52 protein-coding genes, 1 tRNA gene and 1 pseudogene (2 of these 54 cut by a window edge) are annotated in these 56,433 nt (G+C 59.4%); 29 read left to right on the plus strand and 25 right to left on the minus strand.

Annotated elements, in window-relative coordinates; genetic code table 11:
* On the plus strand, positions 1–42 hold the final stretch of the coding sequence (locus ACP7CJ_RS02615) for a hypothetical protein (protein WP_426099529.1). It extends 1,902 nt beyond the left edge of the window; only the last 42 of its 1,944 coding nucleotides appear in the window; its start codon lies beyond the left edge, outside the window; it ends in the stop codon at positions 40–42.
* A gap of 266 nt (positions 43–308) precedes the next feature.
* The gene (locus ACP7CJ_RS02620; protein ID WP_426099528.1) at positions 309–2,537 is read left to right on the plus strand and encodes an autotransporter outer membrane beta-barrel domain-containing protein; all 2,229 of its coding nucleotides are present in this window, start codon (positions 309–311) and stop codon (positions 2,535–2,537) included.
* A gap of 110 nt (positions 2,538–2,647) precedes the next feature.
* On the opposite strand, the gene ACP7CJ_RS02625 is transcribed toward ACP7CJ_RS02620, so the two are convergent.
* The 7 genes from ACP7CJ_RS02625 to ACP7CJ_RS02655 form a co-directional block, all read right to left on the minus strand.
* Positions 2,648–6,253, minus strand: a complete 3,606-nt coding sequence (locus ACP7CJ_RS02625) for a YncE family protein (protein ID WP_426099527.1) — start codon at positions 6,251–6,253, stop codon at positions 2,648–2,650.
* Between the two features lie 136 nt (positions 6,254–6,389).
* Positions 6,390–9,800: a YncE family protein gene (locus ACP7CJ_RS02630; protein WP_426099526.1), complete on the minus strand. Its 3,411-nt coding sequence runs from the start codon at positions 9,798–9,800 to the stop codon at positions 6,390–6,392.
* Between the two features lie 146 nt (positions 9,801–9,946).
* Positions 9,947–10,975, minus strand: coding sequence for an AbrB family transcriptional regulator (locus tag ACP7CJ_RS02635; protein WP_276196960.1), 1,029 nt, complete (start codon positions 10,973–10,975; stop codon positions 9,947–9,949).
* Positions 10,968–12,482, minus strand: a complete 1,515-nt coding sequence (locus ACP7CJ_RS02640) for a tripartite tricarboxylate transporter permease (protein WP_247407932.1) — start codon at positions 12,480–12,482, stop codon at positions 10,968–10,970. The genes ACP7CJ_RS02635 and ACP7CJ_RS02640 overlap by 8 nt, the downstream gene beginning before the upstream one ends.
* Before the next feature lies 1 nt (position 12,483).
* On the minus strand, positions 12,484–12,942 hold the full coding sequence (locus ACP7CJ_RS02645) for a tripartite tricarboxylate transporter TctB family protein (protein ID WP_426099525.1): 459 nt from the start codon (positions 12,940–12,942) through the stop codon (positions 12,484–12,486).
* A gap of 60 nt (positions 12,943–13,002) precedes the next feature.
* Positions 13,003–13,992, minus strand: a complete 990-nt coding sequence (locus ACP7CJ_RS02650) for a Bug family tripartite tricarboxylate transporter substrate binding protein (RefSeq protein WP_426099731.1) — start codon at positions 13,990–13,992, stop codon at positions 13,003–13,005.
* 41 nt (positions 13,993–14,033) lie between these two features.
* Positions 14,034–15,326 carry an OprD family porin gene (locus ACP7CJ_RS02655; protein ID WP_426099524.1) on the minus strand — a complete coding sequence of 431 codons (1,293 nt, stop codon included), beginning with the start codon at positions 15,324–15,326 and terminating at the stop codon, positions 14,034–14,036.
* 235 nt (positions 15,327–15,561) lie between these two features.
* On the opposite strand from ACP7CJ_RS02655, the gene ACP7CJ_RS02660 reads away from it, so the two are divergent.
* Positions 15,562–16,233, plus strand: a complete 672-nt coding sequence (locus ACP7CJ_RS02660) for a response regulator (RefSeq protein ID WP_276196963.1) — start codon at positions 15,562–15,564, stop codon at positions 16,231–16,233.
* Positions 16,226–17,611, plus strand: coding sequence for a sensor histidine kinase (locus tag ACP7CJ_RS02665; protein WP_276196964.1), 1,386 nt, complete (start codon positions 16,226–16,228; stop codon positions 17,609–17,611). Before ACP7CJ_RS02660 ends, ACP7CJ_RS02665 begins: the two co-directional genes overlap by 8 nt.
* Here the strand turns inward: ACP7CJ_RS02665 and ACP7CJ_RS02670 are convergent, their stop codons facing one another.
* Both ACP7CJ_RS02670 and ACP7CJ_RS02675 read right to left on the minus strand, forming a co-directional pair.
* Entirely contained in the window at positions 17,612–18,433 is an 822-nt protein-coding gene (locus tag ACP7CJ_RS02670) for an HDOD domain-containing protein (RefSeq protein WP_426099523.1), read from the minus strand.
* A gap of 36 nt (positions 18,434–18,469) precedes the next feature.
* Entirely contained in the window at positions 18,470–19,411 is a 942-nt protein-coding gene (locus tag ACP7CJ_RS02675) for a YgfZ/GcvT domain-containing protein (protein ID WP_426099522.1), read from the minus strand.
* Positions 19,412–19,550: 139 nt separating this feature from the next.
* On the opposite strand from ACP7CJ_RS02675, the gene ACP7CJ_RS02680 reads away from it, so the two are divergent.
* Positions 19,551–19,805, plus strand: a complete 255-nt coding sequence (locus tag ACP7CJ_RS02680; RefSeq protein ID WP_247400426.1) for a succinate dehydrogenase assembly factor 2 — start codon at positions 19,551–19,553, stop codon at positions 19,803–19,805.
* Positions 19,789–20,238, plus strand: coding sequence for a protein YgfX (locus ACP7CJ_RS02685; RefSeq protein ID WP_276196967.1), 450 nt, complete (start codon positions 19,789–19,791; stop codon positions 20,236–20,238). The genes ACP7CJ_RS02680 and ACP7CJ_RS02685 overlap by 17 nt, the downstream gene beginning before the upstream one ends.
* Here the strand turns inward: ACP7CJ_RS02685 and nadB are convergent.
* Complete coding sequence (nadB, locus tag ACP7CJ_RS02690; RefSeq protein ID WP_426099521.1) at positions 20,207–21,823, minus strand: L-aspartate oxidase; 1,617 nt, start codon at positions 21,821–21,823, stop codon at positions 20,207–20,209. The genes ACP7CJ_RS02685 and nadB overlap by 32 nt on opposite strands.
* 462 nt (positions 21,824–22,285) lie before the next feature.
* On the opposite strand from nadB, the gene rpoE reads away from it, so the two are divergent.
* The 4 genes from rpoE to ACP7CJ_RS02710 all read left to right on the plus strand — a co-directional run bounded on the left by rpoE (position 22,286) and on the right by ACP7CJ_RS02710 (position 26,135).
* Complete coding sequence (rpoE, locus tag ACP7CJ_RS02695; protein WP_003172477.1) at positions 22,286–22,867, plus strand: RNA polymerase sigma factor RpoE; 582 nt, start codon at positions 22,286–22,288, stop codon at positions 22,865–22,867.
* Positions 22,868–22,899: 32 nt separating this feature from the next.
* Positions 22,900–23,487: a sigma-E factor negative regulatory protein gene (locus ACP7CJ_RS02700; RefSeq protein WP_247400432.1), complete on the plus strand. Its 588-nt coding sequence runs from the start codon at positions 22,900–22,902 to the stop codon at positions 23,485–23,487.
* A gap of 16 nt (positions 23,488–23,503) precedes the next feature.
* On the plus strand, positions 23,504–24,466 hold the full coding sequence (locus tag ACP7CJ_RS02705; protein ID WP_276196969.1) for a MucB/RseB C-terminal domain-containing protein: 963 nt from the start codon (positions 23,504–23,506) through the stop codon (positions 24,464–24,466).
* 235 nt (positions 24,467–24,701) lie between these two features.
* Entirely contained in the window at positions 24,702–26,135 is a 1,434-nt protein-coding gene (locus ACP7CJ_RS02710) for a DegQ family serine endoprotease (RefSeq protein WP_276196970.1), read from the plus strand.
* Positions 26,136–26,197: 62 nt separating this feature from the next.
* On the opposite strand, the gene ACP7CJ_RS02715 is transcribed toward ACP7CJ_RS02710, so the two are convergent.
* Positions 26,198–27,631: a M48 family metalloprotease gene (locus tag ACP7CJ_RS02715; protein ID WP_276196971.1), complete on the minus strand. Its 1,434-nt coding sequence runs from the start codon at positions 27,629–27,631 to the stop codon at positions 26,198–26,200.
* A gap of 95 nt (positions 27,632–27,726) precedes the next feature.
* On the opposite strand from ACP7CJ_RS02715, the gene ACP7CJ_RS02720 reads away from it, so the two are divergent.
* Together ACP7CJ_RS02720 and ACP7CJ_RS02725 are read left to right on the plus strand one after the other, a co-directional pair.
* Positions 27,727–27,966, plus strand: coding sequence for a sulfurtransferase TusA family protein (locus tag ACP7CJ_RS02720; protein WP_276196972.1), 240 nt, complete (start codon positions 27,727–27,729; stop codon positions 27,964–27,966).
* Positions 27,967–27,996: 30 nt separating this feature from the next.
* Positions 27,997–29,067: an AI-2E family transporter gene (locus tag ACP7CJ_RS02725; RefSeq protein ID WP_247400440.1), complete on the plus strand. Its 1,071-nt coding sequence runs from the start codon at positions 27,997–27,999 to the stop codon at positions 29,065–29,067.
* Between the two features lie 39 nt (positions 29,068–29,106).
* Here the strand turns inward: ACP7CJ_RS02725 and ACP7CJ_RS02730 are convergent, their stop codons facing one another.
* On the minus strand, positions 29,107–29,580 hold the full coding sequence (locus tag ACP7CJ_RS02730; protein ID WP_426099520.1) for a peroxiredoxin: 474 nt from the start codon (positions 29,578–29,580) through the stop codon (positions 29,107–29,109).
* Between the two features lie 10 nt (positions 29,581–29,590).
* Positions 29,591–30,151 (minus strand): glycine cleavage system protein R, encoded by a 561-nt coding sequence (locus ACP7CJ_RS02735; protein WP_247400444.1) that lies wholly within the window; start codon positions 30,149–30,151, stop codon positions 29,591–29,593.
* A gap of 273 nt (positions 30,152–30,424) precedes the next feature.
* On the opposite strand from ACP7CJ_RS02735, the gene dapA reads away from it, so the two are divergent.
* The 7 genes from dapA to ACP7CJ_RS02770 all read left to right on the plus strand — a co-directional run bounded on the left by dapA (position 30,425) and on the right by ACP7CJ_RS02770 (position 35,597).
* Complete coding sequence (gene dapA, locus ACP7CJ_RS02740; protein ID WP_247400446.1) at positions 30,425–31,303, plus strand: 4-hydroxy-tetrahydrodipicolinate synthase; 879 nt, start codon at positions 30,425–30,427, stop codon at positions 31,301–31,303.
* A gap of 17 nt (positions 31,304–31,320) precedes the next feature.
* Entirely contained in the window at positions 31,321–32,436 is a 1,116-nt protein-coding gene (gene bamC, locus ACP7CJ_RS02745; RefSeq protein ID WP_276196974.1) for an outer membrane protein assembly factor BamC, read from the plus strand.
* A gap of 4 nt (positions 32,437–32,440) precedes the next feature.
* On the plus strand, positions 32,441–33,199 hold the full coding sequence (locus ACP7CJ_RS02750; protein WP_247400458.1) for an MBL fold metallo-hydrolase: 759 nt from the start codon (positions 32,441–32,443) through the stop codon (positions 33,197–33,199).
* Between the two features lie 27 nt (positions 33,200–33,226).
* Positions 33,227–33,940: a phosphoribosylaminoimidazolesuccinocarboxamide synthase gene (gene purC / locus ACP7CJ_RS02755; protein ID WP_247400460.1), complete on the plus strand. Its 714-nt coding sequence runs from the start codon at positions 33,227–33,229 to the stop codon at positions 33,938–33,940.
* 83 nt (positions 33,941–34,023) lie between these two features.
* A tRNA-Ser gene (locus tag ACP7CJ_RS02760) sits at positions 34,024–34,113 on the plus strand.
* A 228-nt stretch (positions 34,114–34,341) separates the two neighbouring features.
* Entirely contained in the window at positions 34,342–34,965 is a 624-nt protein-coding gene (locus tag ACP7CJ_RS02765) for a GIY-YIG nuclease family protein (protein WP_426099519.1), read from the plus strand.
* Positions 34,966–34,988: 23 nt separating this feature from the next.
* Positions 34,989–35,597, plus strand: a complete 609-nt coding sequence (locus ACP7CJ_RS02770; protein ID WP_426099518.1) for a hypothetical protein — start codon at positions 34,989–34,991, stop codon at positions 35,595–35,597.
* 141 nt (positions 35,598–35,738) lie between these two features.
* Here ACP7CJ_RS02770 and ACP7CJ_RS02775 read toward each other — a convergent pair whose 3' ends face one another.
* Complete coding sequence (locus tag ACP7CJ_RS02775; protein WP_426099517.1) at positions 35,739–36,944, minus strand: hypothetical protein; 1,206 nt, start codon at positions 36,942–36,944, stop codon at positions 35,739–35,741.
* A gap of 732 nt (positions 36,945–37,676) precedes the next feature.
* Positions 37,677–38,465 carry an EAL domain-containing protein gene (locus ACP7CJ_RS02780; RefSeq protein ID WP_426244257.1) on the minus strand — a complete coding sequence of 263 codons (789 nt, stop codon included), beginning with the start codon at positions 38,463–38,465 and terminating at the stop codon, positions 37,677–37,679.
* A gap of 304 nt (positions 38,466–38,769) precedes the next feature.
* Here ACP7CJ_RS02780 and ACP7CJ_RS02785 point away from each other — a divergent pair, with 304 nt between their 5' ends.
* A complete protein-coding gene (locus ACP7CJ_RS02785; protein WP_426099515.1) occupies positions 38,770–39,111 on the plus strand; it encodes a helix-turn-helix domain-containing protein in 342 nt (113 codons plus the stop codon).
* Between the two features lie 243 nt (positions 39,112–39,354).
* On the opposite strand, the gene ACP7CJ_RS02790 is transcribed toward ACP7CJ_RS02785, so the two are convergent.
* On the minus strand, positions 39,355–40,293 hold the full coding sequence (locus ACP7CJ_RS02790) for a LysR family transcriptional regulator (protein ID WP_276196985.1): 939 nt from the start codon (positions 40,291–40,293) through the stop codon (positions 39,355–39,357).
* A gap of 158 nt (positions 40,294–40,451) precedes the next feature.
* Between ACP7CJ_RS02790 and ACP7CJ_RS02795 the strand changes: the two genes are divergently transcribed.
* From ACP7CJ_RS02795 to ACP7CJ_RS02815, 5 genes and pseudogenes are all read left to right on the plus strand, one after another.
* Positions 40,452–41,771, plus strand: a complete 1,320-nt coding sequence (locus ACP7CJ_RS02795) for an MFS transporter (RefSeq protein ID WP_276196986.1) — start codon at positions 40,452–40,454, stop codon at positions 41,769–41,771.
* Positions 41,772–41,784: 13 nt separating this feature from the next.
* Positions 41,785–43,014: a Zn-dependent hydrolase gene (locus ACP7CJ_RS02800; RefSeq protein WP_276196987.1), complete on the plus strand. Its 1,230-nt coding sequence runs from the start codon at positions 41,785–41,787 to the stop codon at positions 43,012–43,014.
* 89 nt (positions 43,015–43,103) lie between these two features.
* On the plus strand, positions 43,104–44,129 hold the full coding sequence (locus ACP7CJ_RS02805; protein ID WP_426099514.1) for a histone deacetylase family protein: 1,026 nt from the start codon (positions 43,104–43,106) through the stop codon (positions 44,127–44,129).
* A 512-nt stretch (positions 44,130–44,641) separates the two neighbouring features.
* A pseudogene (locus ACP7CJ_RS02810) lies at positions 44,642–45,409 on the plus strand (MCP four helix bundle domain-containing protein); the annotation flags it as partial.
* Entirely contained in the window at positions 45,404–46,267 is an 864-nt protein-coding gene (locus tag ACP7CJ_RS02815) for a methyl-accepting chemotaxis protein (RefSeq protein WP_426099730.1), read from the plus strand. The pseudogene ACP7CJ_RS02810 and the gene ACP7CJ_RS02815, both read left to right, overlap by 6 nt.
* Positions 46,268–46,303: 36 nt before the next feature.
* Here the strand turns inward: ACP7CJ_RS02815 and ACP7CJ_RS02820 are convergent, their stop codons facing one another.
* Together ACP7CJ_RS02820 and ACP7CJ_RS02825 are read right to left on the minus strand one after the other, a co-directional pair.
* The gene (locus tag ACP7CJ_RS02820) at positions 46,304–46,513 is read right to left on the minus strand and encodes a cold-shock protein (protein ID WP_276196990.1); all 210 of its coding nucleotides are present in this window, start codon (positions 46,511–46,513) and stop codon (positions 46,304–46,306) included.
* A 70-nt stretch (positions 46,514–46,583) separates the two neighbouring features.
* A complete protein-coding gene (locus ACP7CJ_RS02825) occupies positions 46,584–46,796 on the minus strand; it encodes a cold-shock protein (protein ID WP_276196991.1) in 213 nt (70 codons plus the stop codon).
* 275 nt (positions 46,797–47,071) lie between these two features.
* Here ACP7CJ_RS02825 and ACP7CJ_RS02830 point away from each other — a divergent pair, with 275 nt between their 5' ends.
* Positions 47,072–47,974, plus strand: a complete 903-nt coding sequence (locus ACP7CJ_RS02830; RefSeq protein WP_426099513.1) for a LysR family transcriptional regulator — start codon at positions 47,072–47,074, stop codon at positions 47,972–47,974.
* Here ACP7CJ_RS02830 and ACP7CJ_RS02835 read toward each other — a convergent pair.
* Both ACP7CJ_RS02835 and ACP7CJ_RS02840 read right to left on the minus strand, forming a co-directional pair.
* Positions 47,966–48,724 (minus strand): substrate-binding domain-containing protein, encoded by a 759-nt coding sequence (locus tag ACP7CJ_RS02835; protein WP_426099512.1) that lies wholly within the window; start codon positions 48,722–48,724, stop codon positions 47,966–47,968. The two genes, ACP7CJ_RS02830 and ACP7CJ_RS02835, sit on opposite strands and share 9 nt — an antisense overlap.
* Positions 48,721–50,028: an MFS transporter gene (locus tag ACP7CJ_RS02840; RefSeq protein ID WP_276196993.1), complete on the minus strand. Its 1,308-nt coding sequence runs from the start codon at positions 50,026–50,028 to the stop codon at positions 48,721–48,723. Before ACP7CJ_RS02840 ends, ACP7CJ_RS02835 begins: the two co-directional genes overlap by 4 nt.
* Positions 50,029–50,226: 198 nt before the next feature.
* On the opposite strand from ACP7CJ_RS02840, the gene ACP7CJ_RS02845 reads away from it, so the two are divergent.
* The gene (locus ACP7CJ_RS02845; RefSeq protein WP_247402874.1) at positions 50,227–50,373 is read left to right on the plus strand and encodes a hypothetical protein; all 147 of its coding nucleotides are present in this window, start codon (positions 50,227–50,229) and stop codon (positions 50,371–50,373) included.
* Positions 50,374–50,503: 130 nt separating this feature from the next.
* Here the strand turns inward: ACP7CJ_RS02845 and ACP7CJ_RS02850 are convergent, their stop codons facing one another.
* On the minus strand, positions 50,504–50,683 hold the full coding sequence (locus ACP7CJ_RS02850; protein ID WP_276196994.1) for a hypothetical protein: 180 nt from the start codon (positions 50,681–50,683) through the stop codon (positions 50,504–50,506).
* A gap of 129 nt (positions 50,684–50,812) precedes the next feature.
* On the opposite strand from ACP7CJ_RS02850, the gene ACP7CJ_RS02855 reads away from it, so the two are divergent.
* On the plus strand, positions 50,813–51,736 hold the full coding sequence (locus ACP7CJ_RS02855) for a LysR substrate-binding domain-containing protein (RefSeq protein ID WP_276196995.1): 924 nt from the start codon (positions 50,813–50,815) through the stop codon (positions 51,734–51,736).
* Positions 51,737–51,791: 55 nt separating this feature from the next.
* Positions 51,792–52,154, plus strand: coding sequence for a 5-carboxymethyl-2-hydroxymuconate Delta-isomerase (locus ACP7CJ_RS02860; protein WP_276196996.1), 363 nt, complete (start codon positions 51,792–51,794; stop codon positions 52,152–52,154).
* Between the two features lie 47 nt (positions 52,155–52,201).
* Here ACP7CJ_RS02860 and ACP7CJ_RS02865 read toward each other — a convergent pair whose 3' ends face one another.
* From ACP7CJ_RS02865 to ACP7CJ_RS02880, 4 genes are all read right to left on the minus strand, one after another.
* Entirely contained in the window at positions 52,202–53,137 is a 936-nt protein-coding gene (locus ACP7CJ_RS02865; RefSeq protein ID WP_276196997.1) for a LysR family transcriptional regulator, read from the minus strand.
* A 137-nt stretch (positions 53,138–53,274) separates the two neighbouring features.
* Positions 53,275–54,462: a cyanate transporter gene (locus tag ACP7CJ_RS02870; RefSeq protein WP_276196998.1), complete on the minus strand. Its 1,188-nt coding sequence runs from the start codon at positions 54,460–54,462 to the stop codon at positions 53,275–53,277.
* A gap of 174 nt (positions 54,463–54,636) precedes the next feature.
* A complete protein-coding gene (locus tag ACP7CJ_RS02875) occupies positions 54,637–56,079 on the minus strand; it encodes an aldehyde dehydrogenase family protein (protein ID WP_426099511.1) in 1,443 nt (480 codons plus the stop codon).
* Positions 56,076–56,433: the 3' portion of a 5-guanidino-2-oxopentanoate decarboxylase gene (locus ACP7CJ_RS02880; RefSeq protein ID WP_426099510.1), read on the minus strand. Its footprint extends 1,268 nt past the window's final position; the window shows 358 of its 1,626 coding nt (coding positions 1,269–1,626); its start codon lies beyond the right edge, outside the window; its stop codon occupies positions 56,076–56,078. Before ACP7CJ_RS02880 ends, ACP7CJ_RS02875 begins: the two co-directional genes overlap by 4 nt.

A 56,433-nucleotide genomic window follows, 5' to 3' on the forward strand; every position in this document is an offset into this window, starting at 1 on the left:
ACCTGTGTTCCAGGTGCGACCCGTCGCAGCGGAACACTTTGATAGATGACTTGGCCCGCGCTCCTCTCGTGAGGGGCGCGGGCCTTTCTATTTAAGCGATGAACTATCGCCGTTATTACTGGATACCTTAAGGAAAGTCCTACACGCATTGGGAACTCAGGTCATTAGTCTCTGCGCCGTGGAAAACGGAAACCTCTTCGATACGGGTTCCGGGTTCAAACTGGCACTTACTTCTGAGACTACATGACATGACTTTTTCGGCTTCTCATTGTTTTCGTTATTCGCGTTTATCGACCTTTGTCAAACTTATGGCTGTTGCGCCGTTGTACCTGCTGAGTCAGCAGGCGTTTTCAGCGGTGATTGTGGATGGCGGCATTGGCAGCGGCAAACTTGACGTCGGCCCTGGAACCGCTGCCCAGGAATATATTGCCCGCAATAATGCAACCCTCAATGTCACCACGGGTGCTGTTGTCAAACGCCTTCAGGCTACCACCGGGTCGACGCTGAATGTGACGGCCGCCACGGTGACCTCTGCTGATAGCACCCAGCCGGCGATTTCGCTCAGCAATTCGACCGCTACGATTTCGAACTCCCAGGTTACGAGTCATAACAATGGTGGTTTGAACGTCGCTCGTCAGGTTGACACCACCACCGGCTCCTATGCCCAGGTAAACAGCAGTGGGATCACTGGGGCGACTTATGGCGCCAACGTCACCTCTCACAGCGTGCTGGAACTCAACAACTCGGTGCTGACCGGGAAAAGCCGAGAGGGCTTGAGGCTGCTGGGCGGCTCGGCCATCGCGACGGGCAGTGAGATTACCGGCGCCACCAGTGGTGTTCGCATGGGCCGTGATACCTTGACGGCAAGCGAGTCGCCGCATTTGACGCTGGACGGTTCTCGGGTGATCGGTCTTAACGGCCCGGCGATCAACGTGGACGGCCCGATCACGGCGGAAATCGACATACTGAATGGCTCTACCTTGAACGGCCAGAACGGCAACATGCTGGAGCTGATCGGCGGCGGCAATGCCAACATGCGCGTCAACAACAGCGCCCTGGCCGGCAACATCCAGGTGGGTGCGGGCAGTGCCCTCGACCTGACCCTTGACGGCGCATTCATGAACGGCGACGTGATCAACACTGGCGGCAACGCGAGTGTCGGTCTCAACAACGGCTCGATCCTTACCGGCCGCCTGGAAAACGTCGACAAACTGGCGATCAACAGCGACGCCACCTGGGTGATGGTCGACCACCAGCAGGTCGGCGACTTGTCCCTGAGCGGCGGTAACGTCAAGTTCGGCGAGACCGGTACGTTCTACCAGTTGGACGTAGCCAACCTATCGGGTAACGGCACCTTCATCATGAGCGCGGACTTTGCCACCCTGACCGGCGATTTCCTTAACGTGACCGGCACCTCGTCGGGCGACCACAAACTGCTGATCGCCAGCAGCGGCGCCGACCCGTTGAGCGGTGACCGCCTGCACGTGGTACACACCGCAGACGGTGGCGCCCAGTTCAGCCTGATCGGCGACCGCGTGGATGTGGGCACCTACTCCTACAGCCTGATCAATGAAAACGCAGGCCAGGACTGGCTGCTCGACCCGGACAGCAAGGTGATCAGCCCGGGCACCAACTCGGTGTTGGCGTTGTTCAACGCAGCGCCCACTGTGCTCTTGGGTGAAATGACCACCCTGCGTACCCGCATGGGCGAACTGCGTTTCAGCGAAGGCCAGTCGGCCGGGTTCTGGACCCGTGCCTACGGCAACAAGTATGAAGTGTCCAACGACAAGACCGGCCTGGGTTACAGCCAGTCGCAACGCGGCTTCGCACTCGGTGCCGACGCGCCGGTGTCGGGCGGCGATGGCCAGTGGTTGATCGGTGCAATGGTCGGTCACAGCACCTCGGACCTGGACTTGAACCGTGGCAGCAGTGCAACCATCAACAGCTACTACGTAGGCGGTTACGCCACCTGGCTGGATGCCGAGAGCGGGTTCTACTTTGACGGTGTGCTCAAGCTCAACCGCATGCACAACGAGTCCGATGTGGCCATGAGCGACGGCAAGAAAGCCAAGGGCAACTATGCGCAAAACGCAGTGGGCGCGTCGGCGGAAGTCGGTCGCCACATCACGTTGGACGACGGTTTCTTCGTTGAACCGTATGGTCAACTCGCTGCCGTGATCACCCAGGCCCAGAGCTACACGCTGGACAACGGCCTGGACGCCAAGGGTGACCGCTCCAGCACCGTGATCGGCGAACTCGGTACCACCGTGGGGCGCAATATCCAGCTGGAAAGCGGCGGTGTATTGCAGCCGTACTTGAAGGCGGCGGTGGCGCACGAGTTCGATCAGAGCAACAAAGTGTTCGTCAACGACAACTCGTTCAACAACGACTTGTCGGGTTCGCGCCTGAAACTGGGTGCGGGTGTGGCGATGTCGGTGTCGCAGAACCTGAAGCTGCATGCGGATCTGGAACACAGCACGGGTAAGAATATCAAGCAGCCGTATGGGGTGAATGTGGGGTTGCGGTATGACTTCTAAAAAGCCGTAGTGCTCGGTTGTGGTTTAAACGGGAAAGTTAGTAAAAAAGCCCCGCATCTTAAGATGCGGGGCTTTTTTTCGGGTTTTAAAATAGATTGCAGGTGCCTAGTTTAAATAGCCACCACATCTACGGTCGTACCGGCGGAGTTTGAGACATATGCTAACTTTCCGTCGGGGGAGATCACAATATCAAATGGTTGATCAAAACCGTCAATAGCACCCTCGACCTCCTCTGTATCTGTATTGATGATTATAACGCGGTTATTCGCCAATTCTGTTACATAAACTCGCGGTTGGGTGGGGTGAAAGGCAGCGTTTTGAGGCGCCATGATCCCGGTCAGGGATTTGACCACTTTCAGTTGGTCCTCACTGGTATCGAAGATGAGGACCTTGTTTTCGGTCGATACGGGCACGTAGAGTCGTTGGCGGCTTGCGTTGCTGGGGCTGTGGGCAAGCCCAGAAGCGTATCCGGAGTTGCCAACGCTTTGAGTACGTTGGCCACTGCTTAGAATGAACCGTTCTGTGACGGTACCTGTTGTAAACAATGCTGTGCCGTTTGGGTTAGTTGTGATCGCGCGAGCGGGGGATGTTCCAGTGTAACTTCTGTCAAGGGTATTGTTAGCTGTGACATAGCCATAGGTTACATTGGTACCGAGTCGCGCTATAAATACTCGTGAGCCGCTGGGATTAAAGGCAATATCGCCAGCATATCCGAAGCCAGGGAATGGGTTTGTCCAAGTGTTGGTAGCTGTATCGAAAACGCCAAGGCTTGTATTGCCCGTGTAGAGCTGATTGATCGAGAAGTACAACTTTGGCTGTGTAGGGTTCAGACCTAAATATGCAACGGTCCCATTAGCCGGGGCATTGCGGGTTGCATAGCTGGGGAGGTCGATAATAGTACTGCCGAGCGAACGCGAGAGCGCGACACAGATCATTGAGCCATCTCGATTCATTTTTAGCAGCTTAGGGCCATTTCCAACGTTGATACTACGAATGATCTCCCCCGATCCCTTACGCGTCACATAAGTGGCCACCTTAAAGTACTGAGCCGTTTCCAGGCTGTTGGATTCATCCATCGATACGAAGGCTACGACCTCGACCTTGCTGTTGTTATCCAGGCTCGACAAATAGCTGGCGGGTATCAGGTCAAGCGTGCGCCCGGCATTGAATTCCGCCGATGTCACGCCGACCGCAAGCCGCAGGTCGCGATTGGTCGTGCTGAGTAACTTAATCCACACGGGCTGCCCGACCCTGCAAAACGGCCATTTATCAATCCGCACGTTGTTCGCCACCGCCGTATTGATCACCCCACCCGAGGCTTCAGGAATGCTGACCAAGTCGAAATCCTGCTCCGACAGGTTCTCGACTTCCAGCGTCAATTCCCGGGACGGGGTGGTGGCGCCGTCGCGAGTCACCTCGAAAAATACCCGGCACGTGCGACCCAGGTTTGCCCCTACGAATACGTTGGTCGTGGTGAACGTGATGTAATCCGTCCCTGCATCAGGGATGCCGGGTTTCATCGGGATATTCGGTGTCCCAATCCCGAAACCGTTTGCTCCGATGATGTGCACTTTGACGTTATCGCTGGCGAGCATGGCATAGGTCACGCGGACCGTGACAATGGCAGGGCGCGGCGGCAGTACATGTTGGGGGTTGATCGAGGCGAGGCTGGGCGGCTTGATCGGGGTAGCCTCCAGTACGACCGGTTCTGGCAACTCCAGTGCGCCGCCTACGGTAATCACCAGGTCATGGGAGATGAGCTGGCGTGGCTGTCCAGGTGCATCGACGGTGTAGTAGAGGCGTGCCGAACCGTTCAGGTTGTTCAGGACGATATTTCGGGGAATCGTGAAGGGCAGGTCGGTCCCCAACCAGTTTGGATCGATCGGGAAGGCAATTGGCGGATTGCTGCCGCCCGCCTTGCTACCCTCAAAGTGCAGGGTCACAACGGCATTCAGTACGAAACTGGCATGGTGGTGAACGGTGACGTTCAGGTTGGCCTTGCTGACGAGCGGGTTGAACACATGATCGGGCGGCACAGCCTGCCGCGTGGTCGGGGCGAGCAATGAGGCCTGGGTCTCGCCGATACTGAGCTCCAGGCGACGTGACGGCGGCCGATTGTTGACTCGGTAATAAAGCACGAGAGAGCCGCCATCCAACTGAGCGATGGGCCCGCTGGGGCCGTTGGGCAAGTCAAAGTAAATGTCACCGGTGCCTGCCATATCGCTGTATTCGGCGTAGTAAGGCTTGCCATTGGCGAAGGTACCTTCCAGTACCAGCGTGACGCGATCGTTGGAAAGCTGGCCAGGGTAGGGCTTGATGAGCACTTCAAACGGGTTGACGGTGGGATCAGGCAGCGTGCCGCCAATGGCGGCATCAACAATGGGGGCTGCCAGGCCGGTCTCGACAGGATTGCCGATGATGTTGAGTTTCGCGCTCTCGGAGTTTTGCGGTAGAACGCCTGTGCGTATGCGCTGATAGGTTAGCTGAATGCGGCCTTTGACCAGCGGCAGGATGTCTGCGAACGGCCAGGGGATCTTTGCGGTGAGGATGGTCGGTGAGACGACCGGGAAATCGTAAAACGTGATAATCCGAACACCATCGGCGGTGAGGCCGTTGACCCTCACACGAATCGTATCGTTGGCGAGATAACCTTCATTGCGTACTGCAACAATAATCGTCGCCGGTTTGCCGTCGAGCGCATCGGCATCGAGTTGATCGTTACCGTCGGCATCCTGTTCGGACTCATCAATATAGGCTTCACGCAGCAGCGGCTGCGTCCCATTGTCAAGGCGCACCTCCAGTTCTTGGTCGGGTGAGAACCCTAGGGACGCGTTGCCTACCTCGTCGATAACGTTGTATTCACAGGTATGAACCCCGCTGCCCACGGTGGCCCAGGTGCTCGCGTAGACCCAGATGGTAATGGGTGCAGTACCCGCAGCTTCAAATTCGCTGACACTGTGTTCAACCACCACCCCGCCGATGCTCAGGCGAATGCGATCTCGCACCTTGCGGTGGTTGACGACCGGTAGCCCGCGGTCCACCGGGTAATAGTCGATGATCACCGGTACGCCTTTACCTGCGGTGTCGCTGTCCACGCCAAATTGTATGACGTCGTCGGGAAATATCGGCTTGGGCAAGTTTTCGTTTTGCCCTGTGCTGGCTATCGGGTCGCGGCCACCGGGGTGTTCGATGTCAACCTTGATATTGAAGCGTTTGGTCTGTTGGCCGTTGCCTCCCAACGGTGTTACGAATGCCTGCAGCGTATTGCCTGCCTCCCGGATGAAACGCTCGCTGGGTGCGTACAGGACAATCTGCGTGCCTTTGACGGCTTCGTCTTCGGTCACGGTGTGAAAACCAACCCGATCGTCGTTGAGCTTCAACTCGATGAAGTCGTTTTCTGCCTGGTTCAGGTAGCTGAACAGAATGCAGGTGACACCTTTGTCACTCACCTCCAGCGCCGCCCGGTTAAGCCCGCCGTCGAAACTGACGACAGGGTTACTCAGCGTCGGCAGGTACAGGGGAAGGTCGGCGAACGGCGTCTGGCGAAACGACTGAGGGGTCAATACCGCGCCGTCGACTTGAGGCAACGTGAAGCCCTCCGGCTGCGGCTCGTCTGGCTCGCGAGTGCTGTATTGATCGCTTGGAGGATCGTAGGGCAACACGGGCAAAGCGTCGTTGGCGGGAATGAGCGCTTGGTCATCGGAGACTGTAGTCATGATCGTAATCCTCAGCAGTTGATTGGACGACTGACGCGAGGCGTCGGCTCGTTCGATTCAACGCCGTGAGCCTGGGGCTGCCTAGCTGTGAGAAATGACAGTGCCGACGAACGGTAAACCCCGACTTGTCCGTCAGCTAAAACACCACCAGCGACACTGAATCTCCGCCGATATTGGCCACGTAGCCGTGGGAACCGTCTGGAGCCACCACCACCCCGCGCGGTTTGTTGAACCCGGCATAGCTGCCAGTCACCCGTCGCAAGCGCGTATCGATAATGCCCAGCAGGTCGCCGTCGGTCTGCGACACGTAGGCCAGATCACGCCCGCGTTCGAAGGCGATGTCGTAGGGGCCCTGCAACCCGGTCAGGGTCTGGTCGATGCGCTGGGTCAAGGTGTTGCCGATCGTGACGCTGCCGCCTTCTCGGCCGCTGATGTAGACCTGCGAGCCACGGGGGTTATGGGCAATGGTGACGGGAGCGGAGCGGATGTCAGCGCTGTTGATCAGGCTGTTGGTCGGCAGATTGATGATGGACCAGTCGAAGAATGTGGCCACGTGTGCGCGGTTGTTATCGGGGCTGATGGCGACATCGATGGGCGCACGCACAGGGATCGAGGCCACGCGTTGGTGGTTGCTTGTATCGATGACGACCAGGCGTGACGCACCTTCATCGGCCACATACAGGCGCGAGCCGTTGGCATTGAAGCGAATGCCTCGGACGGTGGTGAACCCGGTCAGTATGTCGATCAGCGAATGGTCTTGCGTGCTGTAGAGGCGAATCGGCGTGTTGGTGGCGCTGCTGTTGTCGGTCACATACAGGCGCTCGGCCGTTGGATGAATGGCCAGGCGCAGGGGCGAGCCTGGTACGTCGAAGCTGTCGATGACGCGGTTGCGTAGGGTGTCGATGATCCAGATCGACGTGCGGCCGAAGGCGCAGGCGACGTAGAGCCGCGTACCGTCCGGGCTGAGCACCAGGGCGTTGGGTGAACTGCCCACCGGGATCGTGGCGAAAATGCCGACCGTGTTGGCAATGCGGTAGTTGACAGGGCGCAACGCGATGGCGAAATCCTTGTGGGCGCTGCCGTTCAGCGATACCCGCGCCTCAACCGTCAGGGTGCTTAGGGTCGGCAAGGAACGCAGGTACTCGGCGGGTAACGCGACTTCCACACGTTTGGCATTGAACTCTGCGGCGGTCAGCGGCGTGCCGTTGCGCAGCACCCGATTGGCCGCTGCCTTGACGTCGATCCACACCGGTTGCCCGGTGCGCATGAACGGCCATGCCTGAATCACTGCGCTATGCGCCGCGTTGGCGTTAATGATGCCGTTCGACGCTTGGGGCACGTTGACCAGGTCCAGCACTTGCTCAGCCAGCGGGTCGATGGTCAAGGTCAGCACCTGGGATGCGGTGGTGGCACCGGCGCGGGTCACGGTGTAGGACAACTCAGCGTCTGCGCCCAGGTTGGCGGCAATCACCCGATTACCGATGATGAAGTCGACATAGCCCTTTACCGGGTCGCCTGGCAGCGGATTGACGGCGGGCGTTCCGATCCCGTATGTGCCCCTGAATCTCGGCTGGATATCATCGCCGGCCAGCATCGGCTTGTAGCTCACCCGAAACGTGCAGACCGGCGGCTCCAGCACATGTTGCGGGTTGAGCCTGGCGGTGGAGGGGTCGGCGATGTTGATCGTGCTTTCCAGAATATGCGGCACCGGTAGTTGCAGGCCGCTGCCGACGGTCATCACCCGCGCCTGGGAGTAACGGGTGCGCTGGCCGGTTTTCTCCACTCGGTAGTAAATGCGCGCCGAACCGTTGAGGTTGGCCACGACAAACACCCGCGCGATGACAAACGCCAGGTCCTGCCCGACCCATGGCCGGGTGATGGGGAATGGGTCCGGTGGGGCACTGCCGCCCATGGCGCTGCCTTCGACGTACAGTGTGACCGTCGCGCCTTCAGTGAACGCGGCGTGCGCTGCAACCCTCACGTTGGCATTGCCTCGGGATTGCTCGGGGTCGAAGGTGAAGCCGGGGGCGGGTGCTTGCAATACCTCCGGCGCGGGCAGTGCGTCCTGGGGCTCGCCGATGTTGAGGTGCAAAATGGTCGACGGCGGGCGCTCCCCGGCGGTGTTGATGTAGTAGTAGAGCATCAGCTCGCCGCCATCGAGCTGGCGGATGTCACCGTCAACCCCGTTGCGCAGTTCGAACACGACGGTGCCTTCGCCGGCCGGCAGCGAGTGCTCCTGATAAAAACGGTGGCCATTGGCATAGGTGCCTTCCAGCACCAGCGTGACTCGATCAAAGGGCTTTTGGCCGGTGTAGGCGGCGATCGTAACGCTCACCGGATCGGTCAAGGGATGCAGGACGTCGCCGCTGGCGGCCGGCACTTGCGGTGCTAAAAGGCCGGTTTGTTCGGGGGTTCCGTTCACTTGGACGAAGGTGTTTTCCGAGGGTAAATTGACCGCTCCCGTACGAATTCGCTCATAGCTCAGTTGGATCAATGCGCCGATGAGCAGGCGCACGTCAGCATTGGGCCATGGGACGTCGACGGAAGGCGTTGTGGTCGAGGTGATACTGGTGTTGTAGGTCTGTTCGACATCGACGCCTTCCGGCAAACGCCCCCGGAGGGTCAGTCGAAGACCGTCGCCTGACGCCCAGCCTTTCCCCGCGACGGTGACCCTGAGGGTTGCGTCTTTGCCTTCCAGCCTGTCCGCATCCAGCGTGCCTGTCGGGGCTTCGACAATCTGGGCGGCGTCCAGCAACCGTTCGTTGGGGTTAAGCCGCACTTCGATCAGTTGCATCGGCGAGCGCCCCGGCGCGTAGTTGCCGACCTCATCGATGACATCGTAGGCACAGGCCTGAAAGCCGCTGCCGATGCTTAGCCAGGTGCCGTAATAGACCGTGATCGAAATCGGGTTGCGGCCGCTGGCCTCGTTCTCGGTGACGATGTGCTCGATGATTTGCCCGCCGATGATCAGGCGAATGCGATCGCGTACCGCTCGGTAGGTACTCGGAGGCCGGTTGAGGTCCAGCGGGTAAAACGGGATTCTCACGACCACGCCGCGTCCGGCTGCGGCCGAATCGACCAGGGTCTGCGCCGGTTGCGGCCGTGGCAGCTGTTCATTGACCCACGGCGGACGGGTAATGGGGTCGTTACCGGTGGGCGCCACGGTGTCGATCTTGAGGGTCAGGCGTTGGGTTGCTTCTACGCGGTGATCAAGGTGCGTCACCCGGAAAAACACGGGCCCGGCCGCACCGTCGGCCAAACGGGCCATGGAGATGTGCAGGGTAATCGGCTTCGCTTCGCGCGCTTCTTGCTCGGTGACAGTATGGAAGTCGACCGGGACCAGCAGGTCGCCACAGAGCAACTCGATGAAATCCCCTTCAAACTGGCCTGCGTAGGTGCGCAAGATGCAAATCAGGCCCGTGCTGCCATGGCTCTCCAGCAGCAGTTGATACACGCCGCCGGAGAACCCCACGACCGGGGTCGTCAGGCCGGGAATATAAGGCGACAACTGCGAGACGAAAGGGGGGGCGTTGAGGTCTGGAGCCATCGTGATCACCTCGTGCAGGGCAAAGGGGCCGAAAAGGACCGGGGCACGCAAGGATTGAACGCAGAAGGGGCACGCGCAGGCTAGCTGTTAGAAATGACAGTGCCGACAGGCGGTAGTGACCCTGGGCGGGCCACCCTCGGCAGACGCTAGGGTTGGCGGTTCCAATGCCTGAACAACGGCTCCGCCAGAAACAACACGAACAACAAGCGCATCACCTGCATCGCCGTCACCAACGGCACCGACAGTTGCAGGGTTTCAGCGGTCAAACTCATCTCGGCAATACCGCCGGGCATCATGCCCAGCGTCAACGAGCGCAGGTCCAGTTGGGTCATCGCACTCAAGCCCACGGCGGCCAGCGTCGCCAGCACCATGGTCAAGGCGGTGCCGATCAAGGTGCGCGCCATGAACGACGGCGCACGGCGGAAGAACTGACGATTGAAGTGGCACGCCAAGCCGCTGCCGATCAGCCACTGGCCGAGCTGGCTGCCGCCGTCGGGCAGGCCGATGTGCAGGTCCCACACCACACTGGCGGTGGCACTCACCAGCAGCGGCCCGAACAACCACGGGTTCGGCTGACGCAAGCGCTGCCAGCCCCAGGCCACCAGCGCGCCGGCGGGAAACAGCAGCGCCAGCCAGGCCCAGCTCACGGGGGCTGGATGAAACTGCGGCGCGCCACCGTCGAGCACATACTTGAAGATCGCCGGTACGCACAGCACCACCACCAACACTCGCAGACTCTGCCCCGCCGCGACCCGGCTGAGCACCGCGCCATTGCGCGCGCCGAGGTTGACCATCTCGCCGGAACCGCCCGGCATGCTGGAGAAAAACGCAGTGGCGCGGTCTTCACCGCTGCGGCGCATCAACCACACGCCGACCACGCTCGACAGGCTGGTGACCAGCGCGCCGAAAAAGATCAAGCCGAAGTGGCTCATCACTTGCTCGATCACCACCGGGGTGAAGTGCAGGCCGATGCCGATGCCCACCACCCATTGCCCGCATTTGCGCCCGCCGGGAATCTCCGCCAACTGCCACGGCGTGAGGCAACGCACGAGGATGATCGCCAGCAATGAACCGACCATATACGGCAATGGCCAGCCGATCAGGCTGGCCAGGTAACCGCCGGCCAGACCGACCAGCGGTGTTCCCCACCAGTGTTTAAAGGTGGCCTCAGACATCGGCCACGGTACGACGCTGCAGCGCTCGTTTGCGATAGATGCGTACCAACGGGAACAGCAGCATCAAGGCGGTCAACACCCAGACGCCGAAGGTGATCGGGCTGGACCACAGGATCTCCAGCGCACCGTTGGAAATCGACAGCGCGCGGCGCAGGTTCTGTTCCATCAGGCCGCCGAGGATAAAGCCCAGCAACACCGGCGACAGCGGGAAGTCCAGCTTGCGCAGGATGTAGCCGAAGATGCCGATACCAATCATCAGGAACAGATCGAACGTGGTGGCATGCACCGCGTACACCCCGATTGCGGTGATGATCGCGATCACCGGCACCAGCGCCCAGTTCGGCACGGCAAGGATGCGCGTGAAGAGGCGGATCATCGGGATGTTGAGGATCACCAGCATGGTGTTGGCGATGAACAACGAGGCGATCAGGCCCCAGACGATATCCGGTTGCTGTTGGAACAACAGCGGGCCGGGCGTGATGTTGTACAGCGACAGAGCGCCGATCATCACCGCCGTGGTGCCCGAACCCGGTACGCCCAGGGTCAGCATCGGCACCAGTGCGCCGCAGGCGGAGGCGCCGATGGCGGTTTCCGGTGCAGCCAGACCGCGCATGTCACCCTGCCCGAATTTACCGCTGGCCCCGGCCAGGCGTTTCTCGGTCATGTAGGCCACCGCCGACGCCAAGGTCGCACCGGCGCCCGGTAATACGCCCATGATGAAACCGAGCAGGCCGCAACGGATGTTCACGGCAAACACCGACGAGGCTTCCTTCAGGTTAAACATCATCCGTCCGGTGGCTTTTACCGCTTCCTGGCCACGGTGGGTTTTTTCCAGCAGCAACAGGATCTCGCTGATGGAGAACAGGCCCAACACCAACACCACAAACTGGATGCCGTCGGTCAGGTGGATGTTATCGCCGGTAAAACGGTACACGCCGCTGTTGGCGTCGATGCCCACCGCCGACAGGAACAGGCCGATCAGCGCCGCGACAAAGGTCTTCAGCGGTTTGTCACCGGCCATGCCGCCGAGGCAGACAATCGCGAACACCATCAGTACGAAATATTCCGCCGGGCCGAAGGCAATCGCCCATTTGGCCAGCAGCGGGGCAAACAGCACCATGCCGCAGGTGGCGATAAACGCGCCGATGAACGAACTCCACGCCGACAACGACAAGGCCACACCGGCCAGGCCTTTGCGCGCCATTGGGTAACCGTCGAGGGTGGTCATCACGGTGGAGGCTTCGCCCGGGATGTTCAGCAGGATCGAGCTGATACGCCCGCCGTATTCGCAGCCCAGGTACACGGCCGCCAGCAGGATCAGCGCCGACTCCGGCGGCAGGCCCAGGGCGAACGCGATGGGGATCAACAGCGCCACGCCGTTGATCGGGCCCAGGCCCGGCAGCAGGCCGACCACGGTACCGATCAAGGTGCCGCACAACGCGGTCACCAGGTTGTAGGGGGACAGAGCAACGCCGAAGCCCTGGCCCAAATAGCCGAAAGTATCCATATCAGTTCTCCAGAACGTCGAGCAGGCCGAGGGGCAGCGGAACGTCCATGGCTTTATCGAACAGCAGATAAAGGCCGACGCTTATCAAGGTGATGATCACCGCGCTGGGCACCCAGCGGCCGCCATACAGCCGTGCCATCGGAATACCGATCAACATGCTGCTGAGAATGAAACCCAGGGATTCGAAGGTGCCGGCAAACACGATCAACAGCGCGACGCAGATACCGATCTTGATCAGGGTGGCGCGGTCCAGCGCGGGTTCTTCTTCGGTGTGCTGGGTCGGCTGCGGGCGAAACAGCATGTAGGTCAGCGCCAGGCTCATCAGCCCGAGCATCAGCAGCGGGTAGGCCCTAGGCCCCACGGGTTCGTAGGAAAACGACGCCTGGTAGGGCCAGGCCATCAATGCCAGGACCGCGCAGGCCAGCAGCAGCACGGCGGCGAATATGCGTTGTAAGAGCATCTAGAACTCCTGGGCCATGCCCCGGGTTCAGCAGGGCGTGGCCAAACGGCAGAGGGGCGATTACTGGATCAGGCCGAACTCTTTGGCCAGCACTTTGTAGTCCGCCACCTGTTTCTTCACGTAGGTGTCCAGCTCCGGGCCGGTCATGGCGAACGGGAACAGCTCGCGCTGGTCACGCAGCTTGGCGAAGTCTTCGGAGGCCAGCAGTTTGTCGAAGGCGTCTTTCCACCAGGCGTAGTCGGCATCGCTGACTTTTGGCCCGAGGTAGAAACCGCGCACCACCGGCCAGACGATGTCGTAGCCTTGCTCTTTGGCGGTGGGAATATTCTTCATTTCCGGCTCGTCCAGGCGCTCTTCGGAGAACACCGCGAGCAGACGCATGTCACCGCTGAGGATGTGCGGCATGGAGTCGGAGATGTCGGTACTGCCCACTTGGATATGCCCGCCGAGCAGGGCGGTGGCGATTTCACCGCCGCCTTCCAGCGCCACATAGCGCAGGTCGCGCGGGTTGATCCCGGCGGCTTTGGCGATCAGCGCGGTTTGCATCCAGTCCTGGCTACCCACGGTGCCGCCGGAACCGATGACCACCTTGCTCGGATCTTTCTTCAGTGCCTGCACCAGGTCGTCGAGATTTTTGTAAGGCGAATCACTTTTTACCGCAATCGCGCCGTAGCTGGTGCCGACCGCCGCCAGCCACCGCACGGCGCTTTCATCGAAACGCCCGAACTTGCCCTGGGCCAGGTTCAGCAGCGAACCGCTGGACCAGGCCACCAGGGTCCCACCGTCCGCCGGGCGCTGCGCGACCACGGCGTTGTAGGCCACCGCGCCCACGCCGCCGGGCATGTAGGTCACGCGCATCGGTTTGCTCAGCAGCTTCTCGTTGACCAGCGCGCTTTGCGCCAGTTTGCAGGTCAGGTCAAAACCGCCGCCGGGGGAGGCCGGCGCGATGCATTCCGGACGCTTGGGTTCGTCGGCGGCCAGCAGTTGGCCGGCGAACAGCAGGCAGCCGGCGGCGAGGGCGAATTTACGCAATGAAAGGGTCATGGTGATCTCCGTCGTTGTTGTTATGAGTGGCTATTACCAGGCACTGCTTACCAGAGCGCGACGCTGTAGCTGACCAGCAGGCGTACTTCATCGGCATCACGGGCTGAATAGTTGGAGCGATACGTCGCATTGCGCAGGCGCACGGCCACATCCTTGAACGTGCCGCTTTGCACCACGTACTTGATCTCGCTGTTGCGCTCCCACTCCTTGCCGGTTTCGCCGTTCTTGAGCTTGATATTGTCACCCGAGAGGTAACGGCTCATGAAACTCAGGCCGGGAATGCCCAGCTTGGCGAAGTCGAAGTCGTAGCGTGCCTGCCAGGAGCGCTCCTCGGCGCCGGCAAAGTCGTTGATCTGCACGAAGTTGACCAGGTACGGGTCGCTGCCATCCACATACGGGAACGCGCTGTCGCCGGACATGTGCTGGTAGCCGGCGCTGAGCTTATGGCCATTGAGGGCATAGCTGAACAGGCCGTTGAGGGAGGTGTTGTCGATTTTACCGCCACGGGCGGCGCCGGTGTCATCGCTGATCGCCAGGCGCAGGTCGGTGCCGAAGGTGCCGGGGCCCATCGGGCGGGCGGCCACCAGGCCGAGGAAGTGCTGACGGTACACGTCATCGAGCTGGGCGAAGTGGTAGCTGCCGGTGATCTTGTCGGCGAACTTGTAGTCGACGCCGCCGAAGTTGAAATGCTTGCCGGTGGCGCCACTCAGGAAGCGGCTGTTCTTGTTGTTGAGGGCGATGTCCTCGTAGTTGCTGTCGTCGCGGTCCTTGGCTTTATCCAGGCGGCCGCCGGTGAAGACCAGGTTCTTGAATTCTTTCGAGGTGATCAGGCCGCCGTTGAAGGTTTGCGGCAGGATGCGCCCGTCGTTGGGCTTGAGGATCGGCAGCTCGGGGATCAGCGCGCCGATCTTCAGCTCGGTGGCGGAGATCTTCACTTTGCCGGTCAGGCCCAGCTTGGAATACTCGTTGGCGGCGCGGCCATCGTCATGCGTGGGCAGCAGGCCGGTGCCGGTGCGGTCGGGGCTGGAGTCGAGCTTGACTCCGAGCATGCCCAGCGCATCCACGCCAAAGCCGACGGTGCCGTCGGTGTAGCCCGATTGCAGGTTGAGCATGAAGCCTTGGGCCCATTCGTCACGTTTGGATTGCTGGGCGCTGGTGCCATCGCGAAAGTCACGGTTGAAGTACATGTTGCGGGTTTCCAGGGTCGCGCTGCTGTCTTCGAAGAACGCGGCTTGGGCAAGCGGCGAAAAGCCGGCAAGGGTGGCGGCACTGGCGAGGGCGGTCTGGGTCAGGCGGGAAAAACGTACAGGCGGGTAAGCCTGGGGCTGTGTCGACAGCATCGTTGAGTACTCCGTTATTGTTCTTATTTTGGCGAAAACGCTTCGAGGCGTTTTTCGGGCGCTACGGGTCAGGTAGCTTGGCGGGCATGGCCTACCGTGGCTGGATGCTAAAGGGTGAAACTTTCATTAACCTTTCAGTTGCCTTTCAATGTTTTCGGGCTTCACAGGCTAGGCCGCGCCTGTAAACTGCCTCGCAAAGCGTGGCGCCGACCACCCCCGAATGAGGTAAAAATCCATGCGCGTCCTTCTGGTTGAAGACCATTTGCAACTGGCTGAAAGTGTCGCCCAGGCGCTCAAGAGCACGGGTTTGACCGTCGACGTGTTGCACGATGGCGTGTCCGCTGACCTGGCCTTGAGCAGTGAGGAATACGCGGTGGCGATCCTTGATGTGGGCTTGCCGCGCATGGATGGTTTCGAGGTGCTGGCGCGTTTGCGAGCGCGTGGGAAAAATCTGCCGGTGCTGATGCTGACGGCGCGCAGTGATGTGAAAGACCGCGTGCATGGCCTGAACCTGGGCGCCGACGACTACCTGGCCAAGCCGTTTGAGCTGACGGAGCTAGAGGCGCGGGTCAAGGCGCTGTTGCGGCGCAGCGTGCTCGGCGGCGAGCGCCAGCAGGCGTGCGGCGTACTGGTCTACGACCTCGACATCCGCCGTTTCACGGTCGGCGGCGAGTTGATGACCCTCACGTCCCGCGAGCAAGCCGTGCTTGAAGCGCTGATCGCGCGGCCGGGCCGGGTGATGAGTAAGGAGCAACTGGCTTCCCAGGTGTTTGGCCTCGACGAAGAAGCCAGCCCGGATGCCATCGAAATCTACATACATCGCCTGCGCAAGAAACTCGACGGCCAGCCCATCGCCATCGTGACGTTCCGTGGCCTCGGCTACCTGCTGGAAGCCCGCGATGCATAAGCCCAGCAGCCTGCGCTGGCGGCTGTTATGGAACCTGGCGCTGTTGCTGGTGCTGTTGATGGTCGCCAGCGGCATGAGCGCCTACTGGAACGGCCGCGAAGCCGCCGACACCGCCTATGACCGCACCCTGCTGGCCTCGGCACGCACGATTGCCGCCGGCCTGACCCAGGTCGACGGCACTTTGAGCGCGAATGTGCCGTATGTGGCGCTGGACACGTTTGCCTACGACAGCGCCGGGCGTATTTATTACCAGGTCAATGACATTGATCAAAAGCTGATTTCCGGTTACGAAAACCTGCCCGGCCCGCCACCTGGCACGCCGCGCACCGATGACTACCCGGCGTTGGCACGTTTTTACGACGCCACGTACCAGGGCCAGGCCGTGCGCGTAGTGAGCCTGCTCAAGGCGGTCTCCGAACCGAACATGAATGGCATGGCGGAAATCCGCGTGGCCGAGACCGATGAAGCGCGCGTCAGCATGGCCCGCGGCCTGATGGCCGACACCTTGCTGCGCCTGGGCATGCTCGCCATCGGCGCATTGTTGCTGGTGTGGTTTGCCGTGAGCGCGGCGTTGCGCCCGCTGGAGCGCCTGCGCACGGCCGTGGAAGAGCGCCAGCCCGATGACCTGCGGCCATTACCGCTGGTCGAAGTGCAGCTTGAGTTCGGCCCGCTGGTGCGTTCCCTCAACCATTTCACCGAACGCCTGCGGGGCCAGTTCGAGCGTCAGGCGCAGTTTATCGCTGACGCTGCCCACGAACTGCGCACGCCACTGGCCGCGCTCAAGGCACGCCTGGAACTTGGCCTGCGCGCCGAAGATCCGGCCATCTGGCGCAGCACCTTGCAAACCGCCGCGCAAGGCACCGATCGCCTGACCCATCTGGCCAATCAATTGCTGTCCCTGGCGCGCATCGAAAACGGCGCACGGGCGATTGCCGAAGGTGGCGCGCAACTGCTCGACCTCAGCCAGTTGGCCCGCGAGCTGGGCATGGCCATGGCGCCGTTGGCCCATGCGCGTGGGGTGGCGCTGGCGCTGGAGGCGGACACACCTGTGTGGATGCGCGGGGAGCCGACGCTGCTCAACGAGCTGCTGAGCAACCTGGTGGATAACGCCCTGGCCCATACGCCGCCCGGCGGCAATGTGATCCTGCGCGTGACGGCACCGGCGGTGCTGGAAGTGGAAGATGATGGCCCAGGCATTCCGCTGGACGAGCGCGACCGCGTGTTCGAGCGCTTCTATCGTCGCAGCCAGCAGGGCATGGGCTCTGGCCTTGGCCTGGCGATTGTTGGTGAAATCTGTCGCGCGCATTTGGCCCAGATCAGCCTGCATGATGGCGAATCGGCAGGCTTGAAAGTGCGGGTCAGTTTTATCGCCGGTTGATCAGTAGAACATCGACCGTGCTTCGTCCAGCTCTGCACGCACGCTGTCGCTGTAAGGGTCCAGGCGCAGCTTCTTGATCGCCGGCAGGCTGGAGACCGGCACATCCGCCAGTGGATGCGCGGTGCCACGATGGCAATACAGCACGGCAACTTGGACCAGGTCGATATAGTCGAGGCGCGCAGAGTCGCGTTCCAGGTCGAGGTATTGGCCTGGCAGTTTCGCCAGCATTTCCGGGAAGTCCCAGACCGCTAGCAGTTTGTCGCCGAGCATCGGGTGGATGCTCTCGATCATGTGGTTGAGGCTGACCGAATCAGAGAGCAATTCGTAATGGTCTTCGGCGTAGGTCAGGATCGGCAGCACACCGATCTGATGCACCAGCCCGCCGAGCGCTGCCTGGTCCGGCTTGAGCTGGCTGTGGCTGCGGCACAAGGCATAGCTGACGCCGGCCACTTCCAGGCTGCGGCGCCAGACGTCGCGCATTTTCTGTTCGACCACTTCGGAGCGGGCGTGGAAGATCTGCTCCATCACCAGGCCGATCGCCAAGTTGCTGCTGTAGTTGGTGCCCAGCCGGGTGATGGCGGTGTGCAGGTCGGTGACTTCCTGCGTCGCCCGCAACAGCGGGCTGTTGACCACTTTGATCAAGCGCGCCGACAACGCGGTGTCGCGACCGATCACTTTGCTCAAGTGGCTGATGCCGATCTCCGGGTCTTCGGCGGCCTGACGAATGTTCAGGGCCACTTCCGGTAATGTCGGCAGCACCAGGTCATCGTTTTTGATGGCCGCAATCAAAGCCTGTTGGACTTTTTCCGCCAGCTCGTTCATTCATGCTCTCTAAGGTGTTGCAAAGGGGTGCGGCGATCAGTGCTGGATCTCTCGATCCCGGTCCAGTTGGTACGGCAGCTCAAGCAGTTGCAAGCCGGGACCTTCGAGGGTGCCTAAATGCACATCGCCACTCTCGGCAGCTTCGGCTTGCAGCACGGCCAGAAGTTCCACCCCTTGGTCAGCTTTTGCCGCGATCACCACTTCGCCGATCGAACTGTTGTGGCTGGGAGAAAACAGTGGTGTGCCGGGCTCGGGCAATTCAGTGGCATTCAGGCTCAGGCGGTACAGGCGACGCTTGAGCTTGCCCAGGTACTGCATGCGCGCGACGATTTCCTGGCCGGTGTAGCAGCCTTTCTTGAAGCTGACGCCGCCCACGGCCTGCAGATTAAGCATCTGTGGGATAAACAGCTCGCGGGTCTGCGGCATGACCTGGCCGATGCCGGCGCGGACCTGGCCCAGCAGCCACTCATTCAAGTCAGCCTGTTGCAACTGCGCGGCCAATTGGCTGCGCACGGCTTCGGCTTGCTCGGCGGACGCCCAAAGTTCGATGCGACCTGGGGATACGCGGATGGCGATCAAATGTTCGCTGCGGGCGACGCTGTCGGTCGCGGCCGGCAGTTCCAGGCCCAGGCTTGCCAGCGCTTGATCCGCGTCCGCCAGGCCGAAACGCACCCAGGCGGCGCTTTCGTCGGTGAGTTTGGATTTGGAGAACACCGCGTATTTCTTCAGGTCCGCCAGTTGCGGTTCCAGCAACTCGGTGGCCATGGCAAGCAGTACGCCATCACCTTGCAACAGGATGCGAAAGCTCGACTGCATGCGGCCTTTTTGCGTGCAGCGCGCGCCGAGGCTGGCCTGAGTGTCGCTCAGATAATTAAGGTTACAGGTGAGTTGGCCCTGCAAGAACTTGGCAGCGTCGGCACCGCGGACGGCGAGAACGCCTTCGTGGGTGATGGGGCAGAAGAAAGCAGAGTCAGCCATGGGTCATCGCAGGTCAAAAAGTCTAGGTGCATCATAGAGGGGCGCCCGGCAAATGGATAGTTTCTGTAGGGTGCGACCAAAGCCGACTGTTCCGGTGCCTTAGGGCCTGTATACTTGCGATCTATTTGAGGAGCGTTCCATGGTCGAAGATGTAGAACTTAATCGCCTCTACTGGCACAGCCGTCGCGGCATGCTTGAGCTGGATGTGTTGTTGGTGCCGTTCGTCAGAGAGGTTTACTCGACCCTCAACCAAGTGGATCGCGACTGTTACGTCCGCCTGCTGGAATGCGAAGACCAGGACATGTTCGGCTGGTTCATGGAACGTGCCGAATCGGAAGACCCGGAGCTGCAGCGTATGGTTCGGATGATTCTGGATCGTGTCCAGCCCAAGTAATCCCGTCTTCGAATGCCGCTGGCAGGCCTCGCGGCGTTTGCTGGCGGCCTATCTCCTTGCCCAGTCGTTCGCGCTGGGTGCGCTGCTGCTTCTCGACCTGCCTTATTCAAGCCTTGGCCTGTTGCTGTGCCTGGCTCACGCCGCCTGGGTTGTCCCGCGCCATATCCGGCTGACTCACCGTTCGTCGATTCGCGGCCTGCGCCGTGATGAAAACGGGTGGCAGCTATGGAGCGCTGCGCGTGGCTGGCACCGCGTGCAGCTACGTCCCGATAGCCTGGCGCTGCCGTTGATCGTAGTGCTGCGCTATCGGGTACAGGGCGAATGGGCGGTGCGGTCGATCTGCGTGCCCAGCGATTCGCAGGCCGCCGATGTCCACCGGCGCCTGCGGGTTCGCCTGAAGTTCAGTCGCCGTAGGTGGTTGGCACCAGAATAGTGTCCCGGGCCTCGGGCAGCATCTGCGGGTAGTCGAGCGTGTAATGCAGGCCCCGGCTTTCCTTGCGCTCCATGGCCGAGCGGATCATCAGTTCGGCCACTTGGGCCAGGTTGCGCAACTCAATCAAGTCGCGGCTGACTTTATAGTTGCTGTAGAACTCGTCGATCTCATCCAGCAACAGGCGCACGCGGTGTTGCGCGCGTTGCAGGCGTTTGTTGGTGCGCACGATGCCTACGTAGTCCCACATGAAGCGCCGCAGTTCGTCCCAGTTGTGGGCGATGATCACGTCTTCGTCCGAATCGGTCACCTGGCTGGCGTCCCAGCGGGGCAGGGCGTCGGGTACGGGGATGTGCGGCAGTTGTTCAAGAATGTCTGCCGCCGCCGAACGCGCATAGACGAAACATTCGAGCAGCGAGTTGCTGGCCATGCGGTTGGCGCCGTGCAGGCCGGTGAAGCTGGTTTCGCCGATTGCGTACAGGCCGGGAACGTCGGTGCGCCCGTGTTGGTCGACCATCACGCCGCCGCAGGTGTAGTGCGCGGCCGGCACCACCGGAATCGGGCCTTTGGTGATGTCGATATTGAAAGTCAGGCAGCGCTCGTAGACCGTCGGGAAGTGGGTCTTGATGAATGCTTCGGGTTTGTGGCTGATGTCCAGGTAGACGCAGTCGATGCCCAGGCGCTTCATTTCATGGTCGATGGCGCGGGCGACGATGTCGCGCGGCGCCAGTTCGGCGCGCGGGTCGAAGCGCTGCATGAAGCGCTCGCCATTCGGCAGTTTCAAGTGTGCGCCTTCGCCGCGCAGGGCTTCGGTGATCAGGAAACTCTTGGCCTGCGGGTGGTACAGGCAGGTGGGGTGGAACTGGTTGAATTCCAGGTTGGCCACCCGGCAGCCCGAGCGCCAGGCCATGGCGATGCCGTCGCCACAGGCACCGTCGGGGTTGCTGGTATAGAGATAGACCTTGGCCGCGCCGCCCGAGGCGAGAAGGGTGAAGCGGGCGCCGTAGGTGTCGACTTCGCCGCTGTTGCGGTTGAGCACGTAGGCGCCGAGGCAGCGCTCGCCCGACAGGCCCAGGCGTTTCTCGGTGATCAGGTCGACGGCGACCCGTTGCTCCAGCAATTCGATGTTCGGGCGTTGGCGGGCTTGTTCGAGCAGGGTCTTGAAGATCGCGGCACCGGTGGCGTCGGCGGCGTGGATGATGCGCCGATGGCTGTGCCCGCCTTCGCGGGTCAGGTGGAACTCGAAGCCGCCGTCATCAGTGCCCGCGTGATCATCACGGGTAAACGGCACACCTTGGTCGATCAGCCATTGAATGGCTTCGCGGCTATGTTCGACGGTAAAGCGCACCGCGTCTTCGTGGCACAGGCCGCCGCCGGCGTTGAGGGTGTCATCGATGTGGGACTGCACCGTGTCGGTGTCGTCCAGTACGGCGGCAACACCGCCCTGGGCCCAGAACGTCGAGCCATTGGCCAGGTCGCCTTTACTCAGCACTGCAATGCGCAGGTGGCTGGGGAGGGTCAGCGCAAGGCTTAAGCCGGCTGCGCCGCTGCCGATCACCAGCACATCGTGTTGAAACTGTTGGCTCATTTGAAGGATTCCGCAAAAAGCGATCCACAGGGGCTGGCGCAAACAGGACGCCTGGATCGGCGAATCAAAGGGTCACACGGGCTACTAGTATATAGAGGGGGGGAGCGGCACAATAGCCGCGCATTCGTGGCAATGTGAAATTACGGTGCACGGCCAAGGTAAATAGACCGGTTATTGAAGTGGGAACTTTTTGCATAAGCCCCGACTCAATAGCAGGTTGCCCGAAAGCTGGGAAAACGTTGAGTTTATTGGCCCGTCGGGAGCATTGGACGCGTCAGGAAACCGGCGACAAGATTATTCGCGCAGCCGGCGTTGCCCGCGCTGCGTTTTTCGTGTGTGCCAAATCAGTGCATGCCGGAAACTTGCTTGGAGGGGAGAACTTTTGCGAAAAGTACGAGTCTATGTTTGCAAGCCTGATCGTTCAGTTATGCAAGCCTCCTTTAAGTACAACGAGGAGTGTTCATGCTAACCCAGGAAGAGGATCAGCAGCTGGTCGAGCGCGTTCAACGCGGCGACAAGCGAGCTTTTGATCTGCTAGTGCTGAAATACCAGCACAAAATTCTCGGGTTGATCGTGCGGTTTGTGCACGACACCCATGAAGCGCAGGACGTTGCACAGGAAGCCTTTATCAAGGCATACCGTGCACTGGGCAATTTTCGCGGTGACAGTGCGTTTTACACGTGGCTCTACCGCATCGCCATCAACACGGCGAAGAACTATCTGGTGTCTCGCGGACGCCGCCCACCGGATAGTGATGTCAGTTCGGAAGATGCAGAATTTTACGATGGTGATCACGGCCTCAAAGATCTCGAGTCGCCGGAGCGTGCATTGCTGCGCGACGAGATCGAAGGCACCGTCCATCGCACTATTCAGCAACTGCCAGAAGATTTGCGTACTGCGTTAACTTTACGTGAATTCGATGGTCTGAGTTATGAAGACATTGCGAGCGTCATGCAGTGTCCGGTGGGGACTGTAAGGTCACGGATTTTCCGGGCCCGGGAAGCCATCGATAAAGCCTTGCAACCGTTGTTGCAGGAAAACTAAAGACAGCGGCGACAGCCAAGAGAGGAACCGCCATGAGTCGTGATGCCCTGCAGGAATCGCTGTCCGCAGTGATGGATAACGAAGCGGATGAACTGGAACTTCGTCGGGTGCTCAACGCATTCGATGATGCCGAAACCCGTGATACCTGGTCTCGTTACCAAGTCGCTCGGGCGGTGATGCACAAGGATCTTCTAATCCCTCGTCTGGATATTGCTGCGGCCGTTTCTGCTGCACTGGCTGATGAAGCCGTTCCGGCAAAAGCTGCACGGGGTCCATGGCGTAGCCTGGGTCGCCTGGCAGTGGCCGCCTCGGTGACTGTTGCCGTACTGGCCGGTGTTCGCCTGTACAACCAGGACGAAATCGCCGGTGCCGAACTGGCCCAGCAGACTCAGCAACCGATCATGGCGGGTCCGCAAGTCAAAGGCCCCGCCGTACTGGCAGGCTACAAGGAAAGCTCCGACACTACCGGCCCGATGGCGAACGGTGTGCTTCAAGGGCAATCCGGCTGGCAAGATCAGCGTCTTCCAGGCTACCTGCGCCAACACGCACAGGAATCAGCCTTGAAAGGCACTGAAAGCGCTCTGCCATATGCTCGTGCGGCAAGCCTGGAAAACCGCTAAACCGTTGAGGAGCCCTATGCGCGCCATACCGCTCCTTACGCTTTTGCTCGGTGGTTGGTTTGCACTCCCCGCCCATGCTGATGAAGCCCAAGACTGGCTGACTCGACTTGGGCGTGCAGAGCAACAGCAAAGCTTCCAAGGTACGTTCGTCTACGAGCGTAACGGCAATTTTTCTACCCATGACATCTGGCATCGTGTCCAGGACGGTCAGGTCCGCGAGCGGCTTTTGCAGCTCGATGGTTCGGCTCAGGAAGTCGTGCGGGTAGACGGTCGGACGCAATGCGTCAGCGGTACTCTTGTCGCCGGCCTCGGCAATTCGCGTGATGCACCGTCACGTGCGCTTGATCCGCAAAAACTCACGCAATTCTACGAACTGGCCGTCATCGGCAAATCTCGCGTGGCCGGTCGAAATGCGGTGATTGTATCGATCACCCCACGTGACCAATACCGCTATGGTTTTGAGTTGCACCTGGACCGGGATACCGCGTTGCCTCTTAAATCCCTGCTGTTGAACGACCAGGGGCAGTTGCTGGAGCGTTTCCAGTTCACCCGATTGAACACCTCGGTCACGCCGGATGATCGCGACTTGCAACCTACTGGCGATTGCACGCCGATTGCAGTCGCTACGGCTAAAACGGCAGAGGTGCAACCTACCGAAGAATGGCATCTGGAATGGCTGCCGCCGGGTTTTCAGCTAACCAACAGCAGTGCGCGCAAAGACACCCAGACCAAAGCGACGGTCGACAGTCGGATGTATGAAGATGGGTTGGCACGGTTTTCGGTGTTCCTTGAACCGATCAGCGGGGCAAGCGTTACGGAGACCCGTACCCAGTTGGGCCCGACGGTGGCGGTGTCGCGTCGGCTGAATACGGTGGATGGCGAAATGATGGTCACGGTGGTTGGCGAAATTCCCATCGGCACCGCTGAGCGCCTCGCGCTGTCGGTGCGCGTTGAAAAAATGCCTGCCGCCAAGCCGTGAATCGTTAATCTTATGTTCATCCTGGCCTTTCACTCTAATTCCATGCGAGGTTGGCTGCCGATAGACATGAAATGTCTGGATCAGCATTTTCACTTGCAAAAATCCCTCATGTTTTTTATAGGTCAAGGCTTGTCGGCGCTGACCTTGTTTTGTTCGCGGAACAGAGATGTCGGTCGCAGTTTCCGGCGTTTTTTGAACCCTGTCGCTCAACCCTGCACGTCGTAACGGGAGCTGTATGTCGATACCACGCTTGAAGTCTTACTTATCCATAGTCGCCACGGTGCTGGTGCTGGGGCAGGCCGTGCCCGCGCTAGCGGCCGAACTGCCTGATTTCACCCAATTGGTCGAGCAGGCCTCGCCTGCCGTGGTGAACATCAGTACCACGCAAAAACTGCCAGAGCGCAAAGTCTCCGACCAGCAGACGCCGGACCTGGAAGGCCTGCCGCCGATGCTGCGCGAGTTCTTCGAGCGTGGTATGCCGCAACAACGCGCGCCCCGTGGTGGCGGTCAGCGTGAAGCGCAGTCCCTCGGCTCGGGCTTCATCATCTCGCCCGATGGCTACATCCTGACCAACAACCACGTGATTACCGGTGCTGACGAGATCATCGTCCGCCTGGCTGACCGTAGTGAATTAAAAGCCAAGCTGGTCGGCACCGACCCACGTTCCGACGTGGCGTTGCTGAAAATCGACGGCAAAGACCTGCCTGTACTGAAACTGGGCAAGTCCCAAGACCTGAAAGCCGGACAGTGGGTCGTGGCTATCGGTTCGCCGTTTGGCTTTGACCACACCGTGACGCAAGGCATCGTCAGCGCTATCGGGCGCAGCCTGCCCAACGAAAACTACGTGCCGTTCATCCAGACCGACGTGCCGATCAACCCGGGTAACTCCGGCGGTCCGTTGTTCAACCTGAACGGTGAAGTGGTTGGCATCAACTCCCAGATCTACACGCGCTCCGGTGGCTTCATGGGCGTGTCGTTTGCCATCCCGATCGACGTGGCCATGGACGTTTCAAACCAGCTGAAAAGCGGCGGCAAGGTCAGCCGTGGCTGGTTGGGCGTGGTGATCCAGGAAGTGAACAAGGACCTGGCTGAATCCTTCGGCCTCGACAAGCCGGCCGGTGCGCTGGTTGCACAGATCCAGGACGACGGCCCGGCTGCCAAAGGTGGCCTGCAAGTCGGCGATGTGATTCTGAGCATGAACGGCCAACCGATCGTCATGTCGGCAGACCTGCCGCACCTGGTGGGCGCGCTCAAGGCGGGCAGCAAGGCCAAGTTGGAAGTGATCCGCGAAGGCAAGCGCCAGAACGTTGAGCTCACCGTCGGTGCCATCCCTGAAGAAGGTGCGACCCTGGATGCCCTGGGGAATACCAAGCCGGGCGCCGAGCGCAGCAGCAACCGCCTTGGCATTGCCGTGGCCGAGCTGACGGATGAGCAGAAGAAAACCTTCGACCTGAAAAGCGGCGTGGTGATCAAGGAAGTGCAGGACGGTCCTGCTGCCTTGATTGGCCTGCAGCCAGGCGATGTGATTACTCACCTGAACAATCAGGCCATCGACTCCACCAAGCAGTTCACCGACATCGCCAAGGCGCTGCCGAAGAACCGTTCGGTATCGATGCGTGTCCTGCGTCAGGGCCGTGCCAGCTTCATTACCTTCAAGCTGGCCGAGTAACCGGCCAATAAAAAGCCCCGCCTTCGTTTAACGAGGGCGGGGCTTTTTTGTAGGCGATGGGTTTAGCTCATCATCCCTTTCACCAGGCGTTCCTGTTCGATCAACTCACGCTGGCGTGCGTCGATACGCGACGACAGTGGGAAGTTGCTGCCGGCACGGCGCTTAGCGAAGTCCAGTTGTTGAATGGCTTGCTGGAAATCGCCGACCAGGGCGAAGTACTCGGCGCGCGCCTGATGCAGGCCGATGATGTTGCCGGACAAGCCGCGCGTCTCGGCGACTTGGTACCACACGTCCGGATCGTCCGGGCGCGACTTGAGCAAGCCGTCCAGGGCCTTTTCCGCATCGGCGGTACGGTTCTGTTTAAGCAAAAGGTCCACTCGCACCTGGTTCAGCGGATAGTTGCCGGGGTACTGGGTGAGCATCCGGTCAGTGCGCTGCTGGGCGTCCGGCAAGCGGTTGTTAGTGATGTCCAGCTCGATCTGCGCCAGGTTGTAGGTAATGTCGTTGGGCGACTTGGCCAACAACGGGGCCAGGTTTTCCCGGGCTTCCTTGAGTTTGGTGCCCTTGATTTGGGCGATGGCCAGACCATAACGCGCCACGTCGTTTTTCGGATTTTCATCCAGTTGGGCCTGGAAGCGCTTGGCAGCGAGGCCTGGCGTGTCTTCGTATTTCAACTGCACCCGTGCGCGAATCAATTGATAGCGCAAGCTGTCTTCCGTGCCGCCGGGCTTGGCCTGTTCGGCGCGGTTGCGGGTGTCGGCGATGCGCGACTCTGTCACCGGGTGAGTCAGCAGGAATTCCGGCGGTTTGGCGTCGAAGCGGTATTGACGCATCAGGCGTTCGAACATGGTCGGCATGGAGCGTGGGTCGTAACCGGCTTTCTCCAGGTTGAGGATGCCGATGCGGTCCGCCTCTTGTTCGTTCTGGCGTGAGAACCGTCGTTGTTCCTGGATCGCGGCTGCCTGAGTGCCGGCAATCGCGGCAATACCGGCATCGCCCGCACCGGCTGCGGCGGCAATGATGCCGCCGAGCATCGCGGCCATCATCGGGATCTGCATGCGCTGTTGCGCTTCGACGCCCCGGGCGAAGTGGCGCTGAGACAAGTGAGCCAATTCGTGGGCCAGCACCGAGGCGTATTCACCTTCGGTCTGAGCGTTGAGGAACAGCCCGCCATTGACCCCGACTATACCGCCAGGCGCGGCAAAGGCGTTGAGCTGCGGGCTATCGATCAGGATGAATTCCAGGCGGCGGTCATTGACCTGGCTGGTCTCCACCAGCTTGTACACGCTGGTTTCGACGTAATCCTTGAGCTGCGGATCGTTGAGCTGCGAGACCTGGCCGCGCAAGTAGGCAAGCCAGGCGCGCCCCAGTTGGTATTCCTGTTGTGGCGAGACAATGGCAGAACTGGCGTCGCCAAGAGACGGCAGGTCGTCAGCGAAGCCCGGGGAGGCCAGCAGGCAGGCCAGCGTCAGCAGGGTGGGGCGCAAAAAAGTCATGCACAGAGCCTTTCGACAAAGAGCTTACTGTAGCCGGACACTGAGCTTCGGACCAGATATTCTAAGCAGCCTGAACGCTTGCCCGGAGTAAAACCATGACCGACGCTGTAGCCTTTGATGCCGAACTCGATGCCAGCGGCCTCAATTGCCCGTTGCCCTTGCTCAAGGCCAAGCTGGAGCTCAATCGATTGGCCAGCGGCGCAGTGCTCAAGGTGATTGCCACGGATGCTGGCTCCCAGCGTGATTTTCGCACCTTTGCCAGGCTGGCCGGCCACACTCTGCTGCATGAAGAAGACGTCGCCGGTGTCTACCGTTATTGGTTGCGCAAGGCCTGAACTGTTCGCCCCACCACCCGAGGTTGATTGATGTTCAAAGTGTTACGAGACTGGATTCAGCGCTACTTCTCCGACGAGGAGGCCGTGGTGCTGGCGGTCCTGCTGTTCCTGGCCTTTACCGCCGTTCTCACCCTGGGTGGCATGCTCGCCCCGGTGCTGGCAGGGATGGTGCTGGCCTACCTGATGCAGGGACTGGTCACCACCCTGGAGCGTCTGCGTTTACCGGGCGCGGCGGCAGTGGGGCTGGTATTCGCCTTGTTCATGGGGCTGTTGCTGGTGTTTATCGTGGTGGTCGTGCCGTTGCTATGGCATCAGTTGATCACCTTGTTCAACGAGTTGCCCGGCATGCTTGCCAAATGGCAGTCGTTGTTGCTGCTGTTGCCGGAGCGCTACCCGCACTTGGTGTCGGATGAGCAGGTACTGCAAGCCATCGAAGTGGCGCGCGGCGAGATCGGAAAGTTCGGGCAATGGGCGCTGACCTTTTCCCTGTCCAGCCTGCCGTTACTCGTCAACATCATGATTTATCTGGTGCTGGTGCCGATCCTGGTGTTTTTCTTCCTCAAGGACCGCGCGATGATCGGCCGCTGGGTCAGTGGCTATCTGCCGCGTGAGCGGGCGTTGATCACGCGGGTAGCCGAGGAGATGAACCGGCAGATCGCCAACTACATCCGTGGCAAGGTCATCGAGATCATCATCTGTGGCGGGGTTACCTACATCGCCTTTATTGCCCTGGACCTGAACTACGCGGCCCTGCTGGCACTGTTGGTCGGTATTTCAGTGGTGGTGCCGTATGTTGGCGCTGTGGTGGTGACGGTGCCGGTCACATTGATCGCCTTGTTCCAGTGGGGCTGGAGCGATCAGTTCATCTACCTGATGGCGGTGTACGGCATCATCCAGACCCTGGACGGTAACGTGCTGGTGCCGCTGCTGTTCTCGGAAGCCGTCAACTTGCATCCGGTAGCGATCATCTGCGCGGTATTGTTGTTTGGCGGGTTGTGGGGGTTCTGGGGGGTGTTCTTTGCGATCCCCCTGGCGACGCTGTTCAAGGCGGTGCTGGATGCGTGGCCGCGGCAGGAACCGGTGGTGGCGCCCTTACTATGAAACGAAGGTGAGGGCGCTTGCGCCCTCACCCGATGACGCTCAGGCGCTGTGCAAAGCCTGAGCGGCAGCCAGCACCGCGTCCACATGCCCCGGCACTTTCACGCCACGCCATTCCTGGCGCAGCACGCCATCGGTGTCGATCAGGAAGGTGCTGCGATCTACGCCCAGGTATTCCTTGCCGTACAGCTTCTTCAGCTTGATCACGTCAAACAGTTGGCAAACCGCTTCGTCCTTGTCGCTGATCAGCTCGAAAGGAAACGCCTGCTTGGCCTTGAAATTCTCGTGGGACTTCACGCTGTCGCGCGACACGCCAAACACTTCGGTGTTGGCGGCCTTGAACGCTGCGTACTGGTCACGGAAACCCTGGCCCTCGGTGGTGCAGCCCGGGGTGCTGTCCTTCGGGTAGAAGTAGATCACCACTTGCTTGCCCTTGAGGGCTTTGATGCTGAAGGTTTGGCCACTGGTGGCCTGGGCTTCGAAATCGGCTACGGGTTTGTCGATGACTACCGCCATGGGGACTTCCTTACATTGGGTTCTGTGGGCGCCACGGCTCGATCAATGCGTCGAGGTTCAGCGCATCGGCGAAGTCCAGGAACTGGTCGCGCAGCCAACTGATCTGCACGCCGGCCGGCAAGGTCACGGTGAACGTGGCGTTGAGCATGGTGCCGCCGGTTTGCGGCGCCTGGTAGGTGTCGCAGGTGAGGTTTTCCAGTTCGACGTTTTGGTCGATAAAGAACTGGCACAACTCGTTGACGATGTCCGAGCGGTAGGCAGAACTGACGTATGCCACATAAGGCAGGGCCTGTGGGCGATTTTCCAGCGCGGCACTGCGTACCACATTGACGGTGAAGTTGTGCTTCTTGGCCAGGCCCGGCAAGCCGGTCTCCAGGCGCGCCAAAGCATCCCAGGTGCCGGAAATCTGCAGCACCAGCGCGCTGCACTCGCCATGGCGCGTGAGGCGGGAGGTTACGACGGCGCAGCGGTTTTCATGGCTGGCGCGGCACAGGACGTTGGTCAGCTCCATGGGGTTGGCGCCGAGGGCACTGATAACAAGGAATTGTTCGCGAACTGTGGGGGTGGACATGCAGCCTTCCTAAAACGATGAGCGGTCGATACGGTGAGGGCTGTATCGATCAAAGCATGAAGGGTAGCGAAAAGCGTCGCCAAGGGATAGGAGGTGGCGTTTTCATTGCGTGATCAGCGGCTTTTTACTCCGCCTCGACCCGTACTTTCACGCAATGATGGCATTGCCCGTCGTTTAGTTGATCCAGAACGCGTCCTCAGGCGGTACTTCGCTTGTACAAGCATCTTGGCGCCAGTACCATTACTGCTCTCTTTTTCCGGCAGGAGCGGTTGCATGATTGCGGGCAGTATGGTGGCACTGGTCACACCCATGGATGCACAAGGTCGTCTCGACTGGGATAGCCTGGGCAAACTGGTGGACTTCCACCTGCAAGAGGGCACCAACGCCATTGTGGCGGTCGGCACCACAGGTGAATCGGCCACCCTCGACGTGGAAGAACACATCCAGGTTATCGAGTTCGTGGTCAAGCGTGTCGCGGGCCGTATCGCCGTGATCGCCGGTACGGGCGCCAACTCGACGCGCGAAGCGATCGAGCTGACCAAAAACGCCAAGAAGGCCGGCGCCGACGCCTGCCTGCTGGTGACCCCGTACTACAACAAACCGACCCAGGAAGGCCTGTACCAGCACTTCCGCACCATTGCCGAAGCGGTCGATATCCCGCAGATCCTCTACAACGTGCCGGGTCGCACCGCGTGCGACATGAAGGCCGAGACGGTGATCCGCCTGTCCACCGTGCCAAACATCATCGGTATCAAGGAAGCCACCGGCGACCTGCAACGCGCCAAGGACATCCTGGCCGGCGTGAGCAGCGACTTCCTGGTGTATTCCGGTGACGATGCCACCGCTGTCGAGCTGATCCTGCTGGGCGGCAAGGGCAACATCTCGGTGACCGCCAACGTGGCCCCGCGCGCCATGAGTGACATGTGCGCCGCCGCCCTCGCCGGCGATGCCGTGACCGCGCGTGCGATCCACGAGAAGTTGATGCCGCTCAACAAGACACTGTTTATCGAATCCAACCCTATCCCCGTGAAATGGGCGCTGTTTGAAATGGGCATGATGCCGGACGGTATCCGTCTGCCGCTCACCCGTCTCAGCGAAGCCTGTCACGAACCGCTGCGACAGGCCCTGCGCCAGTCCGGCGTCCTGGTTTAATTGAGGAAGCACTACGCATGAAGCGATTGGCCGGACTTTCCGCACTTGCCTTGATTATCTCCAGCACCAGTGGCTGCGGTTGGATCTGGGGCCCGGAAGGCTACTTCCGTGACCGCGGCAGCGATTACCTGGAAGCACAAGCAACCAAACCGATGCAACTGCCGCCGGACGTCAGCGTCGCCAAGCGCCTTGATCCGTTGCTGCCGATTCCGCGCAATGTCGCCGACGACACCGCCAAGGGTGAGTACGTGGTGCCGCGTCCACAGCCGATCTCGGCCGTGGCGAATACCAGCGACTACAGCCTGCAGAAGAGCGGCGACTCGCGCTGGATCGTGGCGCAGCGCCCACCTGCCGAAGTCTGGCCGGTGGCGGTGCAGTTCTTCCAGGACAACGGTTTCCGTATCGACGAGCAGCGTCCGCAGACGGGTGAGTTCACTACAGCGTGGCAGCAAGGCAGCGAGCTGTCGGCCAGCATGGCCAAGCGCCTGCAGTCCGGTGGCGTCGCCGCTGACGCCGAAGCCCGCGTGCGTGTGCGCATCGAGCCTGGTGTGCAGCGCAATACCAGTGAAGTCTATGTGGTCAGCGCCGAGCGTCCGGCTGGCAGCACCTCCAACGTCGAGTTCACCAATCGCTCGGTCAACACCGGCGTCGATGCTGCACTGGTCGACGAGATGCTGGCCAGCATGAGCCGTATCTCCGAGAAGGGCGGTTCCATCTCCCTGCTCGCCGCGCGTGATTACGACACCCCGAGCCGCGTCAGCCTCACCGAAGACGGCAGCGGCAACGTGGTGCTGAACCTGGGTGAAGACCTGGACCGTGCCTGGGCCAGTGTTGGTCGCGCGTTGGAACAAGGCCCTTGGCGTGTTGAAGACATCAACCGCAGCCTGGGCCTGTACTACATCAACGTGGCGGAAAAAGCCGAGAAGAAAGACGACGAGCCAGGTTTCTTCAGCAAGTTGTTCGGCAGCGCTCCGACCAAGGAAGAGATCGAAACCCGCGCCGAGCGTTATCAGATTCGTTTGAGCAAGGTTGGCGAAAGCGTGCAAGTCACCGTCGAGAAGAACATCAACACCGTTGCGCCGGCTGAAACAGCGCGCAAAGTGTTGGGCGTGATTCAGGACAACCTGGGCTGATCCGATGCGTTTTGCCGTTCTCGGCAGCGGTAGCCAAGGGAACGGCACGCTGGTCGCTCATGACGACACGTATGTGCTGGTGGATTGTGGTTTCTCGTTAAGAGAAACCGAGCGGCGCCTGTTGCGCTTGGGGGTTCACCCCTCGCAGCTGAGCGCGATTCTGGTGACCCACGAACATGCAGACCATGTGCATGGCGTGGGTTTGCTGTCTCGGCGCTACAATCTTCCGGTGTACCTGAGTCGCGGCACTTTGCGCGGGATGCGCAAACCCATTGAACCCGCAGGCTTCCTGGCTGGTGGCGAGCAACTGCAGATCGGTGCCTTGAGCATTGATGTGATTGCCGTGGCGCATGACGCCCAGGAGCCGACGCAGTATGTATTCAGTGGCGGTGAGCGACGTTTCGGCGTACTTACCGACCTGGGTTCCTACTGCGCCAACGTGCTGGACGGCTACCGGAACCTCGATGCATTGATGATCGAGTCCAACCACTGCCGAGATTTGCTGGCTCGCGGTCATTACCCGTACTTCCTCAAGCAACGGGTGGGCGGCGAACTGGGGCATTTGAACAACCACCAGGCGGCGTACCTGGTGTATGAGTTGGGCTGGCAAGACCTGCAACACCTGGTCCTGGCCCATCTGAGCAGCAAGAACAACCTGCCGCAGCTGGCCCGGCAATGTTTTGTCGATACCCTTGGGTGCGACCCGGACTGGCTGCAACTGGCCGATCAAGATTCAGGGCTCGACTGGCGACACATCGCCTAGCCCACCTCACTCAAAGCGGAGCCCATCATGGAAAAACGTGAAGAACTCTACCGCGGCAAAGCCAAGTCGGTGTACAAGACCGACGACGCCAACCGCCTGATCCTGCTGTTTCGCAACGACACTTCGGCGTTCGACGGCAAGCGCATCGAACAACTTGATCGCAAGGGCATGGTGAACAACAAGTTCAACGCGTTCATCATGCAAAAACTCGAAGCGGCCGGCATTCCGACCCAATTCGACAAGCTGTTGGGCGACAACGAGTGCCTGGTCAAGAAGCTGGACATGATCCCGGTTGAATGCGTCGTGCGTAACTACGCCGCCGGCAGCCTGGTCAAGCGCCTGGGCGTGGAAGAGGGCATCAAGCTCAACCCTTACACCTTCGAATTGTTCCTCAAGGACGACGCCAAGGGCGACCCGTTCATCAACGAATCCCACGTTGTGGCGTTCGGCTGGGGCACCGCCGAGCAACTGGCGCGCATGAAGGAATTGTCCCTCAAGGTCAACGACGTCCTGAGCAAACTGTTCGACGACGCCGGCCTGCTGCTGGTCGACTTCAAGCTGGAATTCGGTGTGTTCCACGATGGCTCCATCGTCCTTGGCGACGAGTTCAGCCCGGACGGCTGCCGCCTGTGGGACAAGGACACCAAGAAGAAGATGGACAAAGACCGCTTCCGCCAAGGCCTCGGTGATGTGATCGAAGCCTACGAAGAAGTCGCCAAGCGCCTCGGCGTACCGCTGTAATCGACGCAAGCATCTGATAGCACGGAAAAAAATCGCTTCTGCGCTTTGCTTTCCTGAGATGGGCTGTTATGATGCGCGCCGTTGGAGAGATGCCAGAGTGGCCGAATGGGACGGATTCGAAATCCGTTGTACCTTCACCGGTACCTAGGGTTCGAATCCCTATCTCTCCGCCATTATTAAAAGCCCTTGTAAATCAATGAGTTACAAGGCAGAAAAACGGTAATTATGTAGCAAAATTCTGTAGCAGCGCCTTTGAAGGCGGTGGAACAGAAAAAGCCTACAGATTGCCGTTTTTTTTCGCCCGCCTTTTTCTGGGTTGCCTCTCAGTCGCTGAATCACTTTACCTTGCCCTTGTGGTGGCCTTTGGATAGCATCGGGGCTTATCACAAGGATGTTTGACTATGCTTACTCGCTCGTTCAAAGAAACGGTCAGGTCCGTGGTGGAGGCTTCTCAGCAGCCTCTGACACCGCAAGAGATCAAAGAGGTCGTAAAGGCCCAATATCCAGAATTCCATGGTACGCCTTCACACCTTCGCAACGTTGAGCGGGGCCACTACACGACCTTAGATCATGCACTGTTAGCTCAGATTTATGGCGTGGTGAAGACCAATGATGAGTTCTTCTGTGACGACTCAACTAAACCTTACAAGGTATCACTGACTACTGGCGAGCTTGCTGAAGATGCACCTGAGCTAGAAGACTTTGACGTACCCATCGGCAACGTTTACGTGTTGAAAACAGGAACCTATACTCAGCAGGGTCGCGAGATCATCAAAATAGGTTTCACATCTCAAGCTATAGAAAAGCGAATTTTGCAGCTCTACACAACTGGTGTGCCTTTCGAGTTCTCTGTTCATAAGGTTTACTCAACTCGCAATTTTATTGAGCTTGAGCAAGCGCTGCACAAGTTGCTGACAGACTTTAGAATTAATAAGTCTCGAGAGTTTTTTACTGATGATGCTCTTCCATTTATTGATGGGGTAGTCGAGATACATAGGTTGATTCAGGCGGAAGCTAAGCAGTAGTTTTGTGCGATAAGGAGTTTGAAATGCCAAGAATTACGCTAACAGATGTTGTAGATATTATTTCTAAGTCCGGTACGCCTAAGGCAACGAAGGTAAATCAGATAAAGTATCGTCAGGCTTATTCTCCGCAGACTGACTTTTATAAGCCTCTAAGGGAATGGATTGTCTCTATCCATCAAAAAAATCATCCTAAAAGTCAGCTGGGTGATGTACTAAAGTTTCTCACGGACGAGAAAAAAATAAAAAACTACCCCAAAGCTATTAGCGGTTATGAGAAATGGTGGGGAAGAAAGATTATTAGTTGGAATTCTTCTTTTAGTGCGGTTTATAGTTATCAGAATATCGATATAGGCATAAATCCGGAGCTTGGGTTGGTGGTAGATGGAGTTCCGCATCTCATGAAGCTTTATCTGAAAGACGAGCCCCTCCATAAGCTTCGGGTCGATGTTATTTTGGCATTAATGCAATCTGCATTAAGTTCTGGCGCGCCTGAAGATTGCAAGATGGCTATTTTAGATGTTAGAAATAGCAAGCTATTTTGCGCCAGTTACGATTCCGCGGGTCTAGAAAAGCTGATGAAAATGGTTAACGCCGAATTGGCGTATATTTCTGTTCTTTGGGATCAGATCTAAGTGTTGTATTAGTTTTCGTGTCAGGTTAGAAATGTGGTGGCTGTAGGTTGGTTTGATATGCGGGTAATTTAAACTAAAGTGTTTTCTACGGCTCTGTAATCCAGCTTTTCTTCATTGGTTTAAGATAAGCTGGATCTGTATTTAAGCATTTGTGTTAATTGATATGCTATTCCGCTGTAGGGTAAGGCCTTGTTCCGTGAGAACTCGTCCAGCATGAGCGTACTCAGTACTGTAGGCCTTTTCTATCTGTCGTTTCATTGGGGAATCTGGAATTTTTCGAATAGCGTTGATGTCAGTTGTCGCTTCGATAGTTTGTAGCGTTTGAGCGATTTTTATCTCAGTCTCAAAATTCTTCAGCTCTTCACCATGAATTTGTGTTTGGATTAGTTTTATCTCTTCCTCCTTCTTCTTCTTTTCTAACTCGTGGAGTTCTTTTGCCCTTTTTTCTTGATTAATCGCTTGATATAGCGCTGCACCTCCTTCGATTATTGCTCCTAACGGGCTGTTACGTTTTATCTCTTTGAGTTCTAGGCCAGTTTGTTCTTCTTTGTTTACAAGGGATCTGCCAAGGATCCTAATATTGTTGTTCCCTATTCGGGCACATACTAAAGGTCTGGTTGTTGTGTCAAAGCTTGTAAAAAACTCTGATAACATGCTTTTTAATCGTTTATCACCTTTGTGGGTGGGCGAAATTATTGTGCTTTTTTGATCATCACTTAACGTTAGGATGATGTCTAGGCTTGAAAAAATATATTCCTTATTTTTTCTGTATTTTTCTAGAGATTTTTCAAAGATCCCAGGATCTGGTTTATTTTTCTTCTCGCCGCGCTTTACTGCGTTTTCGTAACTTTTATCTGCTCTCGCTATAGCGAGATTGATTATGTAGTCTTCAGCAGCGGTAAGGCCTTCTGTTTGCAGTGCCTCAAATGCTGATGCGACTGTCTGAGTTCTGAACGGTTGAACGTGGGTTTTTCTCAGTGTTGAATTTATTGTGTGGAATGCTTTGTAGAAACAGTTGAACTCATATATATATTTGCTTGGAATTAACGGTATCGGCATGCCGATAGGGTAGAAAGTCTTCGCCGCGTTAGGTTCTGAGAGTAAGTTCATTTGCGAATACCGCTTATAAAGCGGAAGCGAATGGTCGAATATGAATATGTCTTCGGGAGGTATGCCGTGCTCTATTGCGGAGCATATGGAGTTTAAAAGTTCAAATTTGTAATATACGGTGTTGAGTTTGTTAAGAAAGCCAGCAATTTCCCAGGGGTACATAGGCTCATCTCTTTTTTGGATGAACTTCAGTTTTATCCTTGTGGAGGTGTTTTTGTAGTCGTAGTCGTCAAACATTTTATCTCCCTGATTTTTTAACTCATTATATCGGACGTATTTTTTTCTTTAGCACACAAATCATATCGACTGATATAAACCGCCGCATTGTACCTCGTGATAATCACAATCGGTAGTGGCGTATGGCCTTCTTGGTGCAAGGCAGCAGTAAGGCTACTGAGCTGAGATAGGGGGAGCGACGATCGTCTTGCGCGTGCATTGGGCGTTCGACCAATAGCTGCTGAGTTTACAGATGAGTAAATTCATCAAGAGATTTACGGTATTTCTGTAGCAAAAATATGTAGCAAAATCTGTGGAAACCCCCGCATATCCAGTGTTTACGGGGCTTTTAGAGCATTTGTCCACTGCTCCCTATCTCTCCGCCATTATTTGAAGAGCCCCGCAGATCAAGGTCTGCGGGGCTTTTTCGTTTCTGGATTGTACTGCTCGGTTGTACTGCTCAAATCCCCTTGCCGCACTCCAAACCCTTCGCTACGCCCTCGATTTCCAATCAACTGATAACCAGGGCGTCTTCAGGCTCCACCAGTGAGTTCGCCTGCTAATGGCGGGCAATTGGAGCGCAGCTCTGCAATCTGCTTCAGCGTACCCTGGGGTTGACTACATTTGGCCAAAAGAGGCAAGGACGCTTCCAGCGTTTAGCCACGATGTACCGGGTTGTGCATTAGAGAAGCCTTACGAAGGCTGAATTTGAATCAGCACTCGACATTGAATTTTTGACATGCCACGCACAGTTCAATTGTCTTTAAGCCAATCATCTATGTGCGAATGATGCATGGGGTGCGAAAAGTAATACCCTTGGACAAAAAAGCAACCTAAGCTAATCAAGGTTTCCAATTCCTCGCGAGTTTCAACGCCCTCGGCTATACATTCCAGTTGCATGTCACTGCTCAAAGCAACTAAAGACTTTACAATTTTGTAGCTGGTGGGGTTTTCATCAATGCCAGCAACAAAGGTTCGATCTATTTTTATTTTGGTGAGAACCAGCGAAAGTAGTTGGCTAAGGCTAGAGTATCCAGTACCGAAATCGTCAAGGGCAACTCCGCAACCTAGCCGACAGAACCTGTCAATAGTATGTTGTACCTTAACAACATCCTGCATGATCGCTGTTTCGGTTATTTCCAGGTCAAGTCGCCTGGCGTCGAAATGGCTGGCTTTAATTATTTCGATTATTTGTCCGGCGATTTCGTCTGAAGCGCAGTCGTGTGTGGACAAATTAAAAGAAAGGCAAATGTGGCGGGGCCAATCAGAGGCAATCAGCAATGCCTTGCCGAGCAGGTGAATGGTCAGGCGATTTATTAAGCCGATCCGCTCGGCAATCGGAATGAATTGGCCGGGAGGGACGTCACCTAGCGCTGGGCTGCTCCAGCGTGCCAATGCCTCGAACGCGACAGTCCGCCGGCTACGCAAATCAATCACTGGCTGAAAAACCAGGCTGAATTCGTGCTCAATATCGACCTGACGCAACGCCTGTTCGATCATGCCTTGTCGTGTCAGTTGTTGATTGTGGGAGGGTGTGAGCATGAGCGTGAACCCCCCAGTTACCCAACCATAGGCAATAGGAGCGGTATTTTTTGACCGATAACGACAAATAAGTTCTTGCTGCTTCTCAGGCTCGGATACCTGCAGGCACCAAAAATCAATCGCATTTTCCTGCAGGCATAATTTTCGGCGTCCATGGGAAAATTCCTTAGCAATTCAACATCGTTCAGATAGTCAAAAAATGACTATACTGAAATTGGCTATAAAATAATAGTAATCTAGCCTTTTTATGATCTTCCTGGGGGGATGATTAGGTGTAAGCATTTGATTTTAAGTGATATTTACTATGAAGCAAAATGCCACCATCAGTATAGGCAAGCGAATCAAGCACTTACGACTAGACAATAAATGTACACAGGCCGCCCTTGCCGAAGCATTGGGGTGCGAGTCGATGACAGTGAGTCGTTACGAGAGAGGCGAATACGCCCCTAGCATCGAAATGTTGGAGCGAATTGCTGACGTCCTAGGCGTGGGACTGGAGGCTTTTTTCCCGAACCGGGATCACGCTGAACCAACAACCGCGAACCTTCGCCATTGCCTATGCGACATTGCCTATCAGGCAGATGAAACGTCGCTCAAAGAAATTCTTGGAGCCGCAAAACGGATCCTAAAAAATCGAGTGCAATAGACGTACTCGGTTCAATTCACCTAATAGCGAATACGCTCTTTTCAAGTTTGATCTTGGCAGGTGTGATAGATGTCATTAATTTGCAAAGCAAAGAGCAATTGTCTCAACGAACAGAACTTGCATTGACGCGGAAGGAACTTACAAAATTCACCGAAGCCCAGCATGAGCAAGCCAAAGTTCTATTGGGCTCCCCTGCGAGAGCCGTCTGGTCTCTCCGTCAGGTAAATCGCTAAATACCTCCGACTATCGCACCAGACGAGCCAAAAGACTGTCGATAAACACCGTTTCCGCCCGACTCATCTTCTGCTCCCGGTGCCACAACACATGGATATCCACATCCGCAATCCCCTCATCCGGCGGCAAGCGCCAGAGCAGTCCGTTCTGCACATCTTCCGCCACCACGTGAATCGGCAGGCAGCCCAGGCCAAACCCGGCAATCACCAGACGGCGCACTTCTTCCAGGCTGGATGACGACGCCACGATCCGCCCGCTGAAGCCCTGTTGGTCACGGAATATCGTCAATGGCGAGAGCATCCCGCCGATCTGGTCACTGGTAAAACTGACGAAGTTTTCCGACTGCAAATCCCTTTCGGCCAAGCCGTGACGCCCGAACAGTGGGTGGTGTTTTCCGCAGAAAAAACCATAACGTTGGTGCAGGAACAGATGTTGTTCCAGGCGCGGCTGTGGCCGGCGGTTGAGGCTCAGGCCCAAAGTGGCGGTTTTTTCCAGCAGGGCAGCGACGATGTCGGAGCTGCGCATTACCTCAACGTCCAGGTCGACCCGAGGATGTTCGCGGTGAAAGTCGGCCAGAAAGTCATCGAAAGTGTCGGAGTTGATGCGGCTGATCATCAGCAGGCGCACCTTGCCGATCACCTCATCGCCGGGTTTTTGCAGGGCGTTGCTCATCTGCGAGACCTGGCCGTACATCTCGCCGGCGATGGCGAAGATCTGTTCGCCAGCCTCGGTCAGTACGAAGCGCGGGCCACGGCGCGCGATGAGTTGGCAGTCGAGTTGCTCTTCCAGGCGTTTGAGGGCCTGGCTGATGGCTGGCTGGGTCAAGTGCAGACGCGCGGCAGCGCGGCTGATGCTCAGTTCCTGGCCGATGACGCGGAAGGTGCGCAGCAGGTTCCAGTCCAGGCGGTCGTTGAGCAACGGATGAATATCGCGGCGGGTTTCGGGCATGGCGCGGCTCAATAATAAGCAGGGTTTATAATTGGAATAATAAATAGAAAATTGACTAATTATAGACCGGCGACGATAAATCACCCTCAACAAGCGCCATCAGAGCGCATGCGTTCGACCTTTCTCCTGCCAAAAAAATAACCAAAGGAGCCAGCCCCATGAAGCCTTCCGCTTCGCCCCAGCCTCGCCGCGCTGCGGCCGCCGCGTTCATCGGCACGATGATCGAGTGGTACGACTTTTACATCTACGCCACCGCCGCCGCGCTGGTGTTCGGTCAGCTGTTTTTCCCTTCCGAAGATAAATTGTTCAGCACCATGGCTGCGTTCGGCACCTTTGCCGTGGGTTTTTTCGCGCGACCGTTGGGCGGCATTGTGTTCGGGCATATCGGCGATCGGATCGGGCGCAAGAAGTCGCTGGTGATCACGCTGGTCATGATGGGCGTGGTCACCGTGTGCATCGGGCTGTTGCCGACCTACACGCAGATCGGCGTCGCGGCGCCGGTCCTGCTGGTCTTGTTGCGCATCGTGCAGGGCATTGCCGTCGGTGGCGAGTGGGGTGGGGCGGTGTTGATGGCCGGCGAGCATGCCCCAAAGGGGCGGCGTAACTTCTTTGCCTCCTTTGCCCAGTTGGGTAGCCCGGCGGGGTTGATCCTATCGCTGCTGGCGTTCAGCGCGGTGACCCGTTTGCCCGAAGAAGACCTGCTCAGTTGGGGCTGGCGCCTGCCGTTCCTGGCCAGTGCCTTGCTGTTGATCGTTGGCCTGGTGATTCGCCTGGGGGTGAACGAGTCGCCTGAGTTCCTCGAAGACAAAGCCTTGGCCGAAAAGGCGCGGGTGCTCAAGCCGGACCAGGCCCCGGTGATCGAAGTACTGAAAACCGCCTGGCGCCCGCTGCTGCTGTGTATCGGTGCCAACACCCTGGGCATCGCCGGCGTGTATTTCACCAACACCTTCATGATTGCCTACAGCACTCAGCAATTGGGCCTACCACGTTCGTTGATTTTGGAATGTCTGTTCGTGGTCGCCATCATCCAGTTCTGCGTGCAGCCCCTGGCGGCCTGGGTCGCGGAGAAGGTCGGCGCCACGCGTTTTCTCTGCGCGATGACAGTGCTGGCGATGGCGTCACCTTACCCAATGTTCGCGCTGGTCAGCAGCGGCCAGGCGCCGTTGATCATCCTCGGCATCGCCCTGGCGGTGGTGTGCATGGCCTCGTTTTATGCGGTGATCGCAGGCTTTGTCAGCGGCCTGTTTGAAACCCGCGTGCGCTACACCGCGATTTCCCTGGCCTATCAGGTGTGCGGTGCGCTGGCTGGTGGCCTGACGCCGTTGATCGGCACCTGGCTGGCCCACGAATACCAAGGCCAATGGTGGCCGATGGCAGTGTTTTACAGCCTGATCGCGGCGGTCTCGCTGGTGTGCGTATTGGCCTTGTCGCGCCGCCACGCCACCGCCCACCGCCTGGAAATGGCCCCCAGCGTTTAATGGAACGGGTGCAATGTTGAAGATTAAGGGTGAGCGTCTATGGGCCAGCCTGATGGCCATGGCCGAAGTCGGCGCGACCGCGCGCGGTGGTAGTTGCCGCCTGGCGTTGAGCGCCGAAGACCAAGCCGGTCGCGAGCTGTTCAGCCACTGGTGCAAGGCTGCCGGGCTGACCCTGAGCGTGGACGCCATCGGCAACCTGTTCGCCCGGCGCGCCGGTACGGATAAGGACGCCGCGCCGGTGATGATCGGCAGCCACCTCGACACCCAGCCCGAAGGCGGGCGCTTCGACGGCGTCTACGGTGTGTTGGCTGGCCTGGAGGTGATGCGCAGCCTCGACGACCACGGCATCCAGACCCGCAAGCCGCTGGAAATCGCGGTATGGACGAACGAGGAGGGCGCCCGTTTCACCCCCGCCATGCTCGGCTCCGCCGTGTTCACCGGTACGTTGGCGCTGGACCAAGCCCTGGCCACCACCGATGCCGACGGCGTCTGCGTGGCCGACGCCTTGCGCATGATCGGCTACCACGGCGAGCGTGTTTTGGGCGGGGCGGTGGATGCGTATTTCGAAGCCCATATCGAGCAAGGCCCGATCCTTGAGGACAACGCCAAGAGCATCGGCGTGGTCAGCGGCGGCCAGGCGATTCGCTGGCTCGACGTGCGGGTCGAAGGGCTGGCCGCGCATGCAGGCACCACACCGATGCCGCTGCGCAAGGACGCACTGTATGGCGCCGCAAAAATGATCCAGGCCCTGGAATGCCTCGCCACGGATTTCGCTCCCCAGGGCCTCACCACTGTCGGCGAGTTGAGCATTGCCAAGTCTTCGCGCAACACCATTCCCGGTTTGCTGACCTTCACCGTCGACCTGCGCCATCACCGCGACGCCGACATTGAGGCGATGGAGCAGCAGGTCAGGGCGCGCTTGCAGGCCATCGCGCGCAAGCGCGGCCTGAGCGTCACCATCAGCCCTCATTGGATCAGCCCGGCCACGCCATTCGATGCCGAATGCGTGGCCTGCGTGCAAGCGGCGGTGGACGCCTTGGGTTACAGCCAGCAGCCCATTGTCAGTGGCGCGGGCCATGATGCCATCCACCTTGCACGCTATTGCCCGACGGCAATGATCTTCATTCCCTGCGTCGGCGGCCTCAGCCACAACGAAGCCGAAGACGTACTGCCCGAGGACGTGCGCCAGGGCGCCGATGTCTTACTCAACGCCGTGTTGAAACGTGCCGGCCACGCCAACTGACCACCTCATTCTGGAAGACTGAAGACGATCCGCTATGGGTGCAGGCAAGTCAGCACCCACAGGCCACCGTGCTCACTCAGGAGATGCCCATGCAAACGTTTTTCCACCCCGAACAACTCCTGCATCATCCGCGCAGCTACTACTCCCGTGGTCAGATGCGCACGCCGCAGGAAGTCCCCGAGCGCGCCCGCAACCTGCTGCAGGCCGCGCAAACGCTGGGCTTTGAGATCGTGTCACCCGAGGACCAAGGTCTTGAGCCACTGCTGGCCGTACACGGCGCGTCCTACCTGGCCTTCCTACAGGAGGCTCACCTGCGCTGGAAGGAAATCCCTGAAGACTGGGGCGACGAAGTCATGTCCAACATCTTCGTGCGTGAGCCCAACGCCCTGCGCGGCATCCTCGCTCAAGCCGCGCGCTACCTGGCAGATGGCAGTTGCCCGGTCGGCGAACTGACCTGGCGCTCGGCCTATTGGTCGGCCCAAAGCGCCGTCGCCGCCGCCAAGGCCGTCCTCGATGGCGCGCCCGCCGCCTACGCGCTGTGCCGCCCGCCCGGTCATCACGCGCGCTTCGATGCGGCGGGTGGCTTCTGCTACATCAACAACGCGGCAGTGGCGGCGCAGGCGTTGCGCAAGGGCTTCCAGCGCGTCGCGGTCCTGGATACCGACATGCACCACGGCCAGGGCATTCAGGAGATTTTCTATGATCGCGACGACGTGCTCTACGTGTCGATCCACGGCGACCCCACCAACTTCTATCCCGCTGTCGCCGGTTTCGCCGACGAGCGCGGCAACGCGACGGGCGAGGGCTTCAACCTGAACCTGCCGATGCCCCACGGCGCCAGCGAGGCGGTGTTCTTTGAACAACTCGAACGTGCCCTCAAAGCGCTGAAGGACTTTTCTGCAGATGTGCTGGTGCTCTCCCTGGGCTTCGACATCTACGAACTGGACCCGCAAAGCAAAGTCGCGGTGACGCGGGACGGGTTTGCGCGGTTGGGTGAGTGCATTCGTGGGCTGGGGCTGCCCTGTGTGATCGTGCAGGAGGGCGGGTATCACCTGCAGACGTTGGACAGCAATGCGCAGGCTTTCTTCGGCGGCCCGCAGGTTTGGGCGAAGTAACCGGGTATCAGTCTTGCGGAGGTGTGATATCTTTGTGCCATCATATGTCGTGACGATCACGGAGGATGGTATGAAGAAGCTGTTATTGGTGGGGGTATTGGTGGTGTTGGCGTTTAGCCCGTTTATTGCGGCGGCGTGCCCGAAGGGGACGCATCCGGTTGGGGGCACGGGGTCGCATCACAAAGGTGGGACTTGTCAGTAGTCGATTGATCGACGATGCGTGTGAAATCACGGTTCGAGCGTCAACCCTTGCGAGTGCGCTTGAGGGCGGTTAACCGATGACCGCACCGAAAGGCCTGCTGAACTGAATGTTCTGCAGGCTTTTTCGTTTCGGATGGAGAGATCATGGTCTTTCCCGTGGACGGATTTTTCCGTATACGCAATTCCCCCTGTAACCCTGCATGACTGATCCCCGGCGCATGAGGGCGAAATGAATGACGTCTCTAAAGTCTTGTTCCTTGCGGCCGAAATATCCTTGTATGACATCTGATCACTAATAAGAGCCTCGAAAAATGTCCTTACGTAGCCTGTCCATCGCCCGCCGCGCGGGCCTGGGTTTTGCTCTGATTGCTTTGCTTGTGGCCATACTCGGGTTTTTTGCGCTCTCGAACATGGCCAGCATTCGTGAAAGTGCGGTCCAGGTTGAGCGCGGGCTGGTGCCTAAAATGCGTCTGGTCTCGGATATCCGCGAGATCATGTTGCGCATTCGCACGATCTCTTTGCGTATGGCGCTGGACCCGAACCCGGCAAGCATCCCGCAATACCGCAGCCAGATGGACACGCGCAGCCAGGACCTGAGCAAAAGGCTGGCCGACCTCGATGCTGTGATCGACAGCCCCGAAGTCCGCGCGTTGTATGAGCAGTTCCAGGTCTCGCTACGCCAATACCAGCAGGGCCTGGCCCGGTCGTTTGCGCTGGCCGACCAGCAGCAGGGCGCTGAACTCAACAAGTTGTTGCTGGTGGACATGAAAACCGTGGTCGACGGCTCCGGCGCCCAGCTCAATGCGTTGGCCGACTACTACAACGCGCAGATCAGCCAACAGGGGCAGGCGGCCGAGGCGCAGTATGGCCGTTCGCGCACGATGGTCTTCGGCTTTGTACTCCTGGCCGCCTTGAGTACCGTGGCGCTGGCGTGGCTGCTGACGCGCAGCATCGTCGGCCCGCTGAGTCATGCGGTGCGGGCGGCGGAAAACGTCGCCCGTGGCGATCTGACCGAAACGGTGGCGGTGACCGGCGACGACGAAGTGACCCGCCTACTCGTGGCTCTCCAAAGTATGCAAGCCAGCCTGCGCGGCACCTTGCAGCTGATTCGCCAGTCGGCCGGGCAGTTGGCGTCGTCCGCTACCGACCTGAACGGCATCACCGACCAAAGCAGTCGCAGCCTGCAAAAGCAGACTGCGGAAATCGAGCAGGCCGCCACCGCCGTCAACGAGATGACCTCGGCGGCTGACGAGGTGGCGCGCAACGCGGTGTCCACCTCCGAGTCCACACGCATGTCCAACGAAACGGCGCGCGAAGGCCAACATCGCGTGGGCGAAACGGTCAGCGCTATTCAAGCCCTGAGCACCAACATCGGCGAAACCTCGACCCTGGTGCAGCACCTCGCCGAGCAATCGCGGGATATCGGCAAGGTACTCGACGTGATTCGCTCCATCGCCGAGCAGACCAACCTGCTGGCGCTCAACGCCGCCATCGAAGCGGCACGCGCCGGGGAGTCCGGACGTGGTTTTGCGGTCGTGGCCGACGAAGTGCGCGCCCTGGCGCACCGCACCCAGCAATCGACCCTGGAAATCGACCAGATGGTCAGCGCCATGCGCGCGGGTTCCGACCACGCACTGACTTCGATGCAGTCGAGCACCGCACGCGCCACCGACACCTTGGCGTTGGCGGAAGGGGCCGGCGGTGCCTTGAGCCAGATCACCGATTCCATCGATCAGATTCACCAGCGCAACCTGGTCATCGCCAGTGCCGCCGAGGAGCAGGCTCAGGTCGCCAAGGAAGTTGATCGCAACATCGTCAACATTCGCGACTTGTCGGCGCAATCGTCTTCCGGTGCCGGGCAGATCAATGGCGCGAGCCGGGAACTGGCGCAACTGGCGGTCGCGCTGAACGAGGCGGTGGCACGCTTTCAACTGTAGTGAAGTGCGTCGCGAGTGGCGGCGCGCAGGATGGCGCTAATTCAGCGTCGGTTCTTCCACGATCTCAATATTGACCGCTTGCCACTCGCCCCCCGGCCCCCGTTCCACTTCGTAAGTGACGGTTTGCCCTTCGCGCAGCACCTGACCGCCCTGGGCGGTGCTGCTGCGAAAGAACACGTCTTGCGTATCGTGGACGGCAGTTTCGCTGCTGATGAATATTGCAGTCTGTGGAGTTTTACTGGGCATAGCCGTTCTCCTTTTCCAGTGCAATGCATGGCCCGTGGTGGGCGGGGTGAAGCGGTCATTCGAGGGCTTGTCAGTTGACCACTTGGACTTTTTCCGCCTGCATGCCTTTAGGCCCTTGAATCGCTTCGAAGCTGACTTTCTGCCCCTCTTTCAGTGATCTGAATCCATCGCCTTCAATCGCCTTGAAGTGTACGAACAGGTCGGGTCCGCTCTCCGGAGTGATGAACCCAAAGCCTTTTTCGTCGTTGAACCACTTCACTGTGCCGTTCTGTCTATCGCTCATTGTTCGTCTCCTCTAAACCCTTGTGTCCTGCTATGCACCGACGCGTTGTCGAGTGCGGCATGCATAATCAAAGACCCGCGCGAGCCAATCGTCAACACAGCGCGAGACCAGCGGTACTGTCATTTCTGACAGGTTCGCAGGCTATGAAAACGCGCCATACTGCGCAGTTTCATGCTGAAAATCTGGCGTATTCGAGCGGCAGTCCCCGCGCACATGGCGCCTCGTTACCGCCCATACGATAATCCCCCCATCCCGATCCCCATTGGCCGCCCTCCGTGATCATCAACTTCGACCTCAACGACCTCCAAGCCTTCCGCGCCGTAGTAGACAAGGGTAGTTTTCGCGCTGCCGCCGATGCCATCCGGATCTCGCAGCCGGCGCTCAGCCGTCGCATCGAAAAGCTCGAAACTGCCCTCGGTGTGAAGTTGTTCGAGCGCACCACGCGCCGAGTCAGCCTGACCATGGTCGGGCGCGCCTTCCTGCCGCAGGTCGAGCGCATCCTCGATGACCTCGACATCGCCCTGATGGGCATCAGCAACGTTGCCTCCACGCGTATGGGCGACGTGACCATCGCGTGTGTGCCGTCCACCGCGTATTACTTCATGCCTCATGTGATCTCTGCATTCCACAAGCTGTACCCCAAGATTCGCCTGCGGGTGCTGGATGCCAGTGCCGGCGAGGTGTGCAACGCGGTGGAAAGCGGCGAGGCGGATTTCGGCGTGAGTTTCAGCGGCAGCCTGGCCGATGAGGTGGAGTTCGAGTTGCTGTTTCAGGAACGTTATGTGCTGGCCTGCCGCCGCGATCACCCGCTTGCCGAGCGCGCCAGCGTAAGCTGGGCCGAGGCCTACGAGCATGACTACATCACGGTGGACAAAACCTCGGGCAACCGTTTCCTGCTGGACCAGGCCTTGCGCGGGGTGCGGGTGAAAAAGCCGAGCATCTGCGAGACGCACCACGTGACCACGATGCTCGGTTTGGTGGAGGCGGGGCTGGGCGTGGCGATGGTGCCGTCGATTGCCATGCCGGGCTCTGAACACTCGACTTTGCTGAGTGTGCCGCTGGAGGAGCCGCAGGTGATGCGCAATGTGGGTTTGATCAAGCGCCGCGGGCGGACGTTGCCGCCGGCGGCGCTGGAGTTGGAGCGGTTGGTGCGGGAGCTGCCGTATCGCTCAGCGTGATACCGAGTCCAGGCCGGTGGATTGCACCACCGGTTGCGCCTCGGGCGAGGCGAGGTACTGCAGCAGCGCCTTGGCCTGCGCCGGGTGTTCGGCGTTGACCGGAATGCCCGCCGCAAAGCGCGTCACCGATTGCACGTCTTCGGGGATCTTGCCGACGTAAGTCACCCCCGGCACCGGCAACAGTTCCGCCACCTGTTGCAAGCCCACCTCGTAGTCACCCTTGGCGACCTGTTCGGCCACGGGGATGCGTTCGATCATGGTGCCCTTGGCCGGCATGCCGAGTTTCTTGAACAGTTGCTTCTCGACATACACGCCGCTGGCGCTGTCCGAATACGCCACGGACTTGGCCTTGAGCAACACCGCTTTGAGTTCGGCATCGGTGCCGATGGCCGGTTTGGCCGCGCCTGCTTTCACCACCAGGCCGATCCGCGAATCCGCCAGTTCCACGCGGGACGCTTTGTCGACCTTGCCTTGTTTGATCAAGTCATCCAGGGCGTAGCCGACCATGATCACCACATCGGCGTGTTCGCCACGGGCCAGGCGGTTGGGAATCGCTTCCGGCGCCTTGCCCATCGACGGGCCGAGGACGGTGTCGAGGGTGTCGCCGCTGCGCTGGGCGTATTGCGGGCCCAGCAGCGTGTAGGCAGCGGTGAAGCCACCGGAGGTCATCACCGTGAGTTGTTCGGCCTGGGCCGTCAGCGCCAGGGCGCTGAGGGCGAGGACCGTCAGGGTGTTCAACAGCGCTTTCATTGCGCCGCTTCCGGCATCACCTGCCCACGGGTGTTGGCCCGGTAATACAACGCGAGGGTCGAGCACAGGGCGCACAGGGCGGCGAACATCAACCAGTAGGCCGGCGAAGCCTTGTCGTCGGTGATGTGAATGAACCAAGTGGAGATCGCCGGGGTGAAACCGCCAAAGACTGCGGTCGCCAGGCTATAGGCGAGGGAGAAGCCCGCCACGCGCACTTCCACCGGCATGATTTCGGTCAGCGCCGGGATCATCGCGCCGTTGTACATGCCATACAGGAAGGAGAACCACAGCAGGGTTTCGAGCATATGCGCAAAGCTCGGCGCGTTTACCACGTAGGACAGCGCCGGATAAGCCGTGAGCACCGTCAGCGCGGTCATGGCGACCAGCACCGGTTTGCGCCCGAAGCGGTCACTCAGGGTGCCGCCGATGGGCAGCCAGACAAAGTTCGATACGGCCACCAGCAAGGTCACCAGCAACGCATCCGACGTGCTCAGTTGCAGCACGGTTTTGCCGAAGGTCGGCGCGTACACGGTGATCAGGTAGAACGCAGTGGTGGTCATTGCCACCATCAACATGCCGCCGATGACCACGGACCAGTTTTTCGCCAGGGTCGCCAGCACTTCGCGCATGCTCGGGCGATGCTTGCGGTTGGCGAACTCTTCGGTCTCTTCAAGGTTGCGCCGCAGCACAAAGATGAACGGAATGATCACACAACCGACGGCGAACGGAATACGCCAGCCCCAGTCGGCCACAATCGCCGGTTCCATCCACACGTTCAGGCCATAACCCAGCGCGGCGGCGACCACGATGGAGATCTGTTGGCTGCCCGATTGCCAACTGGTATAGAAGCCTTTGCGGCCGGGGGTGGCCATTTCTGCGAGGTATACCGACACCCCGCCCAGCTCCGCACCGGCCGAGAAGCCTTGCAGCAGACGGCCGAGCAACACCAGCGCCGGTGCCCACAGGCCAATGGTGTGATAACCCGGCACCAGCACGATCAGCAGCGTGCCGCTGGCCATGATCGACAGGGTCACGATCAGCCCTTTGCGACGACCGACATCGTCAATGTAGGCGCCCAGGATTACCGCGCCCAACGGACGCATCAGGAAGCCCGCGCCGAATACGGCGAAGGTCATCATTAATGACGCAAACTCATTAGCGGCGGGGAAGAACGCGGCAGCGATGTAGGTGGCATAGAAGCCGAACAGGAAGAAGTCGAACTGTTCGAGGAAGTTGCCCGAAGTAACGCGGAATACCGCACCCACTTTTGAACGGGCAGAGTCGGGTCGGGTAGGGCTTGTCATGGTTTTGTGTCTCCAGCGTTCTTTTTAAAGTGCTTGTTTCGCTTAGGACTGAGGATAGTGGCTGACACATTTGGAAATGATAAGTGAGTAATTTGGATTGATTGATGCGTTTTGATTATCAATTGTCAGCGCAGACCCATTGTGCAGTCCTTGTTCTATGCTTGCAGGCGTAACCAACTCTTACGGCCGGGGGTGCCTATGACTGACGAACAGAAACAGCGGGACGAGCGGGAGCGGGAGCAACGTCGGCGGCGCTTGGAGGAAGAAAAGCCGCAGACCTGGAAGCATCCCGAGGACGGTACGGAGCTTTCGGAGCAGGATCAGGAAATTCCGCTGAAACCCTGATGCCCCAAGTGTGGGAGCGGGCTTGCTCGCGTTTGCGCTATATCCGTCAGCCAATCGAGCACCCTGTGTGTGGGGTTGCTGACCCTGGCGCTGCGTTTGCGCCCGGAACAGCCAACGGCCCCTCGGGTGGTTATGAGACCAGCAACGAAATAGGATAACCCGACGCCAGCACCAGATACGCCACCACCGCCGCCAGGCACAAACCGACGAATACCCGCAACAAAGTGCGGGCGGTGGGGTGCGCGATAAACTGGATGATCCAGATACAGAACCCGGCCAAGAGGGTGGCCGCGGCGAGAGTGACCAGCACGAGAGTGTTCCTGCGAGCTTGAAGAGCTGATTTATAGTCGCAAAGCTGTCTATTGAACAGAGTGCGCATAGACGCAGCCCCTTCGGGCTTTCTAAACTGCGGCTTGTCGTGGGGAAAGAGCAGGCGCTGATGAATCGCAATGAATTACGTAAGGCCGACATCAACTTGATGGTGGTCTTCGAAGCACTGATGCTCGAGCGCAATGTGACGCGGGTGGCGGAGAAGCTGTTTCTCGGCCAACCGACCATCAGTTCGGCGCTCAACCGGCTACGCACCTTGTTCAACGATCCGCTGTTTATTCGCGTCGGCCACCGCATGGAACCTACCGCGCGGGCCGAGGAAATCATCCTGCATTTGTCGCCAGCCCTGGACTCGCTGTCATCGGCCCTGAGCCTGACCCACGATTTCGACCCGTCCGTCAGCACCATGACCTTCCGTATCGGCCTGTCCGATGATGTCGAGTTCGGCCTGTTGCCGCCGTTGCTGCGCGCCTTGCGCCAGGAAGCGCCGATGGTGGTGTTCGTGGTGCAGCACGTCGACTACTGGCGGATTCCCGATCTGCTGGGGTCCGGTGATATCACCGTCGGCATCACCCAGACCCGTGGCCTGCCGGCGAATGCCAAGCGCAAGTTGCTGCGCCATATCCGCCCGCGCCTGTTGCGCGCCGACGCGTCCGACCGGCCGCTGACCCTCGATGAATATTGCGCGCGGCCCCATGTGCTGGTGTCCCACACCGCCAACGTGTCCGGGTTTGCCGATGAGTGGCTGGCGGAAATCGGGCGCAAGCGTCATGTGGTGTTGTCGGTGCCGCAATACAGCGCGCTGCCGGCACTGCTGGCCGGCACCGACCTGATCGCCAGCCTGCCGGACTACACCGCCGAAGCCATGTCGCTGTCGGGCAACCTGTTTTGTGAGCCATACCCGTTCGAGACACCCACCCTGGATTTGTCCATGGTCTGGCTCAGCCATGTGGACACCGACCCTGCCGAGCGCTGGATGCGTTCGCGGCTGGAGGCGTTTATGAGCGACCGCGATCTGGTGAAAAAGGCCTGACGCTTTTATCCGTGGTATATCTAGGAATCTTCCTACGGTTACTTCGGAGACTCCCATGCCACACCTGCACCTGGAATACACCGCCAACCTGACGCAACTGGACACCGATAAGGCTCTATTGCGTCTGAACCACGCGTTGGTGGCCTCCGGTCAGTTTGGCGCCGAGTTCGATATCAAGAGTCGTTCGATCAAGGTCGAGAGCTTTCGCGTGGGCACCGGCATGAACGTGCGGGGGTTTGTCGCCGTGCGCCTGGCGTTGCTCAGTGGGCGCTCGGCGCAGGTCAAGAAGCAGTTATCGGAAAGCCTGTTGGCCGTGGTGCAGGAGCTTGGGCCATGGCCGGAGGGGGTGCAGGTGCAACTGAGTGTCGAGTTGCTGGATATCGATCGCGATGCCTACAGTAAAGTTGCGATCGGCTGAGTGCTTCCGTCCTCCACAACCCTGCCGCTCTGCGTCGGTGCGTGAGCTTAGAGTAATCCCTGCTCAGCGCAGACTTTCACGACTTGTTCCCTGAACCAGGTATTGGCGCTGTCCTGTTCACTGGTTTCGTTCCACTGCATGTCCAGGGTGAACCCCGGCAACCCGTTGGGCGCCTCGCAATGGCCGAACACTGCGGCGGGTGCCAGCAGTCTTTGCACACGGCGGGGCAGGGTAACGATGAAGTCGGTGCCGGCGATCATCTTCAACGCGGCGCTGTAGCTGTTGGCCCGGGCGACCACTTGGCGCTTGTGAGCCTGGCGCGCCAGCCAGCCGTCGATCATGTTGGTGTCGGAGGTCCACGGCGTGGGGAATACGTGGCGTCGCTCGACGAAAGACTGCAGGCTGAACGCCGCCTCACGGGGCGCTGCACGTTTGTCGAAGACACACACCAGGTCGTCTTCGAGCAGCATCTGGGTCTTGAAGTCTTTATGGGCGCGGTGAAAGTGCGGGCCAAAACACATCACCAGGTCAAGGCGGCCTTCGCGCAGGTCGTCGGCGGGGATCTCGGTTTCCAGCTTGCGCACATTGACGATCACCGGCAGGTCGGCGCGGTCGAAGTTCTTCAACAGGCGCGGCAGGATCAACTGCTCGAAATACTCCGGGGCGCACACGTTGAAGGTCACGGCTTTCTGGGTGGGATCAAAGGCCTGGCCACCGGCGTGGCACAGGTTGATGCTTTCGAGGATTTTCTGCACATGGCCGTACATGGTGCTGGCCTTGTACGTCGGACGCATACCCGCCCGCGTGTTGATAAACAGCTCATCCTCGAAGCTGGTGCGCAGCTTCTTCAAGCTGTAGCTCACGGTTGACTGGCTGACGAACAGCGTTTCTGACACCTCGGTAACGCTGCTCTGGTCGTAGACGGCGATAAACACCATCAAATCCTGCATATCGAGCTTTCTGAGCAAGTTACTGTTTAGCATCCATTCCATCCGGTAAGCCTTGGCACTGTGGCAGCGCGCGACAAGGGTAGAAGGTTAACGGAACGGGCGTGCCAATAGAAAGCTCTGTAGGGTGTTTCTATGTTTTGTGTGGGACAAAAAGTGTTTGCAATACGACGTCAGCGAATGTGGTCCGCGTAATGCTTCGGATCGAAGCGCGTGACGATCAGCAGCATCACCCCGATCACCGCCGTCAGCGACCACCATGCCCATTCGAAACTGCCCAATTGATCGCGGATCATCCCGGCGATCAACGGCGACAGGCCGGCAATCAGGTAGCCGATGCCTTGCACAAACGCCGTCAGGCCACCGGCGCGGCGCGGGTGGTCGAGGTGGTCGAGGGACAGGATCAAACTCATCGGGAACAGCCCGCCGATGCCCAGGCCGAGTAGGCAGGGCCACAGCAAACTCAGGTATTGGGGCGCCAGGATCAGCCCGCAGAAACCGAGGATGATCAGCACCAGCAATACCGCCACCACTGCGCGTTTATCCTGGCGACGGTTAGCGATGGCCGGGGTCACGAGGCCCGAGATGACTTCCATCGCGGTGAGGAAACCCAGGAGCAAACCGGCATGCTGTTCGCTCCAGCCTTGTTCAACGTAGTACGGCGCCAGCCACGCCAGGACGCAGGTGTAGGAGGCTGTACCGAGGCCAAAAAAGATCGCCAGCAACCAGGCGCGACCATTGCCGAAAAATCCTTCCTGCTTGTCAGAACCGGCCTGGGGCAGGGCGGGCAGCGCCGCACGCTGGGCGGACCAGAAAACCAGGGCGAGCAAGGCCAGCCCTGCCCAGATCGCCAGGCCGATGCGCCAACTGCCGGTCTGCACCTGCACGAACGGCGAGAACGACGCCGCCAGCGCCGCACCGCCCATGATCGCCGTGACGTACAAGCCCATGAACAATGAAACGTTAGCGCTGAAACGCGACTTGATCAGCGCCGGCATCACCGCCTGGATCATCGCGATGCCAACCCCCGCAGCGATCGCGCTGACGATCAATTCCAGCGCCGAATCGAGGAACAACCGCGACAGCGTCGCCGCGCCGATCACCAGCAGCGACACCGCGATGCTGCGATGTTCGCCGAAGCGCTTGGCCAGGCCCATGCCGAAAAACATCGCCAGGCCCATGGCCATGACCGGCAACATGGTCAGCAACGCCGCGCTGCTGAAACTCAACGGCACCTCGCCGCGAATCGACGCTAACAACGGCCCTACGGCCGCCATCGACGGGCGCAGGTTAAGCGCGACCAGCACGACGCTGATCATCAGCCAGACGGCGGTGGTGGATTTTACGTGAACGTTTGCCATGAGCCTGCCTTGAGTGAACAAGGGCGAATCAGGCCACGCACGGGGAGCGGGGGCAAATGAGAAAGTCGCAGGGGCTATCTAAAAAACGTAGTTAACTGAAATACCGCACATCAAAATGTGGGAGGGGGCAAGCCCCTTCCACATTGGGCCACATTCCATAGGGAGGCAGCGTCGTCAGTTAGACCGGATCACGTGCTTGATCTCCTGAAACGCCGCCAACCCCCACGGGCCCAGCTCGCGGCCGATGCTGCTCTGCTTGTAACCGCCCCACGCCGTTTGCGCGAAGATCAGCTGCGGCGCGTTGATCCACACCATGCCGGCCTGCAAGGCATTGGCCACGCGTTCGGCGGCTTCGCCGTTGCGGCTGACCACGCTGGCGACCAGGCCGAAATCGCTGTCGTTGGCCAGGGCGATGGCCTCGTCTTCCGTGGTAAAGCGTCGTACACACAGCACCGGGCCGAAGATTTCTTGCTGCCACAACGCGCTGTCCAGCGGCACGTCGGTGAACAGCGTGGGACGAATGAAATAGCCCTTCGCCAAGTGTGCCGGGCGCTCACCGCCGCACAGCAAGCGGGCGCCGTCCTGCACGCCGCGCTGGATATGCGCCAACACCCGTTGGTACTGCGCGTGGTTGATCAGCGCGCCCATTTCCACGTCTTCGGCAAACGGGTCAGCGACGCGAATCCCTTCAACCCTCGCGGTCAAACGCTGCAGGAATTCATCCGCGAGACTGTCCGCCACCAGCACGCGGCTGGTCGCCGAACACATCTGCCCAGCGTTGAAAAAGCCGCCACCACAGGCCAGCTCAAGCGCCAGGTCGAGGTCGGCATCTTCCAGCACCAGCAGCGAGGATTTGCCCCCCAGCTCCAGGCTCACGCCCTTGACGGTTTCGGCGGCGCGTTGCATCACCTGCACGCCCACCGCATTGCTGCCGGTGAAGGAAATCTTCGCCACGCGAGGCGCCGCTGCCAGTGGGGAGCCCACGGCCAGGCCGGTGCCGCAGACGAGGTTGAACACCCCCGCCGGGAAGCCGGCGCCGGCGATGATCCGCGCCAGTTGCAATTCCGCCAACGGTGTCACTTCCGACGGTTTGAGCACCACGCAACAGCCGGCGGCGAGGGCCGGGGCGAGTTTCCAGGCGGTGGTGACCATGGGGAAATTCCATGGCACGATCAGGCCCACCACGCCGCAGGGTTCGCGGCGCAGGCGGGCGCTGAAGGCGTCACTGGGCAGCGCCACCGCACGGTCTTGCTCGGCGTCCAGCGCCTCGGCGAGACCGGCGTAGTACTCGAAGGTGGCGATCACGTCGTCCACATCGATACCCGCTTCGAACAACGGTTTGCCGCTGTTGCGCGACTGCACGCGCATCAACGCCTCACGCTGTTCGCTCACACCCTGAGCCACTTTGCGCAGCAGGGCGCCGCGCTCACGCCCGGTGCTTTGCGACCAGCCGATAAACGCCGCGCTGGCCGCATCGACCGCCTCGGCCACGGCGCTCGCATCGCCGACGCTGACCTGGGCCAACGTCTCCTCGGTGGCCGGGTTGATCACCTCCAGCACGTCATGGCCCGCACGCCACGCACCATTGATATACACACCGTTCATGACTGCGCTCATACCGCCACCTCCTGCATCCAACGTTGCTGGTCGATTTCAATCAGCGTCGGCCCCTGGCGATCAGCGGCGGCCCGCAAGGCAACGCGCAGCGAGTCCACGCCCTGGATGCGCTCGGCGGCGCAACCGAGGGCCGTGGCCACGCCGATAAAGTCCGGCGTGTAGATGTCGACGCCGACCGGTTCGATGGCCCGGTTGAGCATGTACTTCTTGATCTCCTCGTAGCCCTGGTTATTCCACAGCAGCACGATGATCGGCGTGCGTGCTTCCACGGCGCTGGCCAGTTCCGGCAGAGTGAATTGCAGCCCGCCGTCACCGATCAGGCACACCACCGGCTGGCCATCACCACGCCCCAAC

Origin of the sequence: Pseudomonas sp. PSPC3-2, assembly GCF_049897085.1 — a bacterium.
Classification (GTDB): Bacteria; Pseudomonadota; Gammaproteobacteria; order Pseudomonadales; family Pseudomonadaceae; genus Aquipseudomonas; species Aquipseudomonas paraveronii.

Bases quoted from the DNA above. Each gene is read 5' to 3' on its own strand.
- ACP7CJ_RS02665 (WP_276196964.1), top strand. From the start codon at position 16,226: ATGCATAAGCCCAGCAGCCTGCGCTGGCGGCTGTTATGGAACCTGGCG.
- purC (WP_247400460.1), top strand. From the start codon at position 33,227: ATGGAAAAACGTGAAGAACTCTACCGCGGCAAAGCCAAGTCGGTGTAC.
- ACP7CJ_RS02845 (WP_247402874.1), top strand. From the start codon at position 50,227: ATGACTGACGAACAGAAACAGCGGGACGAGCGGGAGCGGGAGCAACGT.
- ACP7CJ_RS02805 (WP_426099514.1), top strand. From the start codon at position 43,104: ATGCAAACGTTTTTCCACCCCGAACAACTCCTGCATCATCCGCGCAGC.
- ACP7CJ_RS02870 (WP_276196998.1), bottom strand. From the start codon at position 54,462: ATGGCAAACGTTCACGTAAAATCCACCACCGCCGTCTGGCTGATGATC.
- ACP7CJ_RS02630 (WP_426099526.1), bottom strand. From the start codon at position 9,800: ATGGCTCCAGACCTCAACGCCCCCCCTTTCGTCTCGCAGTTGTCGCCT.
- ACP7CJ_RS02750 (WP_247400458.1), top strand. From the start codon at position 32,441: ATGCGTTTTGCCGTTCTCGGCAGCGGTAGCCAAGGGAACGGCACGCTG.
- ACP7CJ_RS02620 (WP_426099528.1), top strand. From the start codon at position 309: ATGGCTGTTGCGCCGTTGTACCTGCTGAGTCAGCAGGCGTTTTCAGCG.
- ACP7CJ_RS02720 (WP_276196972.1), top strand. From the start codon at position 27,727: ATGACCGACGCTGTAGCCTTTGATGCCGAACTCGATGCCAGCGGCCTC.
- ACP7CJ_RS02640 (WP_247407932.1), bottom strand. From the start codon at position 12,482: ATGGATACTTTCGGCTATTTGGGCCAGGGCTTCGGCGTTGCTCTGTCC.
- ACP7CJ_RS02770 (WP_426099518.1), top strand. From the start codon at position 34,989: ATGCCAAGAATTACGCTAACAGATGTTGTAGATATTATTTCTAAGTCC.
- ACP7CJ_RS02800 (WP_276196987.1), top strand. From the start codon at position 41,785: ATGTTGAAGATTAAGGGTGAGCGTCTATGGGCCAGCCTGATGGCCATG.
- bamC (WP_276196974.1), top strand. From the start codon at position 31,321: ATGAAGCGATTGGCCGGACTTTCCGCACTTGCCTTGATTATCTCCAGC.
- ACP7CJ_RS02825 (WP_276196991.1), bottom strand. From the start codon at position 46,796: ATGAGCGATAGACAGAACGGCACAGTGAAGTGGTTCAACGACGAAAAA.
- ACP7CJ_RS02680 (WP_247400426.1), top strand. From the start codon at position 19,551: ATGGTCGAAGATGTAGAACTTAATCGCCTCTACTGGCACAGCCGTCGC.
- ACP7CJ_RS02735 (WP_247400444.1), bottom strand. From the start codon at position 30,151: ATGTCCACCCCCACAGTTCGCGAACAATTCCTTGTTATCAGTGCCCTC.
- ACP7CJ_RS02795 (WP_276196986.1), top strand. From the start codon at position 40,452: ATGAAGCCTTCCGCTTCGCCCCAGCCTCGCCGCGCTGCGGCCGCCGCG.
- ACP7CJ_RS02725 (WP_247400440.1), top strand. From the start codon at position 27,997: ATGTTCAAAGTGTTACGAGACTGGATTCAGCGCTACTTCTCCGACGAG.
- ACP7CJ_RS02705 (WP_276196969.1), top strand. From the start codon at position 23,504: ATGCGCGCCATACCGCTCCTTACGCTTTTGCTCGGTGGTTGGTTTGCA.
- ACP7CJ_RS02865 (WP_276196997.1), bottom strand. From the start codon at position 53,137: ATGCTAAACAGTAACTTGCTCAGAAAGCTCGATATGCAGGATTTGATG.
- ACP7CJ_RS02855 (WP_276196995.1), top strand. From the start codon at position 50,813: ATGAATCGCAATGAATTACGTAAGGCCGACATCAACTTGATGGTGGTC.
- ACP7CJ_RS02655 (WP_426099524.1), bottom strand. From the start codon at position 15,326: ATGCTGTCGACACAGCCCCAGGCTTACCCGCCTGTACGTTTTTCCCGC.
- ACP7CJ_RS02700 (WP_247400432.1), top strand. From the start codon at position 22,900: ATGAGTCGTGATGCCCTGCAGGAATCGCTGTCCGCAGTGATGGATAAC.
- ACP7CJ_RS02780 (WP_426244257.1), bottom strand. From the start codon at position 38,465: ATGCTCACACCCTCCCACAATCAACAACTGACACGACAAGGCATGATC.
- ACP7CJ_RS02765 (WP_426099519.1), top strand. From the start codon at position 34,342: ATGCTTACTCGCTCGTTCAAAGAAACGGTCAGGTCCGTGGTGGAGGCT.
- ACP7CJ_RS02715 (WP_276196971.1), bottom strand. From the start codon at position 27,631: ATGACTTTTTTGCGCCCCACCCTGCTGACGCTGGCCTGCCTGCTGGCC.
- ACP7CJ_RS02710 (WP_276196970.1), top strand. From the start codon at position 24,702: ATGTCGATACCACGCTTGAAGTCTTACTTATCCATAGTCGCCACGGTG.
- ACP7CJ_RS02670 (WP_426099523.1), bottom strand. From the start codon at position 18,433: ATGAACGAGCTGGCGGAAAAAGTCCAACAGGCTTTGATTGCGGCCATC.
- ACP7CJ_RS02625 (WP_426099527.1), bottom strand. From the start codon at position 6,253: ATGACTACAGTCTCCGATGACCAAGCGCTCATTCCCGCCAACGACGCT.
- ACP7CJ_RS02860 (WP_276196996.1), top strand. From the start codon at position 51,792: ATGCCACACCTGCACCTGGAATACACCGCCAACCTGACGCAACTGGAC.
- ACP7CJ_RS02675 (WP_426099522.1), bottom strand. From the start codon at position 19,411: ATGGCTGACTCTGCTTTCTTCTGCCCCATCACCCACGAAGGCGTTCTC.
- ACP7CJ_RS02835 (WP_426099512.1), bottom strand. From the start codon at position 48,724: ATGAAAGCGCTGTTGAACACCCTGACGGTCCTCGCCCTCAGCGCCCTG.
- ACP7CJ_RS02785 (WP_426099515.1), top strand. From the start codon at position 38,770: ATGAAGCAAAATGCCACCATCAGTATAGGCAAGCGAATCAAGCACTTA.
- ACP7CJ_RS02790 (WP_276196985.1), bottom strand. From the start codon at position 40,293: ATGCCCGAAACCCGCCGCGATATTCATCCGTTGCTCAACGACCGCCTG.
- ACP7CJ_RS02660 (WP_276196963.1), top strand. From the start codon at position 15,562: ATGCGCGTCCTTCTGGTTGAAGACCATTTGCAACTGGCTGAAAGTGTC.
- ACP7CJ_RS02875 (WP_426099511.1), bottom strand. From the start codon at position 56,079: ATGAGCGCAGTCATGAACGGTGTGTATATCAATGGTGCGTGGCGTGCG.
- dapA (WP_247400446.1), top strand. From the start codon at position 30,425: ATGATTGCGGGCAGTATGGTGGCACTGGTCACACCCATGGATGCACAA.
- ACP7CJ_RS02815 (WP_426099730.1), top strand. From the start codon at position 45,404: ATGCAAGCCAGCCTGCGCGGCACCTTGCAGCTGATTCGCCAGTCGGCC.
- ACP7CJ_RS02775 (WP_426099517.1), bottom strand. From the start codon at position 36,944: ATGTTTGACGACTACGACTACAAAAACACCTCCACAAGGATAAAACTG.
- ACP7CJ_RS02730 (WP_426099520.1), bottom strand. From the start codon at position 29,580: ATGGCGGTAGTCATCGACAAACCCGTAGCCGATTTCGAAGCCCAGGCC.
- ACP7CJ_RS02840 (WP_276196993.1), bottom strand. From the start codon at position 50,028: ATGACAAGCCCTACCCGACCCGACTCTGCCCGTTCAAAAGTGGGTGCG.
- nadB (WP_426099521.1), bottom strand. From the start codon at position 21,823: ATGAGCCAACAGTTTCAACACGATGTGCTGGTGATCGGCAGCGGCGCA.
- ACP7CJ_RS02635 (WP_276196960.1), bottom strand. From the start codon at position 10,975: ATGTCTGAGGCCACCTTTAAACACTGGTGGGGAACACCGCTGGTCGGT.
- rpoE (WP_003172477.1), top strand. From the start codon at position 22,286: ATGCTAACCCAGGAAGAGGATCAGCAGCTGGTCGAGCGCGTTCAACGC.
- ACP7CJ_RS02820 (WP_276196990.1), bottom strand. From the start codon at position 46,513: ATGCCCAGTAAAACTCCACAGACTGCAATATTCATCAGCAGCGAAACT.
- ACP7CJ_RS02645 (WP_426099525.1), bottom strand. From the start codon at position 12,942: ATGCTCTTACAACGCATATTCGCCGCCGTGCTGCTGCTGGCCTGCGCG.